Annotated in this window: 43 protein-coding genes and 1 pseudogene (1 of these 44 running past the window's edge); 17 read left to right on the plus strand and 27 right to left on the minus strand. The window is 67.1% G+C overall.

The window, feature by feature from the left end:
* From ABD848_RS17900 to ABD848_RS17910, 3 genes are all read right to left on the minus strand, one after another.
* On the minus strand, nucleotides 1-171 hold the beginning of the coding sequence (locus ABD848_RS17900) for an ATP-binding protein (protein ID WP_344973521.1). It extends 5,283 nt beyond the left edge of the window; 171 of the gene's 5,454 nt are visible here — the first part of the coding sequence; it begins with the start codon at nucleotides 169-171; its stop codon lies beyond the left edge, outside the window.
* Nucleotides 172-868: 697 nt separating this feature from the next.
* A complete protein-coding gene (locus tag ABD848_RS17905) occupies nucleotides 869-1,225 on the minus strand; it encodes a transposase (protein WP_459112880.1) in 357 nt (118 codons plus the stop codon).
* 150 nt (nucleotides 1,226-1,375) lie between these two features.
* Complete coding sequence (locus tag ABD848_RS17910; RefSeq protein ID WP_344973524.1) at nucleotides 1,376-2,017, minus strand: TetR/AcrR family transcriptional regulator; 642 nt, start codon at nucleotides 2,015-2,017, stop codon at nucleotides 1,376-1,378.
* Nucleotides 2,018-2,084: 67 nt separating this feature from the next.
* Between ABD848_RS17910 and ABD848_RS17915 the strand changes: the two genes are divergently transcribed.
* Nucleotides 2,085-3,479, plus strand: coding sequence for a cytochrome P450 (locus ABD848_RS17915; RefSeq protein ID WP_344973527.1), 1,395 nt, complete (start codon nucleotides 2,085-2,087; stop codon nucleotides 3,477-3,479).
* An 88-nt stretch (nucleotides 3,480-3,567) separates the two neighbouring features.
* On the opposite strand, the gene ABD848_RS17920 is transcribed toward ABD848_RS17915, so the two are convergent.
* From ABD848_RS17920 to ABD848_RS17930, 3 genes are all read right to left on the minus strand, one after another.
* Nucleotides 3,568-4,068, minus strand: a complete 501-nt coding sequence (locus ABD848_RS17920; protein ID WP_344973665.1) for an anthrone oxygenase family protein — start codon at nucleotides 4,066-4,068, stop codon at nucleotides 3,568-3,570.
* A 28-nt stretch (nucleotides 4,069-4,096) separates the two neighbouring features.
* Nucleotides 4,097-4,939, minus strand: a complete 843-nt coding sequence (locus ABD848_RS17925; protein WP_344973530.1) for an NAD(P)H-binding protein — start codon at nucleotides 4,937-4,939, stop codon at nucleotides 4,097-4,099.
* Between the two features lie 126 nt (nucleotides 4,940-5,065).
* Nucleotides 5,066-5,827, minus strand: a complete 762-nt coding sequence (locus ABD848_RS17930) for an alpha/beta fold hydrolase (RefSeq protein WP_344973533.1) — start codon at nucleotides 5,825-5,827, stop codon at nucleotides 5,066-5,068.
* A gap of 332 nt (nucleotides 5,828-6,159) precedes the next feature.
* Between ABD848_RS17930 and ABD848_RS17935 the strand changes: the two genes are divergently transcribed.
* The 3 genes and pseudogenes from ABD848_RS17935 to ABD848_RS17945 all read left to right on the plus strand — a co-directional run bounded on the left by ABD848_RS17935 (nucleotide 6,160) and on the right by ABD848_RS17945 (nucleotide 9,798).
* The gene (locus ABD848_RS17935) at nucleotides 6,160-7,500 is read left to right on the plus strand and encodes an outer membrane protein assembly factor BamB family protein (RefSeq protein WP_344973536.1); all 1,341 of its coding nucleotides are present in this window, start codon (nucleotides 6,160-6,162) and stop codon (nucleotides 7,498-7,500) included.
* Nucleotides 7,501-7,636: 136 nt separating this feature from the next.
* Nucleotides 7,637-9,004, plus strand: a complete 1,368-nt coding sequence (locus tag ABD848_RS17940; RefSeq protein ID WP_344973539.1) for a DUF2637 domain-containing protein — start codon at nucleotides 7,637-7,639, stop codon at nucleotides 9,002-9,004.
* Nucleotides 9,005-9,327: 323 nt separating this feature from the next.
* Nucleotides 9,328-9,798, plus strand: a pseudogene (locus ABD848_RS17945) (DUF6194 family protein).
* Between the two features lie 229 nt (nucleotides 9,799-10,027).
* On the opposite strand, the gene ABD848_RS17950 reads toward ABD848_RS17945, so the two are convergent.
* The gene (locus tag ABD848_RS17950; RefSeq protein WP_344973542.1) at nucleotides 10,028-10,975 is read right to left on the minus strand and encodes an NAD-dependent epimerase/dehydratase family protein; all 948 of its coding nucleotides are present in this window, start codon (nucleotides 10,973-10,975) and stop codon (nucleotides 10,028-10,030) included.
* 104 nt (nucleotides 10,976-11,079) lie between these two features.
* Between ABD848_RS17950 and ABD848_RS17955 the strand changes: the two genes are divergently transcribed.
* Nucleotides 11,080-11,838 carry a TetR/AcrR family transcriptional regulator gene (locus ABD848_RS17955; RefSeq protein ID WP_344973545.1) on the plus strand — a complete coding sequence of 253 codons (759 nt, stop codon included), beginning with the start codon at nucleotides 11,080-11,082 and terminating at the stop codon, nucleotides 11,836-11,838.
* A 377-nt stretch (nucleotides 11,839-12,215) separates the two neighbouring features.
* A complete protein-coding gene (locus tag ABD848_RS17960; protein ID WP_425567597.1) occupies nucleotides 12,216-13,898 on the plus strand; it encodes an ABC-F family ATP-binding cassette domain-containing protein in 1,683 nt (560 codons plus the stop codon).
* A gap of 554 nt (nucleotides 13,899-14,452) precedes the next feature.
* Here the strand turns inward: ABD848_RS17960 and ABD848_RS17965 are convergent.
* Complete coding sequence (locus tag ABD848_RS17965) at nucleotides 14,453-15,238, minus strand: class I SAM-dependent methyltransferase (RefSeq protein WP_344973550.1); 786 nt, start codon at nucleotides 15,236-15,238, stop codon at nucleotides 14,453-14,455.
* On the opposite strand from ABD848_RS17965, the gene ABD848_RS17970 reads away from it, so the two are divergent.
* Nucleotides 15,237-15,452, plus strand: coding sequence for a peptidase inhibitor family I36 protein (locus tag ABD848_RS17970; RefSeq protein WP_344973553.1), 216 nt, complete (start codon nucleotides 15,237-15,239; stop codon nucleotides 15,450-15,452). The genes ABD848_RS17965 and ABD848_RS17970 overlap by 2 nt on opposite strands.
* Before the next feature lie 161 nt (nucleotides 15,453-15,613).
* Nucleotides 15,614-16,345, plus strand: coding sequence for a hypothetical protein (locus ABD848_RS17975; RefSeq protein ID WP_344973556.1), 732 nt, complete (start codon nucleotides 15,614-15,616; stop codon nucleotides 16,343-16,345).
* Nucleotides 16,346-16,521: 176 nt separating this feature from the next.
* On the opposite strand, the gene ABD848_RS17980 is transcribed toward ABD848_RS17975, so the two are convergent.
* Complete coding sequence (locus tag ABD848_RS17980) at nucleotides 16,522-18,258, minus strand: multicopper oxidase family protein (RefSeq protein ID WP_344973559.1); 1,737 nt, start codon at nucleotides 18,256-18,258, stop codon at nucleotides 16,522-16,524.
* Nucleotides 18,259-18,493: 235 nt separating this feature from the next.
* Complete coding sequence (locus ABD848_RS17985) at nucleotides 18,494-18,754, minus strand: anthrone oxygenase family protein (protein ID WP_344973564.1); 261 nt, start codon at nucleotides 18,752-18,754, stop codon at nucleotides 18,494-18,496.
* A gap of 441 nt (nucleotides 18,755-19,195) precedes the next feature.
* On the opposite strand from ABD848_RS17985, the gene ABD848_RS17990 reads away from it, so the two are divergent.
* Entirely contained in the window at nucleotides 19,196-20,332 is a 1,137-nt protein-coding gene (locus tag ABD848_RS17990) for a methyltransferase domain-containing protein (protein ID WP_344973568.1), read from the plus strand.
* Between the two features lie 159 nt (nucleotides 20,333-20,491).
* Here the strand turns inward: ABD848_RS17990 and ABD848_RS17995 are convergent, their stop codons facing one another.
* A complete protein-coding gene (locus ABD848_RS17995; RefSeq protein WP_344973572.1) occupies nucleotides 20,492-21,847 on the minus strand; it encodes a CHAP domain-containing protein in 1,356 nt (451 codons plus the stop codon).
* A gap of 579 nt (nucleotides 21,848-22,426) precedes the next feature.
* A complete protein-coding gene (locus tag ABD848_RS18000) occupies nucleotides 22,427-23,065 on the minus strand; it encodes a TetR/AcrR family transcriptional regulator (RefSeq protein WP_344973575.1) in 639 nt (212 codons plus the stop codon).
* Between the two features lie 75 nt (nucleotides 23,066-23,140).
* On the opposite strand from ABD848_RS18000, the gene ABD848_RS18005 reads away from it, so the two are divergent.
* Nucleotides 23,141-23,548, plus strand: coding sequence for a RidA family protein (locus tag ABD848_RS18005; RefSeq protein ID WP_344973579.1), 408 nt, complete (start codon nucleotides 23,141-23,143; stop codon nucleotides 23,546-23,548).
* 75 nt (nucleotides 23,549-23,623) lie between these two features.
* Here the strand turns inward: ABD848_RS18005 and ABD848_RS25070 are convergent, their stop codons facing one another.
* Nucleotides 23,624-24,928, minus strand: coding sequence for a winged helix DNA-binding domain-containing protein (locus ABD848_RS25070; RefSeq protein WP_425567598.1), 1,305 nt, complete (start codon nucleotides 24,926-24,928; stop codon nucleotides 23,624-23,626).
* A gap of 465 nt (nucleotides 24,929-25,393) precedes the next feature.
* Here ABD848_RS25070 and ABD848_RS18020 point away from each other — a divergent pair, with 465 nt between their 5' ends.
* Nucleotides 25,394-26,245 (plus strand): SDR family oxidoreductase, encoded by an 852-nt coding sequence (locus tag ABD848_RS18020; RefSeq protein ID WP_344973582.1) that lies wholly within the window; start codon nucleotides 25,394-25,396, stop codon nucleotides 26,243-26,245.
* On the opposite strand, the gene ABD848_RS18025 is transcribed toward ABD848_RS18020, so the two are convergent.
* Entirely contained in the window at nucleotides 26,196-26,765 is a 570-nt protein-coding gene (locus ABD848_RS18025) for a DinB family protein (protein WP_344973585.1), read from the minus strand. The two genes, ABD848_RS18020 and ABD848_RS18025, sit on opposite strands and share 50 nt — an antisense overlap.
* Nucleotides 26,755-28,005 (minus strand): hypothetical protein, encoded by a 1,251-nt coding sequence (locus tag ABD848_RS18030; protein WP_344973588.1) that lies wholly within the window; start codon nucleotides 28,003-28,005, stop codon nucleotides 26,755-26,757. Before ABD848_RS18030 ends, ABD848_RS18025 begins: the two co-directional genes overlap by 11 nt.
* Nucleotides 28,006-28,189: 184 nt before the next feature.
* Here ABD848_RS18030 and ABD848_RS18035 point away from each other — a divergent pair, with 184 nt between their 5' ends.
* Nucleotides 28,190-29,653 carry a peptide deformylase gene (locus tag ABD848_RS18035; protein WP_344973591.1) on the plus strand — a complete coding sequence of 488 codons (1,464 nt, stop codon included), beginning with the start codon at nucleotides 28,190-28,192 and terminating at the stop codon, nucleotides 29,651-29,653.
* Between the two features lie 139 nt (nucleotides 29,654-29,792).
* Here the strand turns inward: ABD848_RS18035 and ABD848_RS18040 are convergent, their stop codons facing one another.
* The 10 genes from ABD848_RS18040 to ABD848_RS18085 all read right to left on the minus strand — a co-directional run bounded on the left by ABD848_RS18040 (nucleotide 29,793) and on the right by ABD848_RS18085 (nucleotide 35,908).
* Entirely contained in the window at nucleotides 29,793-30,434 is a 642-nt protein-coding gene (locus ABD848_RS18040) for a class I SAM-dependent methyltransferase (protein ID WP_344973594.1), read from the minus strand.
* A gap of 254 nt (nucleotides 30,435-30,688) precedes the next feature.
* Nucleotides 30,689-31,543: an SAM-dependent methyltransferase gene (locus tag ABD848_RS18045; RefSeq protein ID WP_344973597.1), complete on the minus strand. Its 855-nt coding sequence runs from the start codon at nucleotides 31,541-31,543 to the stop codon at nucleotides 30,689-30,691.
* A gap of 272 nt (nucleotides 31,544-31,815) precedes the next feature.
* Nucleotides 31,816-32,283 (minus strand): hypothetical protein, encoded by a 468-nt coding sequence (locus tag ABD848_RS18050; RefSeq protein WP_344973600.1) that lies wholly within the window; start codon nucleotides 32,281-32,283, stop codon nucleotides 31,816-31,818.
* A complete protein-coding gene (locus tag ABD848_RS18055) occupies nucleotides 32,276-33,700 on the minus strand; it encodes a hypothetical protein (protein WP_344973603.1) in 1,425 nt (474 codons plus the stop codon). Before ABD848_RS18055 ends, ABD848_RS18050 begins: the two co-directional genes overlap by 8 nt.
* Nucleotides 33,697-33,960, minus strand: coding sequence for a hypothetical protein (locus tag ABD848_RS18060; RefSeq protein WP_344973606.1), 264 nt, complete (start codon nucleotides 33,958-33,960; stop codon nucleotides 33,697-33,699). The genes ABD848_RS18055 and ABD848_RS18060 overlap by 4 nt, the downstream gene beginning before the upstream one ends.
* A complete protein-coding gene (locus tag ABD848_RS18065) occupies nucleotides 33,957-34,736 on the minus strand; it encodes an ABC transporter ATP-binding protein (protein WP_344973609.1) in 780 nt (259 codons plus the stop codon). Before ABD848_RS18065 ends, ABD848_RS18060 begins: the two co-directional genes overlap by 4 nt.
* 52 nt (nucleotides 34,737-34,788) lie before the next feature.
* Nucleotides 34,789-34,923, minus strand: coding sequence for a hypothetical protein (locus tag ABD848_RS18070; protein ID WP_344973612.1), 135 nt, complete (start codon nucleotides 34,921-34,923; stop codon nucleotides 34,789-34,791).
* Nucleotides 34,924-34,937: 14 nt separating this feature from the next.
* On the minus strand, nucleotides 34,938-35,297 hold the full coding sequence (locus tag ABD848_RS18075; protein WP_344973617.1) for a pentapeptide repeat-containing protein: 360 nt from the start codon (nucleotides 35,295-35,297) through the stop codon (nucleotides 34,938-34,940).
* 122 nt (nucleotides 35,298-35,419) lie between these two features.
* On the minus strand, nucleotides 35,420-35,545 hold the full coding sequence (locus tag ABD848_RS18080) for a hypothetical protein (RefSeq protein WP_344973620.1): 126 nt from the start codon (nucleotides 35,543-35,545) through the stop codon (nucleotides 35,420-35,422).
* Between the two features lie 120 nt (nucleotides 35,546-35,665).
* Nucleotides 35,666-35,908, minus strand: a complete 243-nt coding sequence (locus ABD848_RS18085) for a hypothetical protein (RefSeq protein WP_344973623.1) — start codon at nucleotides 35,906-35,908, stop codon at nucleotides 35,666-35,668.
* A gap of 406 nt (nucleotides 35,909-36,314) precedes the next feature.
* On the opposite strand from ABD848_RS18085, the gene ABD848_RS18090 reads away from it, so the two are divergent.
* The 5 genes from ABD848_RS18090 to ABD848_RS18110 all read left to right on the plus strand — a co-directional run bounded on the left by ABD848_RS18090 (nucleotide 36,315) and on the right by ABD848_RS18110 (nucleotide 39,129).
* Nucleotides 36,315-37,040, plus strand: a complete 726-nt coding sequence (locus ABD848_RS18090) for a metal-dependent hydrolase (protein WP_344973626.1) — start codon at nucleotides 36,315-36,317, stop codon at nucleotides 37,038-37,040.
* Nucleotides 37,041-37,255: 215 nt separating this feature from the next.
* Nucleotides 37,256-37,456 carry a hypothetical protein gene (locus tag ABD848_RS18095; RefSeq protein ID WP_344973629.1) on the plus strand — a complete coding sequence of 67 codons (201 nt, stop codon included), beginning with the start codon at nucleotides 37,256-37,258 and terminating at the stop codon, nucleotides 37,454-37,456.
* A 3-nt stretch (nucleotides 37,457-37,459) separates the two neighbouring features.
* The gene (locus ABD848_RS18100) at nucleotides 37,460-38,014 is read left to right on the plus strand and encodes a DUF6879 family protein (protein WP_344973632.1); all 555 of its coding nucleotides are present in this window, start codon (nucleotides 37,460-37,462) and stop codon (nucleotides 38,012-38,014) included.
* The gene (locus ABD848_RS18105) at nucleotides 38,015-38,854 is read left to right on the plus strand and encodes a helix-turn-helix domain-containing protein (RefSeq protein ID WP_344973635.1); all 840 of its coding nucleotides are present in this window, start codon (nucleotides 38,015-38,017) and stop codon (nucleotides 38,852-38,854) included.
* A gap of 173 nt (nucleotides 38,855-39,027) precedes the next feature.
* Entirely contained in the window at nucleotides 39,028-39,129 is a 102-nt protein-coding gene (locus tag ABD848_RS18110; RefSeq protein WP_344973638.1) for an albusnodin family lasso peptide, read from the plus strand.
* A gap of 896 nt (nucleotides 39,130-40,025) precedes the next feature.
* On the opposite strand, the gene ABD848_RS18115 is transcribed toward ABD848_RS18110, so the two are convergent.
* Nucleotides 40,026-41,285 carry an RNA-guided endonuclease InsQ/TnpB family protein gene (locus tag ABD848_RS18115; protein WP_344973641.1) on the minus strand — a complete coding sequence of 420 codons (1,260 nt, stop codon included), beginning with the start codon at nucleotides 41,283-41,285 and terminating at the stop codon, nucleotides 40,026-40,028.
* Nucleotides 41,286-41,685: 400 nt separating this feature from the next.
* The gene (locus ABD848_RS18120) at nucleotides 41,686-42,234 is read right to left on the minus strand and encodes an ATP-binding protein (protein ID WP_344973644.1); all 549 of its coding nucleotides are present in this window, start codon (nucleotides 42,232-42,234) and stop codon (nucleotides 41,686-41,688) included.
* Nucleotides 42,235-42,524: the final 290 nt, after the last annotated feature.

Consider the following 42,524-nt stretch of genomic DNA (forward strand, 5'->3'; position numbering starts at 1 on the left):
GAGGTCGTAGGCCAGGTCCGCTTCACGGACGAAGGCGGCCATGCGGTCGACGTCGGTGTGGAGGGCGACGGTTTCGATCCGGGTCCCGGTCTCCGCGGCGACATCCCGTACTGCGTGGATGAGCCGCATGGCGGCTTCTCCACGGTTGACGATGGCGATACGACTGAACAACCGACGGAGCCCCTTCTATAGACCAACGATGTGCGTGCCGCGACACGGTGGTCTCGGCTGTGTTCACCTTTCCATCTCCCGGCGAGCGGCGCCATGTCGGAGACAGTGAACACAGGGCGGCTCCAGTTGTGGAGAATGACCAAAAACCCGGCCCTCTGCATCCCACCAAAGCGAGATCAGCCACAGCATGGGGGGTGTTTCTATGGGTTTGTCAAGCCGAGGGTCGTAAGTGGGGGTCTGTCGCTTGCCTGGGGTGGGAGGGCTTGCCGTTGGCTCGTGCCTCGATCGCTTCGCGATCTCAGCAGCCTTAAGGGGGCGCTGTGGCTGCGGGCGGGTGGCAGGCGACGGGGACGGCCCCCGGCTGGGGTGAGGCAGCATTGCTCCGAGGTGCGGTGACACCGCGACGAGAAACACACCGGCGCCACCCCAACGCGCGGTGGCGCCGGTGTGGGGGACGCGGCGGTGGGCAGCGGTTGTTGCGATAACGGTGGCGGCGGACGTCCCGAAAAGCGTCAAGCCCCCCACCTCGACCCCAGCCCACTTCGTGCGGTGCTCGTCCCACCCCAGCCATAGCCCACCCCAGGCTGCCGAGATCGCGAAGCGATCGAAGCACGAGCGACGGGAAACCCCGCGCACTCTCCTCCAGCAAGAGCCCTACCCAGCCCCACGCCCCCCGGGGGGTGCTTCTATGGGTTTGTCACGCCGCTTGTGGGGTTTGGGGGTGGTAGAAGGTGCCGTCGCGTAGCATCGCGAACAGCACGTCGCAGCGTCGTCTGGCCAGGCACAGCAGCGCTTGGCCATGGCGTTTGCCCTGGGCGATCTTGCGGTCGTAGTAGGACCGCGAGGGCGGATGGGCCAGCGAAGCGAACGCCGCCAGGAAGAACGCGCGTTTGAGCTGTTTGTTGCCGGGCCTCTCCCCTGATCGAGGCTCCCGAGGAGCGGGTGGTGGGGCCAGTCCGGCATAGGAGGCCAGGTGGCCGGCGGTGGCAAACGCCGAACCGTCGCCGACCTCGATGAGGATACCGGCGCCGGTCCTGGCCCCGATACCGGGCATCGAGGTCAGGACCGGCGAAAGAGGGTGGGCCTGGCGGCAGGGCCTCGATCTCGCTCCGCAGACCCTTCCGCTTGAGCCGGCTAGGGGAGCGGCGCCCCTACCTGTCGCCTCGTCTTGCCACGGGGGTAGCAGGAAGCTCCCGAAGCGACGTTATCCATATGGTCCTGGCCTGGTGGTACCTGCCGCGGCCGGGGCGTCTGCCCCGGGGGCGGCCACGGTGGTGCCCAGCAGGCCCAGCGCGCGCACCACCTGGTCGGCGTGGGGCACCTGGTCGGGTGCCAGTAGCCATTGCAGGGCCAGCCCGTCGAACAGTGCCAGGAGCACCGAGGCGAGACCGTGCACGTCGTCGGCCTCCAGGACGAGGCCGGGGGTGGTCTCGGCGGTCGCGGTGATGCGGGCGGCGGTGGCCTCGCGGGCCTTGCGGTATTCCGCGGCTAGGTGCGCGCCCAGGTCCTCGCCGCGGGGGGCTTGGGCGAAAGCTTCCACGCCGGCGATGACGAAGTCGCGGTTGTCTTCCAGCGAGTTCAGGAAGGTGGTCATCGTCTCGCGTAGCGCCTCACGCGCGCCTAGGGCGGTCGTGCCGTGAGTGGCGGAGATGACCGACTCGGTCCAACTGCGCAGCGCCTTGGTGATCGCGGCTTTGAGTAGCTCTTCCTTGGAGCCGAAGTAGTAGTTGACGGCCGGCAGATGCACGCCCGCCGCCGCCACGATGTCGCGTGTGGTGGTACGCGCGTAGCCGCGTTGCTGTAGGCACTGGATCGCCGCGTCGATGAGCCGTTCCCGTTGGTCCATGGACGCAAGTCTAAACTGCCACTAACATTTGTTACTAACAATTGTTAGAGAATGTGGGAAGGCGGATATGTCCACCTACAGCGAGGCTGGCCCCCCTACACAGCCACCCGAGGCCCCCGCCACGGCACCTCCGGGGCCGCGCGCTCCCCAACCGGTACAAGCCCTGATGTTCATGCGCGACCCGATCGGCTTCCTGCACGACTGCCAGCGCCGCTACGGTCCGATCTTCACCATCAAGATGCTGGGCAGCCCGGGCATGGTGATGGTCGCCGACCCCGAGCTGGCCCATCGGGTCTTTTCCACTGACCGCGACATTGGCCACGCCGGTCAGGCCCGCGCCGACTTCCTTGAACCCCTCGTGGGGGCGCACTCGCTGCTCACACTCGACGGTCAGGACTGGATGCGCCAGCGTAAGATGCTGGGCTCGGCCTTCCACGGCAAACACGTCCAGGGCTACCGCGCGCCGATCGCGACGATCGCCGCTCAGCAGGTCGAGCGCTGGCCCACTGGCCGCCCCGTCACGCTGCGCCCCCGCTTCCAGGCCATCACCTTGGAGGTGATCCTGCGCGTGGTCTTCGGCGTCACCGACAGCGAGCGACTGCGACGCCTGACCCATCTGCTGCCCCGCCTGCTGGCGGCCACCGAGTCCCTCGACACCCTGATGTTCCTGACGCCACCATGGCTGTGGCGTCGGCTCGATCCGCTGCTCACCCGCACCCCCGCCACCCCCAATGCCCGATTCGCGACGCTGCGCCGGGCCACCGACGCCATCATCTACGACGAGATCGCCCAGCGCCGTGACAGCGCCGCCACCGAGCGCACCGACATCCTCTCCACCCTGCTCAGCGCCCGCGATGGCGACGGAACGGCCCTGAACGACGAGGAGCTGCGCGACGCGCTCATCACCTTGCTGTTGGCCGGTCACGAGACCACCGCCACCGCGCTGGCCTGGTGCTTCGAACGACTCATGCACAATCCCGAGGTCGAGGAGCGCGCCCGCCAGGCCGCTGTCGCCGGCGACGCGGCCTACCTGACGGCGCTGGCCAAGGAGACGCTGCGCACGCGCCCGATCGTGGGCGACATGCCGCGTGTGCTCAGCGAGCCCCTCTCCCTGGGCGGCTACCGTGTCCCGCGGGGGTGGTGGGTATCGCCGGCGCCGCTGCTCACCCACGCTTCCGCAGCGCTGTTCCCCCAGCCTGAGGAGTTTCGCCCCGAGCGTTTCCTCACCGACGAGGTCGAGCCGAACGCCTGGATGCCCTTTGGGGGTGGGCGGCGCCAATGCTTGGGCGCACAGTTCGCCCTGTTGGAGATGAGCGCCGTCCTCCCCGAAGTCTTGACGCGGGTGCGGCTGCGTCCGGCCGGCGATGCCGCACCGGAAAAACCCAGCCTGCGCCACGTCACCTTGGCGCCGGCCCGCGACGTGCCCGTCGTAGCCCACCCTGAGCCCTCTCCGCGGCGGTGACCGGGACCGCGCTCCAGCGCGAGCACCGCAGCGGTCGGCGCGTCCCCCTGCGCCGACCGCTGCGGTGTCGGGGTGGGTGGGCCGTGGCTCACTGAGAGGCGGCGTAGCGTCCCGAGAGCACCAGTGCCCAGGACAAACACCCCAGCGCTGCTGTGGCCGCGACCGCGCGTACCGTGTTCCACATCGTCCAGTCGGCTTCGAAGCGCTGGCGCACTGCCGCCGGGTCGGCGAGCTCGGCCGGCGCTCCGGCCGCGGCCAGGGCGTCGTTGAGTGGAACGTTGGTGGTGCCGGTGACCATGAACGCCACGACGTAGCACACGAACGCGGCGGCGATCCACACCAGTGCGCGGCGCCGGCCGGGGCCGAGGTGGAGCGCACCGGCGGCGAGGATCGCCAGTGGCGCTCCACAGAAGGGCAGCAGGAACCACGGGTTGAGCACCGCGATGTTGATCTGTTGCATGGCGTCGATGAAGGCCCGGTCATCGACGGCGGCCAGTCCCGGCATGACGCACACCGAGAACGCATAGAACAGTCCCGCGATGAGGGCCGTGGCCAGCGTGGCGATCACGAGGACGCCACCGCGCAGCATCTGCACGGGATATGTCCCTTCGTGCGTCTTAGTCGTCCCAGGCGCCGCTGGCGGCGGCGGCGCGGGCGTAGTCGGCGAAGTCGCGCGGGGCGCGGCCCAGCGCGCGCTGCACCCCGTCGGTGGGGGTGGCGTTGCGGCCGTCGAGGATCTCGGTGAACAGCTCGCACAGCGGGTTGACGAACTCCGGCGGCGCGCCGTGCTCGGTCATGGCTGCGGCGAACTCGTCGATGGAGATCGGCTGGTAGTGCACCTGGCGCCCCGAGGCTTCGGCGACCTGGGCCACCGCTTCGGCGAAGGTCAGCGACCGCGGGCCGGTGATCTCGTAGGTCTGGCCGGTGTGGCCCTCTTCGGTGAGGGCTGCCACCGCGACGTCGGCGATGTCTTCGGCGTCGATGAAGGGCTCGGCCACGTCACCGGCGGGGAAGGCGACCACGCCGCCGCGCACTAGGTCGTTGAGGAAGTCTTCGCTGAAGTTCTGCGCGAAGAAGCTGGCCCGCACGATGGTCCACTCGGTGCCGGCCTGGCGCAGCATCTCCTCGCTGCGCTGGGCCTCTTTCTCGCCGCGGCCGGTCAGCATCACCAGATGGCGCACGCCAGCTTGGGCGGCCTGCTCGGCGAAGGCCTGGATCGTCTCCGCGGCGCCGGGGAAACCGGCGTCGGGGGAGTAGGCCACGTAGGCGGAGGTGACTCCGTCGAGGACCGGGCCCCAGGTGGAGCGGTCCTGCCACTCAAACGGCGGCTCGGCCGAACGCGAGCCGATACGCACCTGCCGGCCCTGGGCGCGCAGCCGCTCGGCCACCCGGCGGCCAGTCTTGCCGGTGCCGCCCAGCACCAGCGTGATTTCCTGGTCATGGCTGTCAGTCTGTGTCATGTCCCCCAGTCAACCGATCACTGTTGAGACGGGCCATCGGTGAGAAGATCAGATGTATGTTCAATGCTCTCACCTGGGGGTGAGCGGCTGTCTTGCGTGCGGGCCGGCGGGGTGGCGCACGGTGGTTTAGGGGCTGGGCAGAGCGGCGATGGCCGCGCTGACAGCTTCAGGCTCCTCGGCCGGCACCTCGTGGCCGGCCTGTTGTGCCACGCGCAGCACACTAGCCGAGGACAGGTGCGTCAGCGACTCCTGGGCCTGCTTCCACTGGGGGGAGGCGCCCTGGCCTCGGCGAAGCACCGTCAAAGGCAGGTCCTCCAAAGAGTCGACCTGGCGGGCTTGGCGCTGCACGGCGGCCAGGTCGAGGTCTTCGTCTGCTTGGCCGACCTCGTCCCAGTGGTCGACTCCGACGCCGGCTCTGAGGCCGTAGTCGGGCTCGACCGCCTCCACCAGCACCAGGCCCGCGACCCGGTCGCGGTGGTGCTGGGCATACACCAGCGCGGGGTAGCCGCCAAAGGAGTGGGCCACCACGATGACGGGATCGTCGGCGTCGGCGCGGTTGACGACCGTGTCCAGTTCGGCCGCCAGGTCTTGGCCGTCGCGGCCCGACCGGCTGGGTGCGGGGCTGTTGCCCGTGCCGGGGCGATCGTAGCGGCAGGTGCGGTGTTTTCCGGCCAGTTCCTGCTGGGTGGCGCGCCAGTAGCTGGAATTGGCGCGGTCGCCGATGCCGTGGACCAGCACCACGGCGGGTGTTTCCTCTCCGGTGCAGCTCACCCATTGGCGCTGCCCTGCGGCGTCGATCACCTCACCGGTCTCGGCGGTGCCCAAGGCCCCGCAGGCCGTGACGGCCAGCATGGTCAGCACCGTGAGTGATCCCGCGAGTGGTCTCATCCGTTCTTGCTCCCGCATTGTTGGCGCGCTCCTGGCAGCTTGTGGTCTCGACTCTAAAAGGTCGTCGTGTCGGTCGCAGCGGTGCAGCCACGACCTTACTTCCGTGCACGTTTCGTTGCGGCGAGGCTGCTGAAGGTTTACCGCGCGGGGTTGTGAGGCGAGGTCGGGGCCCTGGTGGTTCCCCGCAGGTGTTTTCCCGCGATTCCGACAAAAACCTTTTTCTCTAAGTATGGATGCTGATTCGATAAGAAGATTTTCTTGCTATTCCTTGCTGCTCCAAGGAACAATCTCCGGATATTTCATTGGGGTTTCATCGGCAGGTGGTGGGCAGCATGCGTTCTTTGATGCGGTTCTGGGGCCTCGTGGTTGCCGTTGGTGTAGCGGTGCCGGCCGCGACCGGCTGTAGCAACAGCGTGGGCACCTCCGGCAGCACCGATACGGCGTCGTCAACCGAGGCCACCCCTGCCGAGCTCGCCGACCCGAGGAGCGTGGCGTTGGAAAGCCACCCCCAACCCCAAACCTTCACCTCCCCGGCCCGGTTCACGTTGCCCGTCCCCACGGCAGCGCCCACCCCTCCGGTTGCCCTGTTCGAGCAGCGTGCCTACGTCGCCACAACCACCGAAGTGAAGATCATCGACATGAGCACCGGGGAGGTGAGCGGGCACATCGAGCCCGAGTCCGCGGCCACCTGGGGGGACTTCGACGTCTCACCCACGGCGACGCTGCCGCCGGTGTCCCCCGACACCAGCACGACCTCGCTGGAGGACATGGCCGAGGCGGTGGATTCGCCCCTGCTGACCCACATCGACGGCCAACCGGCCGTCTTAACGGCTTTTCCCGTCGCCGAGGACGCCGACCGCGAAGTCGAGCTGATCGCTGCCCAGGCCGACACCGGCGAGGTCATGTGGCGCCTGCGCATCGACCTGCCTGACGCCGCCGGCGGCGCCTACCTGGATATCGCCGGCGCCACCGGCGACACCGCCATGGTCAATGTGGGCCACCCCGAGGCCGTGGCCACCACCCACGCCGTTGACCTCACCGAACCCGCCCTCGCCTGGAGCCGGGAGGACACCTGGACGATGGGTGTGTTCGGCGACACCGTCGCCGCCACCGCGATCGCCCCTGAGGACGACCAGCGCAGCCTGGTGGGGCTGACCGTGGGCGAGGGCGAACAGCGCTGGAGCGCCCCTCGCAGCCACACGTGGCTCACCGCCGAATCCGCCGGCCCCTGGCTGCGGGTCTCTCACGAGGCCGGCTCCGGCTCAACCGCGGCCCGACTGGTCGACATCGCCACAGGCAGCACCACCCACACCTACGACACCGGCATCGCCGACTGGATGCGCTGCCGCTACGACGGCGCCACCGTCATCGTCTGTAGCGATAAGGGAAGCGTGCTGGCGTTGGACAGCGTCACCGGCCAGACGCGGTGGCGTATCCCCGAAGGTACGGGAGAACCGATCGCCGCCCACATGCCGCAAGCCTGGGGTGGGCGGGTCACGGCGGTGGCCGACGGTTTGATCTACGCCGAGGCCGACAACGGGCCGGTGGTGCTCGACGCCCGCACCGGCGCGACCGTCGAAGACGCGCCCGGGGTGGCGCCTTTCCGTGTCAATGCCTACGTCGGCCTGGTCAGCAGCGGCGGCGAAGTGAGTGTTCACGCCACGACTGGCTAGCGCTCCCTTCCACCATCGCCCGCCGTGTCTCTGGCGGTGCGGGTGAGGCCCCCGGAGATGGCGTTGGGTCTGGCACACTCAATCGGGCGTGTCGGGCGAATCGCACAGATCGGGAGATACGGGCATGGTGGGTGAAATGATGACAGTGCCGTGGTGGGGTATCGCGGCAGCGGCCCTGGTCGTGGTGGCTCTGGCGATCTGGGGCTTACGCACGTCGGTGCGGCGCGGCCCTCTCCAACGCAAACTGCACGCCGGTTACGGGATCGCCACCATCGTGATCGCCCTGGCGGCGCTGGCGCTGATCACGGTGGCCTTCACCATGAGCTACGCGGCGCTGTATGCCTCGGCGACCTGGCTGGCCGACACCGAACTGACCGTGATCAACGGCGGCGACCTGCGGTTCCTTTTCCCCGTGGGCATCGACGCGGTCATCGTTTACTTCCTGGCCATGGATTTGCTCATGGAGTGGCAGGGCCGGCGCCACCCCCTCAACCGGTGGGCGGCCTACGGGCTGAGCGCGATCACCATCATCCTCAACGTCTCCCAGGGTGAGGAGACCACCGCCTCCTACCTTGGCCATGCCGGACCGCCGGTGGTCATCATCCTCATCGCCGAAGGGGTGGCAGCCTGGGTGCGCCACTTGGCGGGGCTGGCGCACGGCTACAGCCCCGACCGCATCCCGGCCGGCCGCTGGATCGCCCACCCCTTCTCCACCTTGAAGGTGGCCCGACTCATGCTCGGCTGGGGCATCACCTCCTACCCGGAGGCGCTGGTGCGCGAGCAGCGCCGCCAGTTGGCCTACGCCATGCTGCGCGAACAGTACGGCAGCAGATGGCGAAGAGCCACCCCCCGCCACTTGAAGTGGATGCTCGACAACGGATACGACCTCGACACCGCCTTCGCGTTAACCCGTGCCATGACCGCCGAGCGGGTGGCGATGACTGCGGCCGAGGCCGGCACCTCCACTGGCCAAAGCTCCGCGGCGCTGTCCGACACGGCGGACTCGGCCGCTGCCGCCGTCGCGCCGGCACCGACCGAACCGGTTCCCTCGGCGCCACAACCCGAGGCCGCTCCCCGTGACCACGCTGAACCGCTCCACCGGCGCGCCACCGCCAACGGGCACGCCGAACCGGTGACGCTGCCCCCCGCCAGCGAGGCCCCCGCAGCCGACGACACTGTCACGTCTGCTGCCGAGCCGCACCAGCCCCTCACCCCGTCCTCTCCCGCCGAAGAGCCAAGCGCGCCGGCCGAGCCCGACCCTTCCCCGGCCGAGCCGCCCCAGCGGCGTTCCACCGGCCGCAGCCGCCAGATGAGCCCAGAAGAGAAGCGCCAGCGCGTGCGGCAACTGCTCGTGGGGGTCCCCGACATCACCGACGAGGAGATCGCCGCCGAGATCGGGGTCGCCCCCCGCACCGCGCGCCGCTACCGCAGCGACATCCGCAACGGCATCTCAGCCGCAGCCACCGAGACCACGGCACCGGAGGGCACCGCCCGTCGCCGGTGACCACGAGCACCGATCCAACCTCGCCTGCCGTGCACGAGGAACGCGCCAGGCCCACTCCTTTTCCACGCTGTCTCGGCCCTGCCTGCGATAGTCCCCGTGCCGCCGAGTGAGCGGGCCGCTGCCCGCCCAGCAGTCAGCGCTGCCCCCCATGGACAGAGCCACGCCCCGCATCGTTGAAAGCCGGGGGTGAGGGGTGTCCGCGACGCACCTGGGAAGCTGCCACCGTTGGCGCGAAAAAGTCCCACTAAGCACCTCAATGAGAAACTTGACGGTGGGAATTCCCGGCACAGACCGCTTCCACAGCCAAAGGGGAAGGCTCACCGTTGACCGAGGACGACATCATCTCCTTCGCGACAGCTATGGCCGGGGTCGTAAAGATCACCGCCAGCGCCGACGATGGGGCACCAGAAATGGCTTGGGGCGACTCGTTCTTCTACTATGCCCCTGACGGCACGCCTTCCCGGCGCCAGATGCCGTTCGCCACGCTCGTCGTCAGCGACTACGAGGGATTCGACACCGCCTCGAATCTCGACCGTGCCGGCGTGTTCCGGCTCAACATCGGCGTGGGCCGCACCGTCTTCCACGAACTTCTCGGCTAGCCGCCCGCCGAACACCCCGAGCACGCCACGCGCTTCGACTACACCGCTCTTGACCAGGTTCTTCCCAACCCGGCCTATGCCACCTACGGCTGGGTGGGCATCCTCAACCCCGCCACGGCGACCGCTGAACAGGCTCGCTCGCTGTTGCGTACGGCCCACGCCCGGGCCGTTGAACGCCACCGGCCCCGCCCCTGATCCACGGCGGCTAGAACCGGTGAGCGCGACGACCATCGCCTCCTCGCCCCCGTGGTGGCCGCCCGCCGAGGACTGCGCCTTCGCCGATGACGCGGCGCTGGCGGCGCTCGGGTGGGAGCCACGCCGGAAACGGCGTGGCTCCCACCCGAGCTTCACGCCTGTGGCCCACCAGGGGAGAGGGGGTGACTTTCCCCTGGGCGGCCACGTCCCGCTCGGGCGCGGGGCCGGCTCAGCTCATGCCCAGCCAGGCGCGGTACCAGTCGAGGGTTTCGGCCACGGCCGCGCCCGTGGGCGTGGGCTGGAGGCCGAAGGTGGTCTCGAAGGCGGTGGAGTCCATGATCTGGGGCTGGGTGTGCTGGTAGAACATCTCGGCATAGGCCTCTGCCACGGTTGCGTCGAAGGAGCCGAACGACTGGGCCGCTGACAAGGCGACGACGTCGAGCGGCTGGCCCAGCCGGCGCTCGATCATGGTGTGGACGTGGCGCGTGGTGGGGGCCGCGGCGGTGGGCAGATGCCAGACTTCGCCGTCGGCCTCGGGGTGCTCGCCCAAGGTGGCCAGGCCGGCGGCGACGTCGCCGATGAAACTGTAGCTGTGGGGGAGGTCGATGTTACCCAGCGCCACGACCTGCCCGCCGGTGAGCGCGGCCGGGAACACCGCCCCGCCGAGGGAGGAACCGACGACACCGGGGCCGATGAAGTCGGCCGCGCGCCCGATGACCACCCGGGCGCGGCCTTCCCGATGGGCGCTCAGGTAGTTCTCGTCGAGCCGGGCGCGCATGCTGCCCTTGTCGGTGGTGGCTCGCCACGGGGTGTCTTCGGTGATGATCGCCTCGCCGGTCTCGCCATAGGGGTAGAGGTTGTCGAGCACGACCAGGCGCGTAGCTTCGGCCTCGGCCGCGGCCAGGATCGACTCCTGGATGCCGGGCAGCAGCTTGACGTGCTCGTGGTAGGCCACGTTGACGCAGTGGTAGACGACCTCGGCGCCGGCGACGAGGGAGCGGACCTGCTCGACATCGTTGACGTCGGCGGCGTAACGGTGAACGCCCTCGATAGCGGGTCCGGTGCCTGAGCGGTTGACCAGGTGGACATGGTGTCCACGGCGGATGAGTTCGGCGGCCAGCGCGGTTCCGGCGGCTCCGGCGCCCAGGACGACGTGGGGGGCGGGGGCGGCAGACATAGGGGCACTCCTTGGCGATGGGGCACGGGTGAGGCACACCCATGTGGTTATGGGTCATTGCAACTGTTATTCACCATAACTGTTGCTATGGTTGATTGCAATCGTTGGTCTCCGTCGAGCCCTCGGCGGTCACCGAAAGGAAGGTCACTGTGGCCACCAGCGCCGGCCCCCGCGCCCGCTATCGGGAACAGACCCGCACCGAGATCAAGCAGGTCGCACTGCGGCAACTGGCCGAAGGCGGCCTGCCCTCCATCGCGCTGACCCGCATCGCCAAAGAACTGGGGCTGTCCGGTCCGGCGCTGTACCGCTACTTCGCCAACCGTGACGACCTGGTCAGCGCTCTGATCCGGGACGCCTACGACGACATGGCCGCCGCGCTCAACGCCGCCGTGCCCGCCGAGCCCCACCCCTCGCCGCGTAACCTGCTGTACACGCTGGCCAGGTGCTACCGCGCGTGGGTCCTCGACCACCCCCACCGCTACCTGCTGATCGCCGGCTCTCCGCTGCCCGGCTACAGCGCCCCACCGGACACATTGGCGCGCGCCCGCGCCGCGCTGGGCCCCTTCGTCGCGGTCTTCGAGCATGCCGACCCGCAGCCCGCCGTGGCGGCACTCGTGGCGTCGATGACGGCGTGGGTGCGCGACGATCCCGACCTGGCCACGTGGGTGCGCGGCCACGCCCCTACGGCCCAGACCCCCGAGGCGGCGGGGCAGGCGATGGCCGGAGCGGTGCTGGCGTGGACCCGCGGCCACGGTGCGGTCAGTCTGGAGGTCAGCGGCCAGTTCGAGCAGATGGGCCACAACCCGCGGGCACTGTTCGAGGTCGAGGTCGACACCCTGGCCGACATCTTCGGCCTGGACTGAGGAGCGGGCGCTGCCGAGCACACACGCGAAGACGCCGGGTCTTGGCTGTCAGGCCAAGCGGAGCGCGGATCGCGACCCGCCCCACGAGGCGTACTACCGGCGCGGCGCTGAGCGCGGGGAAGAAAACCACGTAGCTCCTTTTCCGCTCAGGCAGTCAAACGCGGTTAAGAGCAGGTCTCAGTCGCCACGTGGCCACCGGTGGCCTCGGCGCCTTGCCCTCAGCGGGTCCACCGCGACGGTCGGAAAATCCGTTGAACCCGGCCACGGGCGGCTGTTAGATTCCGTGCCGTGCGTAACTGAGACCGGTCCGTGCCTGTGTGGTGCCGTCGAGCGTGGCTCCGGCGCCCAGTCGACATGTCCGAGGTTCTCAGTTTTCGATGGCTTCTCCTGCTTCACCTCACCCTGCTGTCGTGATCGACCATGTCAGCAAGTCCTATGGGGCGCTGCTCGCCCTCGACCAGGTGTCCTTTACGGTGACGCCCGGCCAGCGCGTGGGGGTGGTCGGCCGTAACGGTGCCGGTAAGACCACCCTGCTGCGCATCATCGCCGGTTGGGAGTCCCCCGACAGCGGCGAGGTGCGCCGCGTTCCCGGCGATGTGACGGTGGGATACCTCCCCCAAGAGTCCGACGGCCACCCTGACGAGACCCTGGCCGACTACCTGTCGCGGCGCAGCGGCATCGCCGCCGCCGAACAGGAGGTGGCCCGCACCGCCGCGGCTCTCAGCGACGACGCGGCGGCGGCCGAGTCCTACCAGCGCGCCCTCGACCGGCTCACCGCCTTAGGCGCGGGCGACTTCGAGGTGCGCTGTGCCAGCGTGGTCACGTCAGTGGGGTTGACAACGGCGGCGCTGGCGGCGCCTATGGCCACGATGAGCGGCGGTGAGCTGGCTCGGTGCCGGTTGGCGGCGCTGCTGCTGTCCAGGCACGACTTCCTGCTACTCGACGAGCCCACCAACGATTTGGATTTCGCCGCCCAGGACCAGCTCGACGCGCTCACGGCTACGAGCCCGGCCGGGATCGTCATGGTCTCCCACGATCGCTCGTTCCTGCGGCGCACCGTCACCGACGTGGTCGAACTGGACCACATCAGTCACCGGGCCAGTCACTATCCCGGCGACTGGGACGCCTACGTGGACAACCAGCATCGGCGCCGCGAGGACCAGTACGAGCGCCACGAGCGCTACATCGCCGAACGCGACCGCATCACCAAGATGATGCGGCGCAAACAGCAGTGGTCTCGCGAAGGCGCGGCGCGCGCCAAGAGCCGGGCCAGCGACAACGACAAGTTCATCCGCAACGGCAACCGGGAGCAAGCGGAGGGGTTGGCCCAGGGGGCCAAGGCGTTGAGTAAACGTCTGGAGCGGTTGGAACGGGTGGAACAGCCCGCCGAAGGGTGGCGGTTGCGCTACGCCATCGCTGAGGCCCCGCGCAGTGGCGATATCGCAGCGCGGCTGCGCGGCTTGCGGGCCCAGCGCGGTGACCTGCGGGTGGGGCCGGTCGACCTCGATATCACGTGGGGAGACCGCATCGCGATGCTGGGAGCCAACGGCAGCGGCAAAACCACACTGGTGTCGCTGCTGCTGGGGCTGGACCAGCCCCAGGCGGGAACGGTCGAACTGGGCGCGGGAACCGTGATCGGCAGCCTGGACCAGGCCCGCACCGTGTTCCGTTCCTCCCGACCGCTGCTGGAGCAGGTGGAACGCGCCACTAAGCTTCCCTCGCAGCAGGCGCGGGCGCTGCTGGCCAAATTCGATCTCACGCCCCAAGACATCGCCCGCCCCGCCGACAGTCTTTCGCCGGGCGAGCACACCCGCGCGGGGCTCGCACTACTCATGGCCGGCGGCGTCAACACGCTGGTACTCGACGAGCCCACCAACCACCTCGACTTGGCCGCCATCGACCAACTGCACAGCGCCATCGACAACTTCGCCGGCACGTTGATCCTGGTCACCCACAACCGCGACCTGCTGGAAACCACACGTATCACCCGCCGGCTGCACCTGCGCACCCAGCACTATGACGGCCGCCGCTTCACCCACGTCGAGGAAGAGTCCGGCTGAGCGGGGCCGCCGACAGCCAGCGGCCCTCCATCTGGGCGTGGGGAAACCAGCCGCCAGGAGGAGCTACGCCTTCTCCCGGCGGCTCCTCAAAGGGAGGGGCAGTGCCCATCGAAACGCTGTCGCCCCGCGGACCGGCTAGGGGTCCTAGGGCAGCCTCGTCGTCAGCGCCCCGATACCCAGGAAACCTGGTCACGCACCATGGACGCCCTCGACGCTTTACCGCGCAACTGGCCTACGTGCTGCGCGCGTCCCCTCCGGCCCCGCGCTCCGCACCGGCACAGCAGCACACCCGAGTATCTGGACCAAGCAGGACGCCGCGATGCCCCTCCCGCACGACTGGATCACCCAGCCCCACCCTCGTGCGCGGCGCACTCGATCTGGAAGCGCATCGAGCAGGGGGGCTGGCCCACCGGCTGCCCGCCCGCACCCAATGCGTCGCCCCCAGCTAGCCGTGACGGAGTCCCAACCATCGGGCCACGGCCAGTCTTTTCCACCTCGGCCATCGCCTCGAACTCCCCTAAGACCGGGGCTCCGGTGGGGCCGTAGCAAGAAGGTCACGCCCCGGCGACGAGCCGAGCTTTCCAGATTTCCTCGCTGGGCCGGTTGTGCGCCCATTGGGCGGAGCTGGAGGTGGAAAATCCGGGGCCGGCGTTGTCGGGGGCCTGGAGCTCGATGAGGTCTTCGACCACGAACCCCTGGTCCCGCAGCAGGCGCAACATGTCGCCGTGGGCCAGGGTGAACTCCACCGCCCCACCGACTTCCCGCCAATCCAACGCCTTGAGCCCGAATTGGGCGCGCCGCAGGGTCGTACCCGCCTGGCCTTCGCCCGGCTCGCACAGCGCCAGCAGCGGTGAGGGGCGCAGGAACACCAGCCGACCGCCGGGACGCAGCAGGCGGGCGGCCGCGGGAATCCACCGGTTGGGGTCGCACCACAACGAAGCGCCGTACTCGCTGATCACCAGGTCGAAACTGGCGTCGCCGCAGGGCACCTGTTCGGCGTCACCCAGCAGCAGCGGGAAGTCCGGGCCGAACTCGCGCTGCATGGCGCGGGCGGTGGCGAGCTGGCTACGCGAGACGTCGACGCCGACCGGGCGGGCGCCGGCGCGTGCCAGCCACGCCGAGACGTAGCCGGTGCCGCACCCCAATTCGATTGCGGCGCGGCCGGTGATGTCGTCGGGAAACATCGCGGCCTGTGCTTCCGGGATCGACCACTGGCCCCAGCGCGGATGGGGCGCCGCCCAGTGGTCGCGGGCCAGTGGCCCGAAATAGGTGGCGGCCTCCTCATCCCAGTAACGGCGGTTGACCGCCACGTGCCCGTGGGCCGCGATTGCCTCGCTCATGGGGTCATTGCCCCCCAAGCACACCCGAGACGGCAGCGGCGGCGGAATCAACGACAACATCAGTTCGATGAACAACACCACCTACCGAGGCATTTACATGTACGAGCACGCCAATTACAGCGGCTTCAGCTACTACGCCCGGCCTAGGTCCGAGGACGACGACCTGACCAACAACGATTTCGACAACGTGGCCAGCTCCATTCGATTCCTCTGATTATCACCCTGGTGGAGCGTCGACGGCGGCGCCCCACCAGGGGCACTGAAAGAATGATGACATTGCCGTTTCGACGCCTTCTCGCCGCCGCCCTACTGGTAGTCCTGACCGGGTGCACGGCACCGTCTCCAGGACCGCAGCCGGGGAGTCACGTCCCGAGTGTGCCCTTCGACGAATACAAACTCTCCGGACTCGACATCCAAACGATCGCCTACGCTGAGGATTTGCTCACCCGCGCGTGTATGCGCGAAGTCGGCCTGGATTGGCAGGTACTGACACCGATGAGTCATGACCCCGCCCCTCTGAGTCGCCGGCGCTACGGAGTACTCGATCCCGAGATGGCCCGGCATTACGGCTACCATCTGCCGCCGCCGAGTGAGGAGATGGCCGCTCGGGATCGGGTGTGGCAACAGCGCGAGGAACTGCCGAAGAACCAAGAGCAGGCCGTCTACGGCACCGACGACCAAGAGGGATGCTGGGACCAGGCCCGCGAGCAACTACACGCAGACGTGGTCGATCCCGGTGAACCGAGCCTGTACGAGTTCGAGAGCGAGGCGTTCGAAGCCGCTACGCAGACAGGCGAGGTCACGGCGGTCTTCGACGAGTGGAGCGCGTGCATGCGTGAGGAGGGGTTCGACTACGCCGACCCGTTGAGCGCCGTCGGCGACAGCGTGTGGACGCGGGCCGATCAGGCTTCGCAACGGGAGGTGGCCGCCGCCACAGCCGATGTCGCCTGCAAAGACAGGACCGACCTGGTTCAGGTGTGGTCCAAGGTCGAAAGCAGACTTCAGGAGGAGGCCATCGAGGAGCACCCCGCGCGCTTCGCGGCCTTCGCCGAAGCCAAAGAGGCCCAGATCCAGGCGGCCCGCCAGGCGATCGCCGAACTCGACTGAACCGCTGGTAACCGTAGTGACGCGACGCGCCAACCGGGGCGTCCACATGCCCCACGGCGATGGAGCGGCGGCGCCGGCCTGGCCGATAGCGTTGCCTGACGCATCGGCCAGGCCCTCGCTACGAGCTGTTCTCCTGTTTCGGCGTGCGCAGCCTCAGCTCTGGCCGGTGGATGTCCTCACGTCTTGACCTCGAAGTTGCGCATCATCTCGTGGTCCTCATGCTCAAGGATGTGGCAGTGCCAGACGTAGACGCCCTTCTTGTCGAAGCACGCCTTGATGCGTGTCACCTCTCCGGGCCGCATCCGCACCGTGTCCTTGGGCCCGTCTTCGGTGGGGTCCGGGGGCTGGAGCGCACCGACTTGGATGTCGGACAACGCACCGGTCTGCGGGTTCTGGGTGGCGGTGAACGGAGCTCGCCCCAGCACCTGGAACTGCACCAGGTGGAGGTGGATGGGGTGGGTGTCGGGCGTGGTGTTAAAGACCTCCCACACCTCGGTGGTGTCGCAGACCGGATTCTCGGTGGTCTCTTCGGACCACAGCAGCGCGCCCTTGTCGACCGTGCCCAACTGGGGACGCAGCCGCCCGTATTCGTCGGTTCCCTCGAACAGTAGGAGCTGACGCACCCGCGCCGGGGGCGCGGCGACGTCGAATGGCTCGGGGCGAAGCCGCGAGGGCAGTTGTGGCTCGGGGGCCGAGCTGCGCGGCCGGTCGACGCGGATCTGTAGGATCTCGTCGGCGGGGGCCGCGACGGGTGCGCCGTCGGGAAACGGCGTGGGAGCGTCGTTGGTGACGATGAAGCTTTCGCCCCGCAGTCCCCGGAAGTCGGCCACCACGTCCACCCGTTCGCCGGGGCTGATGATGAGAGGGCCGTCGAGCTGCTGCGGAGTGAGGAGGAAACCTCCGTCGGTGCCGATCTGCGTGACGGGAAAGGGCCAGTCGCCGTCGACCGAGAGACGGTAGAAACGCGAGTTCGACCCGTTGAGCAGCCGGAGCCGATACTGTCGTGGCTCCACCGACAGGTAGGGCCACGCCTTACCGTTGACCAGGATGACCTGGCCGAAGAACTCGGGCTGGACGGAGGCTCCCCCCGGCCAGTCGGGGGCGTCGGCGGGCTGATCCGGGTAGGCCAGCCGCCCATCGGGGTAAAACATCCGATCCTGAAGGGCCAGCTCCACCTCGTGACGCGGACTCGGCAGTTGGCGGTTGTGGAGCATGTTGCGTTCCTGCTGGTCGCGCAGCAGGTAGAAGCCGGCCAGCCCCGCGTAAACGTTAAGGCGTGTGATGCCGAGGGCGTGGTCGTGGTACCACAGCGTGGCCGCCTCTTGCGTGTTGTCGTAGGTGTAGCGAGTCTGACGAAACAGCGGCCCCCGAACACCGGTGCGGGTGTACCAGGCGTCGGGATGGCCGTCGCTGTCGGGGTCGATGTGGCCGCCGTGCAGGTGGACGACCCCGGGGACGCCATCGTCTGAGATGGTGTGGTCGGTGTCGGCGAACGCCCAGTGCAGTGTCGTGTCCACCGGCAGCAGATGCTGGAAGGGCAGTCGGTTGAGCCAGTGGACCCGCGCGGGCTCGTGACTGTTGGCCACAAGGGTGGGGCCGGGGTAGGTGGCCCGCTGTCCCGCCGGCCCGTAGCCCCACACCGGTGTGGTCAGCCCGAGTCCTCCGCCCAGGAGGTCCTGGGTGGTCGCGCCCATGCATATGGTGTGTGCGCTCTTCTTGCCCACATCGATGCGTGAAGGCGTCGGCAGTTCGTTGACGAACCGTGGAATAGCGCTGGGGTCGGCCACGGGGTCACGAAATAACGGGTCGTTTATGGGCGGCAGCGTCTTTTGGGCCACAGCGGTGTTGTGAGGTACCAGCAGCATCCCGCCGGCAAACGCCATCGTCTGCATAAACGTCCTTCTTGTCGTCATTTTCGCTCTTCCTCTCGCGTGAAATCCGCACGTCAGTCGAGACCCTAGCGCCCAAAAAAAGAAAAATCGAGCGACGCGCAAAAGCCAAGAAGAGAAAATCACATTTAGGACGAATCAAAAGTATTCGAAAAATTCCTTTTCGGGGAAAATAGACACCAAGTCGCCAAAATGGAAGGTGATTTCAAATATCCGGTGAAGTTGACACGGCCCCCTGTCAACAACTTCTTTTGAAGCGTTAAGGACGGCTGGAGCGATCCGGTGTCAACAGCACGGCGCCGGCCAACAGGCCAACTGCCGCCATCGAGGAGAGGGCGCGCACGGCGTTCCCCATGTTCCAGGTCACCTCGTAGCCCCCGCGCGCCGAGGTCACCGCGCTTTCGGCCGTGGTGGACACCGTGGCCAACCCCTCGTTGAGCGGGACGTTTTGCGCCATGGTGAGCCCGCCCCCACCGAACTCGACGCCCAAGCCCGCCACGGTCGTGGGCCACCGCCTCAAACTGACTGATCCGACGAGGACCACGGGGCGGTCGAGCCCCGGAAAGAGGAAGAAGGACGGCTACCGGATCGAACATCGGTGTGGTGACGGTTGGGGCTCGAACAGGTGCTACCGGGCGCCTGTTGCGCCTCAGAGTACCTCCGGCTTCTACTGCGAGAACTGCTGGTCAGCACGGCTGAGACTTCGAGAACCACGCCACATGTCCCGAGTGCGCCCGCGCCTCCCGGGGGCCATGCGGCAGCTTCGGTGGCACGACTGACTCGCGCTAGCTCGCAAACGCTTCGTAGCGCCGAAGAGGCAAGGGGTCATCTGTAGCAAACCCCCTGGCATCCAGGGGAAACAGCGCGATAATCGAAATTTCAACGACACAGGGCGGCGGGAGAACGCGAGGAAAGACGCCCGTTCTTCTGCCCTTGAGACGACGCGAAAGGTGTGGCGGGAATGAGCGAGCACGCGAGGTTGAAGGAAGCCCACACGCACCTGGCTACCTCCCTCAACCTGGGCGAACCGCTGGCCGCGGCGTTCGCCGCCGTGGCGCGCCACCGTTTCCTGCCCCCTGTGATACGGGGCGAGGGCGAGGACACATGGGTGGACCGCGGCCACGAGGCCGACGCCTGGGCGCAACTGGCCTACACCGACGCCGCGCTCGTCACGCAGGTCGACGACGGCGCCGAAAACGGGCCGGGACGGCCCACCTCCTCGTCTTCGGCGCCGTCGGTGATGGCGGCCATGTTGGAGGCGGCAGGGGTCAGCCGCGGAGAGCGGGTGTTGGAGATCGGCACCGGCACCGGCTACAACGCCGCCGTGCTCAGCGAACTCGTGGGCGGTGAAGGCCGGGTCACCACGGTCGAAGTCGACGATGAGCTCACCGAGAGCGCGCGCGAGGACCTGAAAGCCTCCGGTTACGCGGTCGAGGTGCTCTCGGGCGACGGCGCCAAAGGTCATCCCGGCGGCGCGCCGTTCGACGTCGTCCTCGCTACCTGCGCCGTGACCCGGATTCCGCTGGCGTGGCTGGAGCAGGCGGCCAACGGCGGCAGGATCGTCGTCCCGTGGCAGCCCGGGCCGGGCCTGCCCGCAGGAGTGTTGGCGGCGCTGCGCGTCAGCGGTGGCACCGCCAACGGGCGCTTCACCGAACCGGCGAGCTTCATGCTGCTGCGCGGCCACCGGTGGTCGGGCGGGCCACCGCATGACCTGGGCGACGATGCCGAGGTGGTGTCCACGCTCGCCAGCGACCCCCGTGAGCTGCTCACCGGCGAGGAGAGTTGCCCACAGTTGTCGCTGATGGTGCCGGCGTGGCGGTGGGGCCTGCGCCACCCCTCCGACGCCGAGGACGGTGAACCCTATGTGTGGCTATCGGCCACTGATGTTCCCTCGTGGGCGCGGCTGCACGGCGACGGTACGGTTGAGCAGTCCGGCCCGCGGCGGCTGTGGGATGAGCTGGTGGCCGCCCACCGGCAGTGGGAGGGCCACGGTTGTCCCGCCGTCACCGACTACGGTCTGACCCTCACCCCCGATGGCGCGCACCGGGTGTGGCTCGGCGAGCCGGGCGGCCCTTCCTGGCAGCACTCACGGTTCTAGCCGCCGCCGGCGCTCGGACAAGCCGGTGGGGCCGCGGATCGACGTCCCCGGCCCCACCGATGGGAGGGCTTGACCGCTCCTTCCCGAGGTCAGCACCATCGATTCCTCAGGCCGTCAGGCATATGACGCGAGCAGCTAGGCGGAAAACCGAGGAAGCACTCAGATCATGCCGTCGGTGCCGGTGGCCCACGTGGCGTTGTCCGAGCTGTCGTAGCCGACGAGATTACCGTCGTCTTGGATGACGAAGCGGGTGATACCGCGCGGGTTGGTGGCCCACAGGGCAGGTCCATGGTTCTCGCGGTAGACGACGACGTTGCCGTCGCTTTGCACTCCGAGGAAGGTGTTTCGGCTTCCCTGGCCGTCGGTGTTTGAGGCCCACAACACCCGATAGCCGGGCGAGTAGACGACTAGGTTGCCGTCGGCCTGCATGAGGACGTAGTAGCGGCGGTCCTGCGAACGCAGGTAGCTGCCCGCGTGTAGCTGCTGACCGGTGACGAGTCGGTGGCCGCTGTGGGAGTAGTCGGGGGAGTCGACGGTGTCGCTCGCCCATTCGGCATTGCCTCCGTTGTCGTAGCCGACGAGGTTGCCGTCACTTTGCACGACGAAACGGGTGATGTCGCTGGTGTTGGTGGCCCACAGGGGGGTGCCGTCGGGCCGGTACAGCACCACGTTGCCGTCGCCCTGCACACCCAGGTAGGAACCGGGGTTGCCTTCGGTGCTGGTCTTCCACTTCACCTGGAAGCCAGGGCCGTAGAGGACGAGGTTGCCGTCGGGCTGCATCTTCAGTACCGAGTGTCCGTTGTCGGAGACGAGGTACTCGTCGGAGTGAAGTTGCTGCCCTGCTACGAGCTGGGGGCCGCGCGGTACCGCGTACAGCCCCACGTTACGGCCACCGGGGGAGCCGCTGCCGACTGTGGCGGGGTTGTCGGGGTCATGAACGACGCCGCGGATGTCGCCCACGCCCGCGCGCGACAGAGAGCCGCCCGAAAGCGTGTAGCTGGCACGGCCACTGTAGCTGGCGTTCTGTTCGACGGCTTCGATAGTGGAGCCATCGACATTGTCGACCACCGAAACGTGACCGTAGCCATAGCCCACCCCGGTGCCGTGTACGATCATGTCACCAGGCACGACCGAGGAAATCGAGCCGTTGGCCCAGCGCTCCATGCCAAGATTAGGGGCCGCATCGTAGATCTGGTAAGCCCCGCTGACCCCCGCGAAGATCCCGCCGTGCCAGCCTTTGGCTTGGTAGAGCCGTTGGGGTAGCTCTACACACTGCCATTTCATGCCGACGGCGGGGGCACTGTAGTCGCCGCTGACGTAGCCGGCGCTTCCGTTGGAGTAGACGTCGACTCCGCCGCCCACGGCCGAGAGCCACTCCCCGGCGGAGACGATCGTGGTGCCATAGGGCTGTTGGGCGGCGTAAGCGGGTGTGGCCAGCCCCACTATGGAGAGCAGTAGTGTCGCCACGACGGCCAGGGATCTGAGCGGGAGGGACGGTAGTCGTTTTTTTGTCAAAACGGCTTCCTTCGCATGTTCTAGGAAACGCGGCTGGACAGCAGACTAGGTTCCGTTGCCGCAAGGTGAGCCACAGTTCGGAAAAATCATTAAAAATGAAACGATCGTGGCGCCGAAAATACGCTTCATCCGGGACATATCTGTTGACATCGCGACAGAGGTGGCCGTGATGAATGGTGGTACCCTCAGGACAGAAAAGGGAAGGATGGCTACTTGGAGGCACCGTGCCACCGGTAGACATTCCCCGCGAATAATAAGCCGAGTTTTTCGTATTCTGCTGAGCCTGTTTCTCCGGCACCGCGAGATCCGGGGGTGACCGGCGCGTCGCCGAGGAGTTCCGGTCCAGCAATGGTCAGAGCAGCGGTTTTCCCTAAGGCATTGACCTATTACTGCTGACCTTGGTCAAGGCGAGAATGGTCCGGGAACGCATCGTTTCCGGACCGCCTCCGCGATGGTGACCGGATCACGGGCATGGCCCGCGACTTCGGCGTGCCGTTACCCCGCCTGATAGCGCTCCCGCCCGCTGGGGTGGGGGCAAGATCGGTGTCAGGTACGTGCCACCAGGTGTTTCTGCTGCTCCTACTCGGCCCCCGCCTCTTCGCCGGGCGGCAGCGACTGCTGCCAGCCCCGCTCGACTGAGGTGCGGCACCTGTCGGCCTGATCTCCTTCGCCGATGAGCAGGGCGGTCAGCATGGAAACACCGTGGTCGAGCGTGTGGCTGGGCAGGGGACCGTTGGCGACCAGGGAGACCAGCCCGTGGCCGATGGCCCAGCTCTGGATCGCCAGTTCCAGTGGGTCGACCTCGGCGCGCAAGCGGCCGGTATCCCTGGCCCGCCGGAGGGCTTGGACCAGATACTCCAGGGTCGCATCCGCGGCCTTGAGGTCTTCGAGCTCAAAACTCGCGTCGAACATGACCCGGTACAGGTCGGGGTGGTCCAAGGCGTTGCGCAGGTAGGCGGCGACGAGGGCGGCCAGGTCCCGCACCGGGTCCGCCGACATCGGCACCGTCTCGAACCTGGCCGCCAGGCGGGTGAAACCCTCCTGGCGCAGGGCCTTCCACAGCCCGTCCATGCCGCCGAAGTAGGTGTAGACGGCCATCGTCGACACGCCGGTCCCGGCCACCAGGGAGCGCAGGGTGATGGGCTCACGGACGCGGAGCATGTGTGCGGCTCGCTCGATGAGCAGGGTGCGGACCGCGGGGTCTTTCGTCCTCGCCATGCCACCAGAATACATAGCATTGCAATGCTATAGTTTCAGAGTCCGATCCTCGGACTCTCACGACAAGGAGTCAGCATGGCCATCACCCTGGTCAACCCCGACGGGCTGCCAAAGGTCGACATCTACCGGCAGGTGTCGGTTGCCACCGGATCGAAGCTGGTCTTCATCGCCGGCCAGGTCGCCCGCGATGCCGAGGGCGGCAAAATCGGCGAAGGCGACTTCGCCGCCCAGGTCGAGCAGTGCTACCTCAACCTCGCCACAGCCCTGGCCGAGGTCGGCGGCTCCTTCGACGACGTGGCGAAACTGACCGTCTACGTCGTCGACTGGACGCCCGACAAGATGGCGCTGTTCGCCGAAGGAGCAGCTCGGGCGGCCGAGAAGCTCGGTGTCACCCCCACCCCGCCGCTCACCGGGATCGGCGTCGCCGCACTGGCCGAGCCTGACCTCCTGGTCGAGATCGAGGCCACCGCGGTCATCGAGTGAATCGGATCTCGGGAACACCGGAACTGGAGGAGGGGCGCGACGCGAGGGACCGCAGCACGCAAGCCGGGCAGACACTCACGCACCGCCCCATCCCACGGCCTTGGTGATGTGGGGGCCGGTACCGGCGACACCCGTGAAAAAACCGCCATCACTGTCCGGTTGGGAAAGCCGGTGAGGTGACCTCAGGGATGCGCGCCACCGATGTGTGGCCGCCAGATCCCCGGGGCCGTGGCGGGTCACGCCTGGGCGGCCGGCGCCTCGATCCGGACATCGTGCTTGCCGACCTTGGGGCGCGAAAACGCCAGGAGGTGGCGTGCCTGCGTGGTCAGGGCGTCCTCGGCGCCGGCGGGCAGCGGCTCGAAGGGGGTGAGGGTCAGCGTCGCCCTGGTCGTGGTGGCCTTGGTCTTCCACGTGCCCACCACCATGCCGTCCCACAGGGCGGCGGCGTGAACGCGCAGGTTCTTGGTGACCAGGCGGGGGGCGGTGCGCTTCGGCGATGATGCGGGTGCGGTCGGCGTGGGCTAGTAGCAGGCTGTCGAACTCGGGCAGCAGTCGCGCCGGGGCGGGCGTGTCGGCAGCGGGACGCGGAGCCTCCGGCAGGTCGAACAGCTCCCGGCTATCCTCGTCGACGAAGGTGCGCAGCCGCGGGCGCAGCTCGTCGAAGACGGAGGCGAGCTTGCCCAGCCCCGACCAGGTTTGGGCGTCGGCGACGGTGGCCGGGCCGAAAGCGGCGAGGTAGGCCAGCACCAGTTCCTTGGGGGACTCGTCGGGGGACAGTTCTCGGCCCAGCCACCGCTCGGCCGGCGTGAACGCGGCGTTGACGGGGAAGGCCCACGGGTCGTCGGTGGGCACCATGACCAGGGGCAACTGGGTGCGCACGGCATAGCCCAGGGCGCGCTCGTCGGCCTCAGGGAAGCGTTCGCTGAGCAGTCTCCGCAGTGTGGTGAAGTCGTGGGGGCGTTCGGCGAGCAGTTCGCGCGCTACCGGCAGCAGCCGCTCCAGCTCCAGTTCGTTGGCGCGGTCGCGCAGCACTCGCATCGCCTGATTCATAACCGGATGCAGCGGCATGCGCCAGGACGTGTAGTCCTCGGAGGTGGTCAGGTGCAGCGTGGCCCGCAGGAACGTGGCCCGAACCACCTCGCGCCCGTGCAGCGCCTCGTGCAGGTGGCGCGGTTCGAAGTCGGCCAGCCGCGTCCACAGTCCCACGAATGGGGGTTTGGGCTCCTGGGCTTGCAGGCCGCCTAGTCGCCGCACCGCGTCGGCGACCGTGGTGTGCTCTCGTTCCAGCAACATCTGGCGCGCCAGCGTGGCCCGGTTGAGCTGCCTGCGGTCCAAGACTTCGGGGAAGGTGCCGTCGTAGGAGGGGCCAGTGGTGGTCATAGGCGTTCGACTCCTGCTCGACTCTCAGTGGCGGAGGCCGCCAACAACGCCGTGACATCACAGCATCTCGGGGCTTTTTCGACGGCGCGAAACCCGTATCCGCGTGCGAGGTGCTCCTCCCGGCCAACCTAGTGGAAGGCGGTGTCAATCTCCCCGCTCCCACCATCGGGGCGAAAACCGTCCGTGGAGCCCGACGGTTGCCACTGCGAGTCAACCGCACCGCCCTGGGCGCGCCCATTGCCACAGCCTCCGGTGACTTCGCTGGACACCGACTCGACGCCGATGCATGACCGGAGCCTGATTGGTGCGGTGACCTCAGCCGTCGCGGCGACGCAGCTTGAGGGTGTTGTCGGTGCGGGTGGCGGGGTTACCTTCCCGGTCGGTGTAGCTGGTCTCGTGGTTGTTCTGAGTAATACGCCATGTCCAAGGCATTCGGGACGGAGATAAGTGTCTATGCTCGTGGCCATGCGTGTTCTGATCATCGGGGCCAGTGGTTACCTCGGCAGCGAGATCCACGAGCAAGCCCTTGCCGCCGGACACGATGTCGTCGGCACCAGTTTCCAGGCCGAAGCGGACGGGCTTGTCCGTGTCGACATCCGCGACCGCGACGCGGTCGGCCATCTCGTCTACGAAGTCCAACCGAACGTGGTGGTCAATGCCGCCTATGCTCAGCAGGACTGGGAGGCGACCGCGGTTGGCCCCGTTCACATCGCCTGGGCTTGCAATCAAGAAGAGGCGCGACTGGTCCACATCTCATCTGATGCGGTGTTTTGCGGTGACCTCGACTCCTACGATGAGATCTGCGCTCCCTCCCCGATGACCAGGTACGGAGCAGCGAAAGCCGCCGCCGAGGTCGGGGTAATCGCCGCGATGGGCGATGCGGTAGTCGTACGGACCTCCTGGATTCTCGGCGATGGCAACTCCGGCTTCGAAGCATTCGTCCGTGCTTTGGCCAACGGTGAAGCCGACGGGGCACTCTTCGACGACGACATCCGCTGCCCGGTCCACATCGCAGATCTGGCTGCGGCAGTATTGGAGGTGGGCCGTCTGAACTACGGGGAGTTCACGGGCCTGCTGCATGTGGCCGGTTCGGATGCGCTGTCGCGCTACGAGTTGGGGTGCCTAATCGCCGAACGCGACGGGCTCGAAGCCGGCATACTACCGAAGGCGAGCAAATCCTCTGTGGGCGTGAAGGGCATGGTTGTGCGCCTCGACGCGAGCAGGAGTCGCGGTCTGTTGACCACGAAAGTTCGCGGGGCGCATGAGTTCACGGCCAGCAACATCGTCCCGAGTGCAGACAGCGGTAGTCGTACTTGAGGTGAGTGATGTGGCCGCGGTGGTAGCGGTCGTGCATCGGCACCCACAGCGTTAGTCGTGCCGCCGACACCGGCTGTGGCTTCCCCGTAGTGAACAGGTCCTCGTCATTTGGGAAAGCGAGTTCGGCGTTGAGGTCGAGCTCGCTGTCGAGTAGGGCGAGCATCGCTTCGGTCTGCTCAGCCAGTATGGCCATGCCATTGTCGAGCGGCGGCGTATCAGGAACGACGATCGCTGGGTCCAGGACGCGCAATTCGCGAGGGAACCCGGAGCCGAACCGGGTCTGCCATGCGCTATCGCGGACCAAAGTGGCAGCGTTACCCCCGACGAGCGCGGCTTGGACAAGGTTGTCGAATCCAGCTATGTGGACTACAAGGGTACGGATCGAGATCTTCCCGGACGGATCGAGGCCCGGCCAGGAGGCGACGTCGTCATCTACGTCGGCGAGAGCCTTGGCGATCAGGTCGCGGCCCTCGCAGTAGAGAGACCGGAGCAGCTTGGCGAAGTCAGTCTCAGGCGGCACGGGCTCCCCTCTCACTTGGCGTGGTCTGCGCGCCCTGGAGTAGCGCGACGAACTCGGGGAGACCTTCGGATGCGGTTTTGTGGCACACGTAGTCGCCGTCCTGAGCGCCTTCGAGAGGGTAAGGCGCGAAGGTTCCGTCAGCGTCCCAGAACCCCTCAGGGTCGAGGAAAAACACTTTCATCCCTGCTTCCCGAGCACGGGCCTCGACCCGACGCCGATCGGCATGGTTACCCACCACGAGTAGAGCCTTGGTCTCCGGCAGCAGTGGAACGTGAGGGATCTTCTGGTCGTAGCGGCGAACGAAGCACTCTGTGAGGCCAGCGCGAGCGGTGAGGACATCGAAGTTGTTCGTGATGATCGGCCCGACTATGAATCCGTTGCGGGCCAGCCAGCCGAGAGCGTCGAGGGCCGGGGGCGGCTTGGCCTGGAAACAGGCTTGATACATCTCGCAGAACTCGGTGAACTTGTTTTCGGGCGCCACTAAGACCTCTTCGAGGAGGCGGTCATCGTCGACGTTGAGGATGAAGGGGGCGGCGCCGGGCTTATTGTCGTGGCGGGTGGTGACTCGGTAGATCTCGTGGAGACGGTGCAGGGGCGGTATACCAGCCTCAACGGAGGTGCCGCAGCCGACCTCGACCTGGAAAGGCACGTGGGCAGCCAAGGGAGCCAGCGAGTCGATCAGTATCGGGGCGCCAGGAAGATCCTTAATGCGTATCCCATCGGCAAGGACTTGCCAGGGGCGGGCGACCACGTCAGCGCCAGGGTCGCACCCATCGGAGGTTATGGTTACCTGCAAGGAAGCATAGTCGGCCGGGATATTGCGGCCAGCGGCAGTGTCCTGAGGGTGGATGTCGAAACGGTGGAGCCGGATGCGCAGGTCGCCGCGCCGCCAGGTACCGTCCTTGTCAGAGGCCCATCCGCCGGCGCCCAGCCAGTAGCTAACCTGCTCATGGTAGGCGTCGATCTCGGTCGCAGGGTATGTCACGCAGTAGTACAGGTAGAAATCCACCATGCACAGGCTCGTACCGATCACGTCATAGCGGTACCAGTAGTGGACGATCCGGCGGCGGGCCGAAGCCTCCTCACTCCAGCCGGACTGCTCGGCGTTGCGCTGGTCCTGGGTGCGCCGCCAGATTCCTTCTTCGATATCGCGGCGCCGGTCAGGACCGGAGGCGAAGTGGGTGGCCCACTGGCTCAGACCGGACGGATCGAGTTCGAGGACGTGATAGGGAAAGCGCATCGCTCACTCTTCCTTCAGAAGCTGCCCACAGCGTTCTTCTCTGGGGCGTTGCCGCAGCGTTTGATTACGCGCAACTCAACTACAGCGTGTTGTCCTGCCATGAGGGTAGAGTGAGAAAGGATGCACGCTCCGTTCACTCCTCGATCTGGAAGGCACCATGGCTCCAGACAGTACGGTCAGCGGCGTGGGTGGCGGCTTCGCCGTCGAGTTCCGCCATTGGCTGGAGGTCTCGGGGAACTCGCGTGGAGCCCTTGCCAAGAAGATCGGGTACGACCGTTCCTATGTCTCCAAGATCGCCTCAGGTGCCGAGCCCGGATCGCTGGCTGTGGTTGCTGCCTGCGACAAGGAGATGAAGGCTGGCGGAGCCTTGGTCCGGTCGTGGAAGATCGAGCATTCTCACCCCAAAACCACCTGGCCCCATGTGGTCGAATCGCCCGCGGACGGGGCCAGCTTGATCGTCGAACGTGATCATGCTGAGTTGCGATTCGATGATGGGCTTTATCGGCTCACGCAGCGTCGGCGATTGACTAACCACTCGGGCCGACCGGTCACCCGTTACCTGATCCGTATTGCTGTCGACCGCTATCCCGGCCGCCCCGAACGGTCTAACGCCTTCTACCGTGAAGCCCCACTGACATGGGAAATGCTCGATCTCCAGGCGTGGTGGGGAGAGGACCGCGCTGAGCCACTCGATTGGGAGGTCCAACACGACCGGGACGCTTTTAAAGAGGTGTGGCTGCGGTTTGAAGGGAAGTCCGGACAGCGGTTCGACCTCTACCCGGGCCAGTCGGCCTGGATCGAATACACCTACACCGTGCCCGAGACCCACTGGGGTAACTGGTTCCGCCGCGCAGTGCGCCACTCGACCCGGCATCTAGAGATCCGACTCGATCTGCCCGCACACTTCGATCCGGCTGTGTGGGGCATCGCCCCCTCCATGACTGGCGATGACATGCCTTTAGAAAGCCCGATCGGTATCGAGCAAGCCGGGCCTCGGCGTGTCTACACCTGGTCGACTGAGGACCCACCGCTACATGCCCGGTATAAACTCGAGTGGTCATGGCGGTCTCGCACCTATGATGAATCGGTGAACGCCTTGCCCAGTCAGGTCATGGCCGGACTCGGCATCGTCCAGGAAGGCGATGCCTTGCTGCGCAAGACAAGCCAGGTCTTCGACCTTCCTACCGAGGCTGAGGACGCGCGCCGCGTCGTTGGTGAGCTCCATCAGGCGCTCGACCGCGTCGCAGCGGTCCACACTTTCGGCAAGGGCAAAGGGATCGCGGCCCCACAGATCGGCATCGACCGAGCAGCAGCCTTGGTCTGCCCACCGAGCGCTGAGCCGATCGTGTTACTTAATCCCCGCCTCGTCGAGACCGGTATCGACACCGACCTCCAGTACGAGGGCTGCCTGTCCTTCTTCGACACTCGCTCGAAGATCCCCCGGCCGCTGCGTATCGCTGTCGAGCACATCGATTTCGACGGGACCGTGCACATTACCGAGTTCGACCGCGGTGCCGCGCGCCTGGTCGCCCACGAAGTCGACCACCTCCACGGCATTCTCTGCTCTGACCATTTACCTAAGGGGGAGCGGCCGATCCCCGTCGAGGTCTATAAAGGCACCGGCACCTCCTGGCGATACAGCCGTTGACCCGAAAGACGATCCCCCACCACCCCTCCAGGCCCCGGATATAAACATCGGAATCCCGGCACTGTGACACGCCGCAGCCCGGTGTCAACTGGTTTTATGGGCTCCGCGCCTCTTCAGGTGGGCCTTGGAGAGCTGTTGACTACCGTCGGCGCAGCTTGAGGGTGTTGTCGGTGCGGGTGGCGGGGTTACCTTCCCGGTCGGTGTAGCTGGTCTCGTGCTCCTCGCTGCGCAGCACCTCCCAGTGCTGCGGTTCGAGGTCGAGGGAGTCGAGGACTTCCCGAGGCGTGGGCAGGTGCATGTCGGCGTGCGGGTTGTCCTGACCGCCGGGAGGCGCGGCGTGGCCCACGATCAGCAGCACCCCGCCGGGGGCGACGGCCGCGGCGGCGCTGCGCAGGATCTGCTCGCGCGGCATGTCGCCGGGGGAGTGCAGGAAGTGGGCGGAGACCAGGTCGAACACACCGGCGGGAAACGACGCGGCGAGGTCGTGGCGCTGATAGTCGATCCGCTCGGCCGCGCCGGCCTCGGCTGCGTGCCGGGCCGCGCGCTCCAGGGCGGCGCGGGAGATGTCGACGGCGGTGACCTGCCAGCCCTGCCGGGCCAGCCACACCGCGTCGGCTCCCTCGCCGCAGCCCAGATCCAAGGCGCTGCCCGGTCGCATGCCGGCGACCTCTCGCACGAGGGCGGCGTTGGGTTTACCGCTCCAGACGCGCTCGCTCTCGCTGTAGAAGGCGTCCCAGAACTCCTCTTCGGAGGCGTGTTCGGTGGTGTGCTCGTGGGGCATGGGTGGGTCCTCGCTTCCTGGCTTTCCCGGCCCGCGGGTAACCGTTGCCCGCCGCAGCGGGGCATACCCCGAGCCGGCGGATGTTTTCGCATGTGACAGCGGTGCTTCGGTGTCTTACCGCTGTCTCATCCGATACTCCGGCACACCACTCAGGAGAGCAATTTTTCTTGCCGAGACGGCAAACACCGCCGACCCTCTCGCCATGCCCGTCGCCCTTCCACTGCCGGCGAGCGGTCCCCTGGGCGCAGATCCGGTCAGGATTTGAGGCCCACCCCGGCGTGTTCCCAGATGGTCTTGGCGGGGTCTTGCGGACGGAGGCGGGGGGTCACGCCCTCGTTACGCCACGTGTGGCAGTCCACGAGCTGCGGCCGGCCGGTGCCGGCCAGGTCGGGAGGAACGATCTCGAGGCCGGCCAAAGCCGCAGCGCACTCCTCGGGAGCGCGCACCCGCCCCCATGGCACACCGCTGTCGTGGACTCGTGCGGTGAACCGGGAGGCGGCCTCGCTGTCGTCGGAGCACAGGTGCGAGTAGACCACCGCTGACCCCGAAGGCATGTGGGCGAGGTAGTCGCGCACGAGCCGGAAGGGGTCATCGCTGTCGGGGAAGCAGTGCAGCAGCGACACGAGCATCACACACACCGGCTCGCTGAAATCGAGCAACCGCTGGGTGTCGGCGTCGTTGAGCACACGGTCGACCTCGCGCACATCGGCGGTGATCACGGTGGTGTTGGGGTTGTCGGCCAGAATCGCGCGGCCGTGGGCGAGCACGATCGGGTCGATGTCGACATAGACCGCACGCGCTTCGGGAACGGCGCGCTGCGCGATCTCGTGGGTGTTCTCCGCGGTGGGCAGCCCCGCGCCCAGGTCGAGGAACTGTCGCACCCCATGGTGGGTGACGACGTGATCAACTGCGCGCTTGAGAAAACCTCGGTTCTCGTGGGCCAGTCTTTTCGTGCCGGGGCTGAGCTGTTCGAGCGCTTCGCCGAGTTCACGGTCGGGGCCGAAATTGTCCTTGCCGCCCAGCAGGTAGTCGTAGGCGCGCGCGACCGTGGGGGTGCTCATATCCAGTTCGGGGGGAAAGCGTCGAACAGCGTCATCGCGGTCGACCATAGGGGGTCCAATCAACGATCAGGGGAGAAATAGCGTCAAGCCAGACGTTCTATAGCGTAGTAACGCAATCGGCGCTGCGCTGCTGGAAACGTCGAGTCCATCTCCGCTGCCCTCGACGGGATCGAGGGGATTAAAGCCGAACCGAGCCGGCTCTCTCCGCTCCTGTAGTCATGACACGCGCCCGCTGACTCTGGCTTTCGCGAAAGAGACGGCGTGGGGGTCAAGCGCGTCCGCGCAGTCCCTGCCGCAGTACCCGGTACAGATTGTGGCCGTCACCGACGGGCAGCAGCATGGAGAGCGGATGGGCCAGCAACAGGATGCCGGACCACACCAGCAGCGGGGGCGATGTCCCGGCCAGGGCGAGAACGGCCCAACAGCAGGGCGGGGGCGAGGGGGCCGGCCACGATGACGCCGATCTCGTGCCCTGGCGACAGAGCGGGCCGGTGCAGGCTCGCTCCGGCCCGAGTGAGCTGAAGCTCGGCCGGGCGGGAGCCGGCCAGCGCCCGGAATGCGAGAACGTGGCCGCACTCGTGCACAACGATGCCGGACCAGGCGATCACGACGCTGCCTGCCAGGACCGCGATAGCCCACCACCCCGCCGCCCATGCCAGGGCGGACAGGAGCGCGGCGGCAAGGAGGACAGGCCATGCCAACAGGTGCATGTGCCACACGGTCGCCCACAGCGACCGTCCCAGCCGACTCGGCAAGGCCACCCGGCGGGGAACCATCGGCTCACCCATGGCGGGGACGCTTGGTCATCCGCCGAGCGACACCCACGTAGGCGGCCAGCAAAACGGCGGTGGTCACCAGGGCCGACAGCCATGCGGAAGGGACGACCTCTCCTGCGGCCCACGTCGCGGCGGCGTAGACGATGGTGGTGGTCACGGCGGTCAAACCGACACTGAGGGGTTGTTCATGGCTGTAGGGCACCAAAGCACCGGCCAGCATCGCTGCGGCCCAGGCCGGCAGAACGAGCAGCAGCAGGCTCACGCTGGTGGCGGGAACGAGCAGCCCGGTAGTGAAGGCCACCGCCAGCGCTGCAAGGGCCGCCACTGTCGCGGCGAGCAGGCAGGCCAGGGCTTTGGGCCACGCCCACGCCGCCGGCCGCGCCAGGAGGACTTCGCCGATCCAGTGGGAGGGCAGGGTGAGACCGACCGACTGCATCCCGGCGAAGAAGAACACCAGGAACAGTCCGGAGGCAGCCAGCCGGACCACCTCGGTGCCGGTGGCGCCGTAGAGCACTGTGGCTGCGACTACCCCGACGAAAGCGAACAGGATCGCTACGGCGTACTGCGGAGCGCGCACCAAGACGAGGAGTTCGTACCAGACCCGGGCGGCTGCCTGCCCGGAGGGCCAGGGCAGCCGCGCCAGCAGCCGGGAGGGACGATCGACGCGCTCCTCGGGTAGCACGCTCATCGCCCACGCCCCCGCTCCCAAGGCCATGACCGTCCATACGGCGAGCACGGCCGCGGCCGGTAGCGAGGACAGCGCCTCAGCGGCTGTGCGGTGGGGGAGCACCCACCACACGTTTGAGGTGGGTGCGGGAGCGGCCAGATCGTGCCACACAGCGGCGAACGCCCCGGCCAAGACGACAGCGCCAGCGATGCCGAGACCATGGTGCAGCGGTAGCCGCGCGCGGCGTAGCGCCCACACCGCGGTGTTGAACAGCGGGATCGCCACCGCGTGCACGGTCACCACCAACGCCCCCACGGCCGCGAGGCCCGCCAGGAGATGAGTACCTCCGGTCAGGGTCATCTTCAGCGAAGGGGAGGTCATCGCGAGGGTGGTCAGCACCGACAGCGCCACCATCGGCAGTTGCGCTCCCACTCGTGTGACGAAGCGCGAGACCGGAAGTAGCTGAGCTATGACGGTCAGGGAGGTCCGGCGGGGCGCCAACACCTGGAACATCACCGCGCTGGCCGCTGCCACGAGGGTGACCGAGGCCAGCGCGACCAGGTGAACTCGCCTCGCCGCTGCGGGGGAGATTTCATCGAAGGCCGGAATGACCCCGCTGATGAACGCGGAAACGGCACCGAGCAGGCCCAGCAGCGCCAGCCCAATGACGGTGACAGCGCGTTGACTGATGCCGAAGGTTCCCGCCAGTTCCCGGCGCCAGGCGAGGTTGACGGTGCCGGCCATGACCCACATCTGCCTCATCGACGCTGCGCCCGTACCCCGCTCAGAGCCCCGATCACGGCTCCCACCGCGACCAGCGTCAGTACACCTGCCCCGTTCACTCCCAACTCGAAGGAGAACGAGCCGTCAGCGTCGGGAGCGGTGACGCCGGCGTCCCACAGGCCGGGGATGGTGTACACGGTCTCTTGCCACAAGCCGACTCCGAACGTCGCCATACCGGCGAGAACGACCAGCAGGCCGCCCACAGCGGCCCCGAGCAGGGTGCGCTTCCAGATGATCATGTGGCCATCTCCTGGGAGAACGCGTCGGACAACTCTGCCATGTGAACCTCGCGCTGAGACGCCAGCCCGGTGACGGAAAGAAAGAGTTCCTCCAAATGAACCGCCTGGTGCTGCTCCAGCAGGGTCGCAGGATTTCCCTGAGCGACGGTGTCGCCTTCATGAAGGAGGGTCACGTGGTCACAGTCGCGTTCGGCCCGGAGCATGTCGTGGGTCGCGACGAGAACGGCGCCGCCGGCCTGGGTGAATGTGGTGATCAGCTCTCGTAGTACCGCCGCCGCGTCGGGATCAAGACCTCGGAACGGCTCGTCGAGCACCAGAAGAGAGGGCTTGTGCATCACCGCGGCGATCACCTGGAGCTTGCGCTTCATGCCGTGGGAGTACTCGGCGATGGTCCTGTTGAGCGCGTTGGAGAGGTTGAAGGCGTCGGCCAGACGCGCAGCGGTCGCGGTGTCGTCACGCTGGCGCAGGCGATGGTGGAAGGTGAGGTATTCGTTTCCCGTCAATGATCCCGGCAATGGGAGGTCGTCGGGTGCCATGCCGATCAGGGGCCGCGAGGTCTTGTGTGAGACGGGGACGCCAAGGACAGTGGCCTGACCGTGGTCTGGGGTGTCCAAACCGGTGATGAGGTGAAGGCAGGTGGTTTTGCCCGAGCCGTTGGGGCCGAGCAGACCATGGACCTTTCCGGCGTGCGCCGTGAACGAGACACCGTTCAAAGCAGTGCATTCTCGGAAGCTCCGGACGAGTTCTGACACGGCGAGCACGGGCTCTTCCCGCATGCCTCCACCTCATCCTTTCGGAGTCGAGAACGAAGTTAACTCACGTCACTGGCTAAAGGTTGCACTCCAGTTGAGCCTTCATGTTGATCGTGCCCTCTTCGAGGACTGTGATACCGCCGGTGAAACTGCCGCCCTTGTCGAGGCAGTAGGCGTATGCCCAGGCGCGCAGCCCGCCTGCGCCGACCACCACGACAATCGCAACTACACGGCGTCGAAGTCCACGGTGGCCTCGGAGAATTCCGCGCCGCTGAGGTCGGCGCCGTCGAAGACGACGCCGGTGAAGTCGTAGTTCTTACCGCGCCATCTGGTGTCGTCGCGGAGGTGGTCGCCGATGATGCGCAAGATGGTGTGGCGCACCTCCCGGAACGCGGCGAATTCCAGATCGCGGGTGCGGTGGTTGTCGCGCTGCTCGACACCGGCATCGCCTGGCAAAGCATCCGGGGCGGACTCGTAGACCATGCGTAGGTAGGCGCACAGCACGTCGATGACCGTCTGCACCTGCTCGTCGGAGGGGGCGTCGCCGGCGAGGTGGGCCAGGGCGTGGACGGCGCCCAGGCGCACGGCGGCGTGCTCGCTGCCCTTCGGTGTAGGCGGCGGTGAAGCGCTCGTTGAACAGTCGGGTGACCTCGCGTTGCCGCCGTTCTCGGTGGTGCGTTGGTGCCGGTAGTGGAGGATGAGTAGGGCTACCGCCCCAGGCCGGCCACGATCGCGAACGCGCGGGTAGCGATGGCGTCCAACCCTTTGGGGGTGAGTTCCTCAGGCGGCGTCCGCTCGGGAGTGCCCAACACCAGCCACGCCACCACGACCATCACCGCTACTCTGACGCGCGATTGCCCAAGCCCCGCGACATCCCCACTCGGCAGCGGGGGCAACAACGGTGCGGGGACCGGAAGGGGCGGCAGCGGGGCCGCCCCTTCCCGATGGCGGGGTTAGCTGAAGTAGATGTACAGCGCGTAGTCAAAGGGGTAGTTCGGGTCGTTCAGGGTGTCGCACCGCCACGAGTGGGCGTCTGAGTTGTATTCGACGACGTCTTGGCCCATGCTCCAGCACGTCTCAGCGTCCATAAGCCGCGCGTACAGCTCCCATCCGGAGGCGGCCGCGGGCGTGGCGGTTACGGCGATCATGGTGAAGACACCGGCGACAGCGGTGGCGATACGACGAGTAGCGCGCATTGCGAGCTCCAAGGGTGGGGGATGTTTCCACCGGAAGCCTAGGTGTCAAAGTGCCATATAGTGAACTCTAGTGGCCGAAAGTGCCCATAAGGGACATAAGGCCACAAAATCTCCCGCCTTGAATGGCAGGATTGGCCCGGGCTTGAGGGGCAGAGCTGCCACGTGTAGCCAAGCTGTGCCCGTGGGTATCCGCTGTCTGTCATCGATGGCCCTGCCGGGGCGAAAGCACTGGGGACGGCAGGTACTCGCGCGGCGAAGGCGGCATCGCTGTCCAAGAAGATCCTGCATCCCCACAGGTGAGCCAGCATGGGCATCTGAGAGGCCGACACAATCAGAGATGATGACTCGGGCGGCATCGCCCGCCACTCCCTGTTTCCCCTCTCGTTGGCTGGAGATCTTGCGCATGATGGCGCCTTCGCATGCCATGACCGGTGTGCTCACCGGTGTGGCGGCCACCTTCGTGGCCGCGCCCCTGCTCGCCCCCGACCTGTGGACCACCGCGACGACAGCCGTCCTCACCGCCGGCGCCGCGCTCCTGCCCGACCTGGACCATCCCCAGGCGACCGCCACCCGCAGCCAGGGCCCGGTCTCACGCGCGGCCTGCACGGGGGTGCGGGCCCTGTCGGCGCGCGTGTGGCGCGCCACGGCCACGCCCCGCGACGGGGGAGGCTGGGACGCCGACGGGACGCACCGCCACCTCTCACACACCGTGCCCGCGGCGCTGCTCGTGGGGCTGGTGGCCGGGCTGGTGTCGCTGTGGTGGCTGGGGGCGCTGCTGGTGGCGTGGCTGCTGGCCTCGCTGGCGCTGCGGGGCCTGTTCGGGCGGGCTGCCCGCTCGTGGCTGGCGGTCTCCGGCGTCGCGGCTGTGGTCGCCGCGCTCGCGGTGGTGGTGGCCGACCTGCCTGCCTGGTGGCTGGGGGCGCTGGTCGCGGTGGGGATGGTGACCCACGTGCTCGGCGACGCGCTCACCCCGGCGGGAGTACCGCTGCTGTGGCCGCTGGCGCGCCGCGGCAGCCGCTGGTGGATGGTCTCGACACCGTTCACGCTCACCACCGGCACCCGCGGTGAAAAAGCCGTCCAGGTGATCTCCGGCGCGGGCACCGTCTCGCTGGTGCTCCTGCTGGCCGCTTGAACAGCCTGTCCTGGTCAAGCCACGGCTAAGGGCTGTACCCGCCCCGACCGCCGTGGACAGAGGCGGGCGGGGAGGGGAAGCGGTCAGGGCGATCGGTTTGACGTTTCCCTGGGCACGTGTCCGCCTCCGGACACGAAAAGCACTTGTACTGCCTCAGTTCGTTGCGACAGGCTGATGGCAGTCGAATATTCGCGACTATAAGAAACGGGGATACGATGCGGATGACGTTCTTGGGAACCGACAGTGAGAACGGCAAGTGCCCCACCCTCTACAAGACCGACCGCGGCACGCTCATCGTGCAGGGGTACAAGGTCACCGACACCGAAGCGCTGGGTGACGTTCGGGACCTCGCGGATAACGAGACGCTCGTGGAGATCCCTCGCGAGCTCCTCCGATACGCTCAGGAAAGGGAATGACACATGCGGACACTCCTCACTGAGGACGAGTTCGCCCGACAGTTCAAGGAGTTCGAACACACCGCGTGGAAACTCGAAGTCCGCGACCGCTACAACGTGGCAGAAGAAGAGGAGACGATCCAGCGCTTCCTCGCCACCGGCGATCTCGGTCGCGACGAGGATCATGCCCGTACCTCCTCATGGCATCGCAACATCACCGAGCGCTGTAAGGAGGGTGCCACCTGGCAACGTGTCCGCGTGGTTTCCGAACCGTTGAGCGACTACATCACCTGGGAACACGCAGTCACCCGCTTCAATATCGAAGCCGGCGAGGACATACGGTGGCTGCCCCGCCACCATCCCGCGGTGGCCCGTCTTCCCGCCTTCGATTTCTGGCTCTTCGACAGTCGGTGGAGCTGCATCCTGCACTTCGACGAGGATGACGTCCCCTATGAACTCGAACGGATCGATGACCCGGCCACGGTCGCCCAACACTGCCAGTGGCGTGATATAGCGTGGCATTACGCTATTCCGCACAGCGAGTACGCCCCCCAAGTCATCCAGCGGTTCAATAACTAGGTGTCCTACAGCATCGAACAAGCCCGCCGCGATCTCGGGCGGCGACTCCGCGAGCTGCGCGACTCTGCCGGCCTGACCGGAACGCAGCTCGCGGAGCGGTTGACGTGGAGCCAACCCAAGGTGTCCAAATTCGAGACCGGACGACAGGTTCCCAACGCCGCCGAGATCACCGTATGGGCGCGTGCCTGCGGGCAGGCCGATGCAGCCGAGGGCCTCATCGAACGGCTCAACGATCTGGAATCGATGTGGGTCGAGTGGAAGCGCCAAGTCAGCGGGGGCCTTGGCGGTATCCAGTCGCGGATGGCCGACGAGGAAGAACATGTCGGGCTCTTTCGTGTCTTTGAGTCCGTGATCATCCCAGGGCTGCTACAGACTCCCGACTACGCACGCGCCGTGTTGGAGTCGGTCAACCGCAAGAACGGCACCTCTATCGGGGTTGACGACGCGGTAGGGCAACGGATGCGACGCCAGGAGATCCTGTACCGGCGCGACAAGCGCTTCTGCTTCCTTATCGGTGAGGCGGCAGTGCGCCAGCGGCGCGGCGACCGAGACGTGATGGCGGGGCAGCTCGATCGGCTGATCGCAGCTTCGGGGCTTTCCACCGTCTCGTTGGGGATCGTCCCCTTCGACACCGACCCTGCCTACATCCCGTTACACGGCTTTTGGATTCAGGATGAGGAATCGGTCGTTATCGAGACGGTTTCCGCTGAACTCACCCTGACGCACCGCAACGAAGTCGAACAATACCTTCACGTTTTCCAGATGACTGCTTCTGCTGCCCGCTTCAACGGCGATGCCCGCTCCCTGCTCAACCGGATATCCAAGGAGAGCACCGGCTGATCCGGGATCATACCGGAGCGCGAGGCCACCAGTCCTCTTTATTCGAAGTTATTCGCACAATATATGAGCGATGAACTTTCGGGTGAATAATCAAGAATTTCTATGGTCACCCTCCAACACTTTCTCTAGATTCCTCGGTAGGAACTCTACGAGGAGGTGCTGTGGAAGAACAGATGGACGATATTCCCGACGTGATCGAACTTGATGACGCGGCTACGTTGACTCGGGGCGGTGAGGAACAAAGCATCGAGCACAAGCAATCGCCCTACGACTGATCTGCTCTCTTCCTTTCTTACCCCGCGTGGCAGCCCGGCAGTGGGCTGCCACGGCCTGAACTGCTGGAGGTTGTCAATGCGATGGCTCGGCGGCTGCGCTCCCGGAACGGCGCCCACTCCACTTCCTGCGGAGGCCGATCTGCTGTGGCGTGACCCACCCCTGTGAACAGTAGGATCATGGCAGCCTCGGCGCATCCGCACCTGTACCCGCGGCAGTGTGCGCTTGGCCGTGATCGGCCCCTGTTCGGCCAGCACCTCAGATCTGGCCGCCACTGTACTCGCCCCCGACCTGGCCACAGTGATCGCTGCCTGGGCCGGTTCTTTCACCGTGATACGTCGCAGTGAGGCGAAAGTGGAGATCCTCACCGATGCTTCCGGTGCGTGTCCGGTGTACACCACTCAGACCGAGGAAGGTCGGACGGTGTGGGGCTCCAGCGCGCGTGCATTGGCTGCCCTCATCAACGCTGAGGTAGACCCTTGGTGGCTGGCTACCTATTTAACCGACAAACACGCCGATCTCCCAGGGCGGAGCGCTTGGTCAGGCGTTGGATTGGTTCCACCGGGCCACCGTTTGATCTTGACTCCCGACGACATGACCCTCACCCGGTGGTGGCGCCCTAAGCTCCGGTCTCACGCTGCGGGCATACAGCGTCTCCGCAACGCACTCCTCGGAGGCGTACACTCGCGAGTCGTTGGTCTACCGGCCTCGACTGATCTGGCGGGCGTGGATTCGACAACGTTGACGATCATCGCCGCTGGGGTGGGACCGGTCACAGGGATTACGGGCTATCCCAAGGGAGCCGCTGGCGGTGGAGATCTGGCTTACGCACGTGCTTTAAGGATTCCCGGCCTGACCCGTGAGTACTTCGTCTGCGCTGTTGACTTCCTCCCCACGGCTAAAGCCGGGGGATTCCAACCAACGGGAGCGCTGGTCGGTGCGGTACTTTCTCGCGGGTTCCCGCTGGTTCCTGCTTCGTAGACCGCCCAACGGCGAGGTCTCCACAGGCTGGCACCGCATGCCCTGCGGCGCTGAGGATGTTCTTGGCGGCGTTGACATCGGCGTGGCACTCGTGGCCGCACCGGGTGCACCGGAAGGCCGCTTGGCTCTCGCGGGACTCCGGTGCCGTGTGTCGGCACTGGTGGCACCTCTGGGACGTGAACGCCGGGTTGACCGTAGTGATGGTGGTACCCGTGTAGCGGGCGGCGCTGCGCAGCGCGGTTTCCAGGCGGTGCCACCCCTTGTCGAGGATGGCCCGGTTCAGTCCCGCTTTCTGGCGCACCCGCTCGCTGGGGGCGTCGGTGACACCCTTAGCGGAGGCTGTCATACCCTTGGTGTTCAGGTCCTCCAGTACGACCGCGCTGTGGCGTGCGGTGAGCCGGTTCGCGGTCTGGGCGCAGAAGTCGGCGCGCCGATCCACCGCCCGGGTGGTTATCCGGCCCATCGCCGCGCGGGTTTTGCGGCGGTTGGCCGAGGTTTTCTTCTGCCGGACCAGCTTGCGTTGGAGACGCAGGTAGCGGGCCTTCTCGCCGGTGGTGGCGAATTCGCGGTCGTGGAACTGGCCGCCGGAGGTGGTGGCCGCCACGGCCACGCCCCGGTCGACACCGACCGGGGCGCCCGGGTGCGACTCGGGGGTGAGTTGGCCGTCTTCCACCAGGAACGACACGAACCAGTGGCCGCCCTTGCGGGAAACGGTCGCCGAGCGGATGGTGCCGCCGAGGGGGCGGGAGATGCGGAAGGCTACCCAACCGAGCTTGGGTAGCTTGGCCCGCCCCCACGTGCGGTTGAGCTTCTCCACCGCGATGAGGTTTCCTGCCGGGAACCGGAACGAGGGGTTCCACCGGTGTTTGGCGCGCCACCGGACGCTGAATGTTCCGTGCCGGCGGCACGCGGCGTCCAGGTCTTTCAACGTCTGCTGGAGGGTGTGCGACGGAGCGGCGGCCAGCCACACCTCGTCGGCCTTGGCTTCGGCCAGTTCGCGGGCCTGGAGGTGGTAGCCACAGAACTCACCCGAGCGCCCACGGGTGTAGCGGTCCACGTACTGGCGGCGCTGGTCCAGGGCGGTGTTCCACACGGCCCGGCAGATATCGCCGAACTCCTGGCAAGCCTTGGCCTGCTGCCCGCTCAGGGCCAGTCGGTACTTACGCCCCGAAAGCATGGAACACCTCCCTTCTCAGCGGTTCTTCTGGTTCTGTACGTAGATCTTGATCTGCTCCAACGGGCGCGCCGCCCACGGTGGCCACGAAGTAGGAGCCATAGCTGGGCTCATGATCGCCACCAGTGTCGCCAGGCGGTAATACTCCCGGTGATCTTGGCGGCCGATGGCGGGGCAAGCGGCCCGGGCCGGGGAGGCGAGCAACGGGAGATCGGGGGCTGCGGTAGTGGGGTGCGCCCCGTCCCCTCCTCGGATACGGGGCGCACCCCCAGGGAAGGCCGGACGACCGGCCGCGCAGGGGGACACGCGGCGAGAGGGAGACCATCCGGCCGAAGGACTCAGCAGATCCCCGACAGCTCCCCGGCCTCAGGCCCAAGGGCTGGAGTCCGGGGGCAGGGGGTGGTCAGGCGTCGCGCCATGCGCTACCGGAGAGGTCGAAGGCCAGGTGGAACCACACTTGGCGGAAGCTCCCCGCTGCGCGGTCGCCCCAGGAGGAGGAGAGGGCATCGACCAGCGCCAGACCGGTACCGGGCTGAGGGATGGCCCCGCGGGCGGTGAAGGCCGCCAGCGAACCTGCCCGCAGCCGGGCGGGCTCGTCGGTGCCGTCGTCGCGACAGGTCAGGGTGAGCCCGCTTTGGCCGCGACGCACCACCAACGTGTAGTTGCAGCCGGGGCGGCCCGAGCGGGTGTGGCCGACGGCGTTGCTCGCCAGCTCGGTGCCCAGCAGGGTGAACAGGTAACGGTACTCGTCGTTCTGCTCGGCCGCGCAGGTGTCCAAAAAGGCGCGCACCAGCGGCAGGAACGTGAACAGACCCGGGAAGTCGTAGCGGCGATACAGGTAGTAGGGCCGATCGGGGCGGCGGTTGAAGTAGTGCCGGTACAGCGGCGGCACCAGGGCGTCCAACGCGACGGTGACCTCGGGCAGCGGCGGCATCGGGGCAAGCGCGGGCATGACGAGAGACTCCTCCTCCGGACACGGGAGCAGACAGGGGGTTATGCAGGCGCCCGCGGCACGATCATGACGGTTCACCGGACACAGGGGCGGACACCCAGTAGCGTGACCCTTATTGACCCAGGGTGATGCGCTGGTCACTGACTACACTCTGAACTATAGACTGGCATTTGCCAATTCTCAAGGGCATCTTTGGAAAATGCCAGAGCCAGTGGAGGGGTCTAAACTGCGATCCATGCGACGAACCCCCAGTCCGTCGGTACGCCTACGCCGACTTGGCCGAGAACTAC

It is taken from the genome of Salinactinospora qingdaonensis, from assembly GCF_039539445.1.
Taxonomy (GTDB): domain Bacteria; phylum Actinomycetota; class Actinomycetes; order Streptosporangiales; family Streptosporangiaceae; genus Salinactinospora; species Salinactinospora qingdaonensis.

Excerpts from the sequence above, each read along its gene's own strand:
- ABD848_RS18090 (WP_344973626.1), top strand. The coding sequence starts at position 36,315 with ATGGCGCCTTCGCATGCCATGACCGGTGTGCTCACCGGTGTGGCGGCC.
- ABD848_RS18115 (WP_344973641.1), bottom strand. The coding sequence starts at position 41,285 with ATGCTTTCGGGGCGTAAGTACCGACTGGCCCTGAGCGGGCAGCAGGCC.
- ABD848_RS18030 (WP_344973588.1), bottom strand. The coding sequence starts at position 28,005 with ATGCGCTTTCCCTATCACGTCCTCGAACTCGATCCGTCCGGTCTGAGC.
- ABD848_RS17990 (WP_344973568.1), top strand. The coding sequence starts at position 19,196 with ATGAGCGAGCACGCGAGGTTGAAGGAAGCCCACACGCACCTGGCTACC.
- ABD848_RS17910 (WP_344973524.1), bottom strand. The coding sequence starts at position 2,017 with ATGGACCAACGGGAACGGCTCATCGACGCGGCGATCCAGTGCCTACAG.
- ABD848_RS17965 (WP_344973550.1), bottom strand. The coding sequence starts at position 15,238 with ATGAGCGAGGCAATCGCGGCCCACGGGCACGTGGCGGTCAACCGCCGT.
- ABD848_RS17950 (WP_344973542.1), bottom strand. The coding sequence starts at position 10,975 with ATGTCTGCCGCCCCCGCCCCCCACGTCGTCCTGGGCGCCGGAGCCGCC.
- ABD848_RS18095 (WP_344973629.1), top strand. The coding sequence starts at position 37,256 with ATGCGGATGACGTTCTTGGGAACCGACAGTGAGAACGGCAAGTGCCCC.
- ABD848_RS17970 (WP_344973553.1), top strand. The coding sequence starts at position 15,237 with ATGGGGTCATTGCCCCCCAAGCACACCCGAGACGGCAGCGGCGGCGGA.
- ABD848_RS17915 (WP_344973527.1), top strand. The coding sequence starts at position 2,085 with ATGTCCACCTACAGCGAGGCTGGCCCCCCTACACAGCCACCCGAGGCC.
- ABD848_RS17920 (WP_344973665.1), bottom strand. The coding sequence starts at position 4,068 with ATGCTGCGCGGTGGCGTCCTCGTGATCGCCACGCTGGCCACGGCCCTC.
- ABD848_RS18085 (WP_344973623.1), bottom strand. The coding sequence starts at position 35,908 with ATGCGCGCTACTCGTCGTATCGCCACCGCTGTCGCCGGTGTCTTCACC.
- ABD848_RS18045 (WP_344973597.1), bottom strand. The coding sequence starts at position 31,543 with ATGGTCGACCGCGATGACGCTGTTCGACGCTTTCCCCCCGAACTGGAT.
- ABD848_RS25070 (WP_425567598.1), bottom strand. The coding sequence starts at position 24,928 with ATGACCACCACTGGCCCCTCCTACGACGGCACCTTCCCCGAAGTCTTG.
- ABD848_RS18005 (WP_344973579.1), top strand. The coding sequence starts at position 23,141 with ATGGCCATCACCCTGGTCAACCCCGACGGGCTGCCAAAGGTCGACATC.
- ABD848_RS17960 (WP_425567597.1), top strand. The coding sequence starts at position 12,216 with ATGGCTTCTCCTGCTTCACCTCACCCTGCTGTCGTGATCGACCATGTC.
- ABD848_RS18000 (WP_344973575.1), bottom strand. The coding sequence starts at position 23,065 with ATGGCGAGGACGAAAGACCCCGCGGTCCGCACCCTGCTCATCGAGCGA.
- ABD848_RS18065 (WP_344973609.1), bottom strand. The coding sequence starts at position 34,736 with ATGCGGGAAGAGCCCGTGCTCGCCGTGTCAGAACTCGTCCGGAGCTTC.
- ABD848_RS18020 (WP_344973582.1), top strand. The coding sequence starts at position 25,394 with ATGCGTGTTCTGATCATCGGGGCCAGTGGTTACCTCGGCAGCGAGATC.
- ABD848_RS17980 (WP_344973559.1), bottom strand. The coding sequence starts at position 18,258 with ATGACGACAAGAAGGACGTTTATGCAGACGATGGCGTTTGCCGGCGGG.
- ABD848_RS18110 (WP_344973638.1), top strand. The coding sequence starts at position 39,028 with ATGGACGATATTCCCGACGTGATCGAACTTGATGACGCGGCTACGTTG.
- ABD848_RS17925 (WP_344973530.1), bottom strand. The coding sequence starts at position 4,939 with ATGACACAGACTGACAGCCATGACCAGGAAATCACGCTGGTGCTGGGC.
- ABD848_RS17930 (WP_344973533.1), bottom strand. The coding sequence starts at position 5,827 with ATGAGACCACTCGCGGGATCACTCACGGTGCTGACCATGCTGGCCGTC.
- ABD848_RS18120 (WP_344973644.1), bottom strand. The coding sequence starts at position 42,234 with ATGCCCGCGCTTGCCCCGATGCCGCCGCTGCCCGAGGTCACCGTCGCG.
- ABD848_RS18055 (WP_344973603.1), bottom strand. The coding sequence starts at position 33,700 with ATGAGGCAGATGTGGGTCATGGCCGGCACCGTCAACCTCGCCTGGCGC.
- ABD848_RS18040 (WP_344973594.1), bottom strand. The coding sequence starts at position 30,434 with ATGCCCCACGAGCACACCACCGAACACGCCTCCGAAGAGGAGTTCTGG.
- ABD848_RS18080 (WP_344973620.1), bottom strand. The coding sequence starts at position 35,545 with ATGGTCGTGGTGGCGTGGCTGGTGTTGGGCACTCCCGAGCGGACGCCG.
- ABD848_RS17935 (WP_344973536.1), top strand. The coding sequence starts at position 6,160 with ATGCGTTCTTTGATGCGGTTCTGGGGCCTCGTGGTTGCCGTTGGTGTA.
- ABD848_RS18060 (WP_344973606.1), bottom strand. The coding sequence starts at position 33,960 with ATGATCATCTGGAAGCGCACCCTGCTCGGGGCCGCTGTGGGCGGCCTG.
- ABD848_RS18050 (WP_344973600.1), bottom strand. The coding sequence starts at position 32,283 with ATGGGTGAGCCGATGGTTCCCCGCCGGGTGGCCTTGCCGAGTCGGCTG.
- ABD848_RS18100 (WP_344973632.1), top strand. The coding sequence starts at position 37,460 with ATGCGGACACTCCTCACTGAGGACGAGTTCGCCCGACAGTTCAAGGAG.
- ABD848_RS17905 (WP_459112880.1), bottom strand. The coding sequence starts at position 1,225 with ATGCCCGGTATCGGGGCCAGGACCGGCGCCGGTATCCTCATCGAGGTC.
- ABD848_RS17940 (WP_344973539.1), top strand. The coding sequence starts at position 7,637 with ATGATGACAGTGCCGTGGTGGGGTATCGCGGCAGCGGCCCTGGTCGTG.